General features: G+C 72.7%; 48 protein-coding genes. 30 read left to right on the top strand and 18 right to left on the bottom strand.

What is annotated here, in order from left to right:
* Nucleotides 1–256 precede the first annotated feature (256 nt).
* The 5 genes from IG05_RS0110735 to IG05_RS0110715 all read left to right on the top strand — a co-directional run bounded on the left by IG05_RS0110735 (nt 257) and on the right by IG05_RS0110715 (nt 4,999).
* Complete coding sequence (locus IG05_RS0110735) at nt 257–835, top strand: ATP-binding protein (RefSeq protein ID WP_030341414.1); 579 nt, start codon at nt 257–259, stop codon at nt 833–835.
* Nucleotides 836–1,039: 204 nt separating this feature from the next.
* Nucleotides 1,040–1,750, top strand: a complete 711-nt coding sequence (locus tag IG05_RS0110730) for an LPXTG cell wall anchor domain-containing protein (RefSeq protein ID WP_030341413.1) — start codon at nt 1,040–1,042, stop codon at nt 1,748–1,750.
* A gap of 77 nt (nt 1,751–1,827) precedes the next feature.
* The gene (locus tag IG05_RS0110725; RefSeq protein WP_078894039.1) at nt 1,828–2,652 is read left to right on the top strand and encodes a hypothetical protein; all 825 of its coding nucleotides are present in this window, start codon (nt 1,828–1,830) and stop codon (nt 2,650–2,652) included.
* Nucleotides 2,649–3,731 (top strand): hypothetical protein, encoded by a 1,083-nt coding sequence (locus IG05_RS0110720; protein ID WP_030341410.1) that lies wholly within the window; start codon nt 2,649–2,651, stop codon nt 3,729–3,731. Before IG05_RS0110725 ends, IG05_RS0110720 begins: the two co-directional genes overlap by 4 nt.
* 47 nt (nt 3,732–3,778) lie before the next feature.
* Nucleotides 3,779–4,999 (top strand): hypothetical protein, encoded by a 1,221-nt coding sequence (locus tag IG05_RS0110715; RefSeq protein ID WP_030341408.1) that lies wholly within the window; start codon nt 3,779–3,781, stop codon nt 4,997–4,999.
* Between the two features lie 148 nt (nt 5,000–5,147).
* Here IG05_RS0110715 and IG05_RS0110710 read toward each other — a convergent pair whose 3' ends face one another.
* The gene (locus IG05_RS0110710; protein WP_030341407.1) at nt 5,148–6,653 is read right to left on the bottom strand and encodes a peptide MFS transporter; all 1,506 of its coding nucleotides are present in this window, start codon (nt 6,651–6,653) and stop codon (nt 5,148–5,150) included.
* Between the two features lie 490 nt (nt 6,654–7,143).
* On the opposite strand from IG05_RS0110710, the gene IG05_RS0110705 reads away from it, so the two are divergent.
* Together IG05_RS0110705 and IG05_RS0110700 are read left to right on the top strand one after the other, a co-directional pair.
* A complete protein-coding gene (locus tag IG05_RS0110705; RefSeq protein ID WP_030341405.1) occupies nt 7,144–7,821 on the top strand; it encodes a response regulator transcription factor in 678 nt (225 codons plus the stop codon).
* 48 nt (nt 7,822–7,869) lie between these two features.
* The gene (locus tag IG05_RS0110700; protein WP_030341404.1) at nt 7,870–9,141 is read left to right on the top strand and encodes an ATP-binding protein; all 1,272 of its coding nucleotides are present in this window, start codon (nt 7,870–7,872) and stop codon (nt 9,139–9,141) included.
* Nucleotides 9,142–9,214: 73 nt separating this feature from the next.
* On the opposite strand, the gene IG05_RS0110695 is transcribed toward IG05_RS0110700, so the two are convergent.
* The gene (locus IG05_RS0110695; protein WP_030341402.1) at nt 9,215–9,718 is read right to left on the bottom strand and encodes a GtrA family protein; all 504 of its coding nucleotides are present in this window, start codon (nt 9,716–9,718) and stop codon (nt 9,215–9,217) included.
* 182 nt (nt 9,719–9,900) lie between these two features.
* Here IG05_RS0110695 and IG05_RS0110690 point away from each other — a divergent pair, with 182 nt between their 5' ends.
* From IG05_RS0110690 to IG05_RS0110675, 4 genes are all read left to right on the top strand, one after another.
* Nucleotides 9,901–11,040 (top strand): 5-(carboxyamino)imidazole ribonucleotide synthase, encoded by a 1,140-nt coding sequence (locus IG05_RS0110690; RefSeq protein ID WP_030341400.1) that lies wholly within the window; start codon nt 9,901–9,903, stop codon nt 11,038–11,040.
* A complete protein-coding gene (gene purE, locus IG05_RS0110685; RefSeq protein ID WP_078894037.1) occupies nt 11,037–11,561 on the top strand; it encodes a 5-(carboxyamino)imidazole ribonucleotide mutase in 525 nt (174 codons plus the stop codon). Before IG05_RS0110690 ends, purE begins: the two co-directional genes overlap by 4 nt.
* Before the next feature lie 5 nt (nt 11,562–11,566).
* The gene (locus IG05_RS0110680) at nt 11,567–12,763 is read left to right on the top strand and encodes a dipeptidase (RefSeq protein WP_030341396.1); all 1,197 of its coding nucleotides are present in this window, start codon (nt 11,567–11,569) and stop codon (nt 12,761–12,763) included.
* A gap of 127 nt (nt 12,764–12,890) precedes the next feature.
* Entirely contained in the window at nt 12,891–14,027 is a 1,137-nt protein-coding gene (locus tag IG05_RS0110675; protein ID WP_030341394.1) for a dipeptidase, read from the top strand.
* A 4-nt stretch (nt 14,028–14,031) separates the two neighbouring features.
* On the opposite strand, the gene IG05_RS0110670 is transcribed toward IG05_RS0110675, so the two are convergent.
* Nucleotides 14,032–14,424, bottom strand: a complete 393-nt coding sequence (locus tag IG05_RS0110670) for a VOC family protein (protein ID WP_030341393.1) — start codon at nt 14,422–14,424, stop codon at nt 14,032–14,034.
* Nucleotides 14,425–14,462: 38 nt separating this feature from the next.
* Nucleotides 14,463–14,831 (bottom strand): VOC family protein, encoded by a 369-nt coding sequence (locus tag IG05_RS0110665; protein WP_030341391.1) that lies wholly within the window; start codon nt 14,829–14,831, stop codon nt 14,463–14,465.
* A gap of 85 nt (nt 14,832–14,916) precedes the next feature.
* Here IG05_RS0110665 and IG05_RS0110660 point away from each other — a divergent pair, with 85 nt between their 5' ends.
* Nucleotides 14,917–15,423 carry a CGNR zinc finger domain-containing protein gene (locus tag IG05_RS0110660; RefSeq protein WP_030341389.1) on the top strand — a complete coding sequence of 169 codons (507 nt, stop codon included), beginning with the start codon at nt 14,917–14,919 and terminating at the stop codon, nt 15,421–15,423.
* A gap of 88 nt (nt 15,424–15,511) precedes the next feature.
* On the opposite strand, the gene IG05_RS0110655 is transcribed toward IG05_RS0110660, so the two are convergent.
* Entirely contained in the window at nt 15,512–16,855 is a 1,344-nt protein-coding gene (locus IG05_RS0110655; protein ID WP_030341388.1) for a UDP-glucose dehydrogenase family protein, read from the bottom strand.
* Nucleotides 16,856–17,045: 190 nt separating this feature from the next.
* On the opposite strand from IG05_RS0110655, the gene IG05_RS0110650 reads away from it, so the two are divergent.
* Both IG05_RS0110650 and IG05_RS0110645 read left to right on the top strand, forming a co-directional pair.
* Nucleotides 17,046–18,203, top strand: a complete 1,158-nt coding sequence (locus IG05_RS0110650; protein WP_030341386.1) for an acyl-CoA dehydrogenase family protein — start codon at nt 17,046–17,048, stop codon at nt 18,201–18,203.
* An 87-nt stretch (nt 18,204–18,290) separates the two neighbouring features.
* Nucleotides 18,291–18,665, top strand: coding sequence for a four-helix bundle copper-binding protein (locus IG05_RS0110645; RefSeq protein WP_030341383.1), 375 nt, complete (start codon nt 18,291–18,293; stop codon nt 18,663–18,665).
* A 59-nt stretch (nt 18,666–18,724) separates the two neighbouring features.
* On the opposite strand, the gene IG05_RS0110640 is transcribed toward IG05_RS0110645, so the two are convergent.
* Entirely contained in the window at nt 18,725–20,050 is a 1,326-nt protein-coding gene (locus IG05_RS0110640) for an LCP family protein (protein WP_030341382.1), read from the bottom strand.
* 92 nt (nt 20,051–20,142) lie between these two features.
* Between IG05_RS0110640 and IG05_RS0110635 the strand changes: the two genes are divergently transcribed.
* Complete coding sequence (locus IG05_RS0110635) at nt 20,143–20,730, top strand: acyl-CoA thioesterase (protein ID WP_078894035.1); 588 nt, start codon at nt 20,143–20,145, stop codon at nt 20,728–20,730.
* A 364-nt stretch (nt 20,731–21,094) separates the two neighbouring features.
* Here the strand turns inward: IG05_RS0110635 and IG05_RS0110630 are convergent, their stop codons facing one another.
* Nucleotides 21,095–22,471 carry an LCP family protein gene (locus IG05_RS0110630; RefSeq protein ID WP_030341377.1) on the bottom strand — a complete coding sequence of 459 codons (1,377 nt, stop codon included), beginning with the start codon at nt 22,469–22,471 and terminating at the stop codon, nt 21,095–21,097.
* A gap of 248 nt (nt 22,472–22,719) precedes the next feature.
* Between IG05_RS0110630 and IG05_RS0110625 the strand changes: the two genes are divergently transcribed.
* Entirely contained in the window at nt 22,720–23,748 is a 1,029-nt protein-coding gene (locus IG05_RS0110625; RefSeq protein ID WP_030341375.1) for a glycosyltransferase family 2 protein, read from the top strand.
* A 66-nt stretch (nt 23,749–23,814) separates the two neighbouring features.
* Here IG05_RS0110625 and IG05_RS0110620 read toward each other — a convergent pair whose 3' ends face one another.
* From IG05_RS0110620 to IG05_RS0110605, 4 genes are all read right to left on the bottom strand, one after another.
* Nucleotides 23,815–25,416: an LCP family protein gene (locus IG05_RS0110620; RefSeq protein WP_037813590.1), complete on the bottom strand. Its 1,602-nt coding sequence runs from the start codon at nt 25,414–25,416 to the stop codon at nt 23,815–23,817.
* A gap of 130 nt (nt 25,417–25,546) precedes the next feature.
* A complete protein-coding gene (locus tag IG05_RS0110615) occupies nt 25,547–27,307 on the bottom strand; it encodes an LCP family protein (RefSeq protein ID WP_030341371.1) in 1,761 nt (586 codons plus the stop codon).
* Between the two features lie 239 nt (nt 27,308–27,546).
* Nucleotides 27,547–28,734, bottom strand: a complete 1,188-nt coding sequence (locus IG05_RS0110610) for an LCP family protein (RefSeq protein WP_030341369.1) — start codon at nt 28,732–28,734, stop codon at nt 27,547–27,549.
* A gap of 155 nt (nt 28,735–28,889) precedes the next feature.
* Nucleotides 28,890–29,645 carry a TIGR03089 family protein gene (locus tag IG05_RS0110605; RefSeq protein WP_030341367.1) on the bottom strand — a complete coding sequence of 252 codons (756 nt, stop codon included), beginning with the start codon at nt 29,643–29,645 and terminating at the stop codon, nt 28,890–28,892.
* 129 nt (nt 29,646–29,774) lie between these two features.
* Here IG05_RS0110605 and IG05_RS0110600 point away from each other — a divergent pair, with 129 nt between their 5' ends.
* Both IG05_RS0110600 and IG05_RS0110595 read left to right on the top strand, forming a co-directional pair.
* On the top strand, nt 29,775–31,214 hold the full coding sequence (locus IG05_RS0110600) for a peptidoglycan recognition protein (RefSeq protein ID WP_234335825.1): 1,440 nt from the start codon (nt 29,775–29,777) through the stop codon (nt 31,212–31,214).
* A gap of 186 nt (nt 31,215–31,400) precedes the next feature.
* On the top strand, nt 31,401–32,483 hold the full coding sequence (locus IG05_RS0110595) for a nucleotidyltransferase family protein (RefSeq protein WP_030341363.1): 1,083 nt from the start codon (nt 31,401–31,403) through the stop codon (nt 32,481–32,483).
* Between the two features lie 509 nt (nt 32,484–32,992).
* Here IG05_RS0110595 and IG05_RS0110590 read toward each other — a convergent pair.
* From IG05_RS0110590 to IG05_RS0110575, 4 genes are all read right to left on the bottom strand, one after another.
* On the bottom strand, nt 32,993–34,045 hold the full coding sequence (locus IG05_RS0110590) for a DNA-3-methyladenine glycosylase family protein (protein ID WP_420707580.1): 1,053 nt from the start codon (nt 34,043–34,045) through the stop codon (nt 32,993–32,995).
* Nucleotides 34,046–34,109: 64 nt separating this feature from the next.
* Nucleotides 34,110–35,504, bottom strand: coding sequence for a coenzyme F420-0:L-glutamate ligase (locus IG05_RS0110585; RefSeq protein WP_030341360.1), 1,395 nt, complete (start codon nt 35,502–35,504; stop codon nt 34,110–34,112).
* Nucleotides 35,501–36,460: a 2-phospho-L-lactate transferase gene (cofD, locus tag IG05_RS0110580; RefSeq protein ID WP_030341358.1), complete on the bottom strand. Its 960-nt coding sequence runs from the start codon at nt 36,458–36,460 to the stop codon at nt 35,501–35,503. Before cofD ends, IG05_RS0110585 begins: the two co-directional genes overlap by 4 nt.
* 34 nt (nt 36,461–36,494) lie before the next feature.
* Nucleotides 36,495–37,001 carry a cysteine dioxygenase gene (locus IG05_RS0110575; protein ID WP_030341357.1) on the bottom strand — a complete coding sequence of 169 codons (507 nt, stop codon included), beginning with the start codon at nt 36,999–37,001 and terminating at the stop codon, nt 36,495–36,497.
* 687 nt (nt 37,002–37,688) lie between these two features.
* On the opposite strand from IG05_RS0110575, the gene IG05_RS0110570 reads away from it, so the two are divergent.
* From IG05_RS0110570 to IG05_RS0110560, 3 genes are all read left to right on the top strand, one after another.
* Nucleotides 37,689–37,952, top strand: a complete 264-nt coding sequence (locus tag IG05_RS0110570) for a WhiB family transcriptional regulator (protein WP_003975777.1) — start codon at nt 37,689–37,691, stop codon at nt 37,950–37,952.
* 180 nt (nt 37,953–38,132) lie between these two features.
* Nucleotides 38,133–41,900: a glycosyltransferase gene (locus tag IG05_RS0110565; protein WP_107051327.1), complete on the top strand. Its 3,768-nt coding sequence runs from the start codon at nt 38,133–38,135 to the stop codon at nt 41,898–41,900.
* Nucleotides 41,897–43,405, top strand: coding sequence for a DUF5719 family protein (locus tag IG05_RS0110560; protein WP_030341353.1), 1,509 nt, complete (start codon nt 41,897–41,899; stop codon nt 43,403–43,405). Before IG05_RS0110565 ends, IG05_RS0110560 begins: the two co-directional genes overlap by 4 nt.
* Before the next feature lie 52 nt (nt 43,406–43,457).
* Here the strand turns inward: IG05_RS0110560 and IG05_RS0110555 are convergent, their stop codons facing one another.
* On the bottom strand, nt 43,458–43,844 hold the full coding sequence (locus IG05_RS0110555; protein ID WP_030341351.1) for a metallopeptidase family protein: 387 nt from the start codon (nt 43,842–43,844) through the stop codon (nt 43,458–43,460).
* Between the two features lie 348 nt (nt 43,845–44,192).
* On the opposite strand from IG05_RS0110555, the gene IG05_RS0110550 reads away from it, so the two are divergent.
* From IG05_RS0110550 to IG05_RS0110525, 6 genes are all read left to right on the top strand, one after another.
* Nucleotides 44,193–44,618 (top strand): DUF3499 domain-containing protein, encoded by a 426-nt coding sequence (locus IG05_RS0110550; protein WP_030341349.1) that lies wholly within the window; start codon nt 44,193–44,195, stop codon nt 44,616–44,618.
* Between the two features lie 184 nt (nt 44,619–44,802).
* Nucleotides 44,803–46,167 (top strand): phosphomannomutase/phosphoglucomutase, encoded by a 1,365-nt coding sequence (locus IG05_RS0110545; protein WP_030341348.1) that lies wholly within the window; start codon nt 44,803–44,805, stop codon nt 46,165–46,167.
* A gap of 71 nt (nt 46,168–46,238) precedes the next feature.
* On the top strand, nt 46,239–46,409 hold the full coding sequence (locus tag IG05_RS44860) for a Trm112 family protein (protein ID WP_078894029.1): 171 nt from the start codon (nt 46,239–46,241) through the stop codon (nt 46,407–46,409).
* Nucleotides 46,410–46,465: 56 nt separating this feature from the next.
* Nucleotides 46,466–47,593, top strand: coding sequence for an SIS domain-containing protein (locus IG05_RS0110535; protein ID WP_030341346.1), 1,128 nt, complete (start codon nt 46,466–46,468; stop codon nt 47,591–47,593).
* Nucleotides 47,594–47,750: 157 nt separating this feature from the next.
* Nucleotides 47,751–48,902: a mannose-6-phosphate isomerase, class I gene (manA, locus tag IG05_RS0110530; protein ID WP_030341344.1), complete on the top strand. Its 1,152-nt coding sequence runs from the start codon at nt 47,751–47,753 to the stop codon at nt 48,900–48,902.
* A gap of 167 nt (nt 48,903–49,069) precedes the next feature.
* On the top strand, nt 49,070–50,050 hold the full coding sequence (locus IG05_RS0110525; RefSeq protein WP_030341342.1) for a cation diffusion facilitator family transporter: 981 nt from the start codon (nt 49,070–49,072) through the stop codon (nt 50,048–50,050).
* Between the two features lie 214 nt (nt 50,051–50,264).
* Here the strand turns inward: IG05_RS0110525 and IG05_RS0110520 are convergent, their stop codons facing one another.
* Nucleotides 50,265–52,352: a fructose-specific PTS transporter subunit EIIC gene (locus tag IG05_RS0110520; protein ID WP_030341341.1), complete on the bottom strand. Its 2,088-nt coding sequence runs from the start codon at nt 52,350–52,352 to the stop codon at nt 50,265–50,267.
* 480 nt (nt 52,353–52,832) lie between these two features.
* On the opposite strand from IG05_RS0110520, the gene ahcY reads away from it, so the two are divergent.
* The gene (gene ahcY / locus IG05_RS0110515; RefSeq protein WP_030341339.1) at nt 52,833–54,290 is read left to right on the top strand and encodes an adenosylhomocysteinase; all 1,458 of its coding nucleotides are present in this window, start codon (nt 52,833–52,835) and stop codon (nt 54,288–54,290) included.
* 188 nt (nt 54,291–54,478) lie between these two features.
* The gene (locus IG05_RS0110510) at nt 54,479–55,093 is read left to right on the top strand and encodes a hypothetical protein (protein ID WP_030341337.1); all 615 of its coding nucleotides are present in this window, start codon (nt 54,479–54,481) and stop codon (nt 55,091–55,093) included.
* Nucleotides 55,094–55,157: 64 nt separating this feature from the next.
* Here the strand turns inward: IG05_RS0110510 and IG05_RS0110505 are convergent, their stop codons facing one another.
* Nucleotides 55,158–56,195 (bottom strand): RDD family protein, encoded by a 1,038-nt coding sequence (locus tag IG05_RS0110505; RefSeq protein WP_030341336.1) that lies wholly within the window; start codon nt 56,193–56,195, stop codon nt 55,158–55,160.
* Between the two features lie 143 nt (nt 56,196–56,338).
* Between IG05_RS0110505 and IG05_RS0110500 the strand changes: the two genes are divergently transcribed.
* Entirely contained in the window at nt 56,339–57,346 is a 1,008-nt protein-coding gene (locus IG05_RS0110500; RefSeq protein WP_030341334.1) for a stage II sporulation protein M, read from the top strand.
* Nucleotides 57,347–57,671 lie beyond the last annotated feature (325 nt).

The following is a 57,671-nucleotide window of genomic DNA, read 5'->3' as shown; positions in this document are numbered from 1 at the left end:
GCCGCAGGCTCCTCCGGGGGCCGGCGAACGGCCTGACGGAACGCGCGTCCGACGCGCGGACGGGACGGGACCCCGCCCGGGCGGCGGAGGGACAGGACGACCCGCCGGCGTACGGGACGGGGGCGACCTGCGCACCACGCCGGACGGCGTACGGACCGGACGGCGCCGACGGCGCCGGCCGAAGGTCCGGCCGCCGGCCGGACTACTGACCGGACTATTGAATCTTGAACTGGTGAATCGGTGAGGTGAAGCGCTGATGAGCACCACCCGGCCTTACTCGCCGGGCGACCGCGGCCCGGAGCCCAGCGGCGCTTCCGGGGCGTCCGCAGCGGAGGCGCCGGCCACCGGTGCCGCCACGGGGGCAGCCGCGCCGTCCGTGTCGTCCGTGCCGCCCGGGGCGGCCGACGGCACGTCGCGGACCCAGGGGCGACGGGTCCGCAGACTCCGCCTGGAAGGCGAGAGCGGGGTGGTCCCGCTCGCCCGCGACTTCACCCGCCAGGCGCTGTACGCGTGGGGCTGGCTCCCGGCCGACTCGGCCGACCAGCGGGCCGCCGCCGAGGACGTGCTGCTCGTCGTCTCCGAACTGGTCACCAACGCCTGCCTGCATGCCGAGGGCCCCGACGAGCTGCGCCTGGCCTGCGACAACAAGGTGATCCGGCTGGAGGTCTCCGACCGGGGCGCCGGCCAGCCGGCTCCGCGCACCCCACACCGCGCCGGCCGCCCCGGCGGCCACGGCATGTTCATCGTGCAGCGGCTCTGCCTGGACTGGGGGGTGCTCCGCGCCCCCGGTACCCCGGGCAAGACGGTCTGGGCGGAACTCGGCGCCCCGGCCTGACCCCTCGTACGGCCACCCGGGCGCCGGTGTGCACCGGCACCGCCGGGTGGCCGCCGGGCCCCACGGGCTCCCCCGCGCCGTCTCCTCGCGCACGCCGGATCGCCACAACTCCGGCGTGTGACGCGTCTTCCAACCTCACGGCCCCCGGCGTACCTTGACGGCCGAATCTGATGTTCCGTCAGGAATGGATGGGGTGGGCCGACCGTGTCGTACCCGAAACGAACCGCCGCGCTCGCGTCCGCCGCGGCCCTGGCCGGCTCGGCGGTGCTGCTGGCCGCGCCGGCCGCCCATGCCGACGTCGTCGACGTCGACTACCGGTGCCAGACCCCGATCGGCGTCAAGAGCGCCGTCTCGCCCATCGACATCAAGGGCGTCAAGAGCGGCAGCGGCTACAAGATCACCATGTCCTGGCAGAAGGGCGTCTCCTCCAGCCCGGTCGAGCTGGGCAAGGGGGCGATGAGCCCGAGCGCCACGATCGCGCTGGGCGGCGCCGACAGCGGCACGCTCGCCGTCAGCGGACCGGCCAACGCCGCCGCGATCCCGGCGAACACGCCCATCAGGATCAGCGACCTGAGCGGCAGCTACACGCCGAAGAAGAGCGGCAAGGTGACCTTCACGCCGGGCACGCTCACCATCAAGGCGCTCGGTACGACGACGACCTGCACGCCGGCCAACAGCCCGAAACCGTCCCTGACCCTGGACGTGACGGCGGCCGGCGGCTCGTCCTCCTCGTCGGGCGGCGCCTCCTCGCCCTCGTCCTCCTCGTCGGGCGGTGCCTCCTCCGGCGCGCAGCTGCCGCAGACGGGCCCCGAGGACTCCGCGGTCGCCCTCGGCACCCTCGGCGGAACGGTTCTCCTCGCCGGCGCCGCGGGCGTCCTGTGGCTGACCCGGCGCGGCCAGGCCGCCCGCCGCTGACCGGGACCGGCCGGGCCGCAGCCCGCCGCCCGGCGCACGCCCGCCGAACCGTCCGGCCACCACCGCTGGAGCCGCCCATGCCGCCCGCGCCGCCCCCCGTGCGGATGCCGCTGCTCGTCACCCTGCTCCTGTCGCTCGCGCTGCCGACCGCCGCCCAGCCCGCCCACGCGCAGTCCGGCGGCTGGTCGCTCGCGCCCGCGGGCGGCGGACGCCCCGCGTTCTACGCCGAGGGCGCGCCCGGGGCGGTGCTCCAGGACACGGTGGCCGTGACCAACCGCGGCCGGACTCCGCTCACCGTCCGGCTGCGCGGCACGGGCGTGCCCACGGTCCTCGCCCGCGCCGCCCTCACCGTCCCGGCCCGGACCCGCGCCGAGGTGCCCTTCACGGTGACCGTGCCGCGCGCTGCCGCGCCCGGCGACCGCACCGGCGCGATCGTGGCGGGCGACGCGCACGGCCGTACCGCGGCCGTGCCGGTCCGGTTGCGGGTCGGCGGTCCGGCGCTGGCCGCCCTCACCGTCGAGCACCTGGCCGTCTACCCCGACCGGATCACGTACGAACTGGTCAACCGCGGTACGACCGTCCTCGTACCCACACTCGCGGTGCGCGCCGACGGACTCTTCGGCCCGGTCCTGGACCGCGCCCCGCGCCCCCTGCCGGTCCGGCTGCCGCCGGGCGCCCGGCGCACGCTCAGCGAGCCCTGGCCGGGCCGGCCGGCGCTGGACCGGGTCCGCGTACGGCTGACGGTGACGGCACCGGGCGGCGCACACGGCACCGCGAGCACCTCGGCGGCCTACGTCCCGTGGGGCGCGGTGGCCGGCACGGCGGGCGGGGTGGCGGTGGTCACGGCGGTGCTCCGGCGGAGACGCCGTGGTGCCGGCGAGCCATCGGGAGCGGTGTCGTGAGGCGGGGGGCGCCGGCGGTGCTCCTGGCGCTGCTGCTGGTCCTGGCCGGGCCGGTCGAGCGGGGGGCGGCGGCGGAGCGGCCGGCGGTGAAGCTGTCGGCGGTGCAGGCCGGCACCGGCGGGTCGGTCACCGTCAGCGGGACCGGCTGGCGGCCGCGCACGCTGCTGATGATGCTGGTGTGCGGGCGGGCCACCCCGGCCCGGGGGGTCGTCGGCGGCACCAACTCCTGCGCCAACGGTGACGGCCGGGCCGTGACCACCGGCGCCGACGGCACCTTCGGCCGGAGACTGCCGGTCGCCGAACCCCCCGTACCCTGCCCCTGCGTGGTGCACGTGGCCACCGTCACCGGTGCCGCGGCCGAGGCGGACGCCGTCCTCCAGGTCGCCGGACACCCCGTGGCCCCGCTGCCCGCCGAGCGCTCCGCCGGCCGGCTGGCGGTGCTCTCCGACACCCGGCTGACCGGCTCCAGCGGGCTGCTGACCTGGTTCGGGGCGCCGCCCGGCCGCACCCTCGTCCTCACCGTCGGCAACACCGGCACGAGCCCGATCGAGAACCCGGTGTTCCAGGTCGGCACCGCGCACGGCGTCTTCGCCCCGGAGTGGGACGAACGGCAGTGGCACGGCACCCTGGCACCCGGGAAGAAGGCGCGGATCGAGCTGCCGGTCGAACTGCCGGCGGGGGCGCACGGCGACTACACCGTGACGCTGCGGCACGGCGGCCGGGTGCTCGCCGAACAGCCGTGGGGCGTGGGCCGGCCCTGGGGCGTGACCCTGTTCTGGATCCTGCTCTGCCTGGTCGTGCCGGCCGCCCTGTTCCGCGCCGGCATGGCCGTGGTGGACCGGGTCCGCCCGCACCGCCCCGGCGCTACCTCCCGGGCGCCCCGGCCCGCCCCGCGCCCGCGCCTGCCGTTCCCGCGCTCCCGCACCGCCGGGTCCCCGGCCGCCCGGGCCGCCCCCGCTCCGGCCCTGCCGTGGTTCACCCCGGACTCCGCTCCGGGCGGCCCGGCCGGCCGGTCCTGCGCACCGCACGACGACAGCCCGACGAGTCCTACGACTCCCACCACGAAGGGACCCACGTGAGCATGCGAAGGAGAGGCACAGCGGCCGGGAGCACGGGCGCCCTGCTGATGCTCTGTGCGGCGGGCGTCCTGCTGGGCCCGATGGTGGCGCCCGCGCAGGCGGCCGAGGTGGCGTACGCCACCCACTGCGTGCCGCCCGCGGGGATCGACCCCGTCGACGGCACCACGAAGGTCGAGATCACCGCGCCGGCCACGGCCAAGGCCGGGGACACGGTGGAGATCGGGTGGAAGTTCGTCCAGGCCGCGTCCAGGAACCCGGACATCATCGACCTGCCCGCGAACTCGGTCCAGCCGTCCGGCGTCCTGAAGGCGTCCGGTGCGCAGACCGCCGACATCGCCATGCAGGGCCCGCGGCAGAACCCCGCCATCCCCAAGGGCCAGAACATGGTGCTGTCCGACATGAAGGGCAGCCTGAAGCTGACGGCGGCCGGCGAGGTGACCCTGACGCCGGACGCGTACACCGTCAACGCGATGTCGACGGACACCAGGTGCACGCCCAAGGAGACCGTGCAGAAGGCGGCGACGATCCAGGTGACGGCGGGCGGCGGCACGGCGACCGCCACCGCGCACCCGACGAGGACGGCGCCGCCCACCCGCTCGGCCACGCCCACGGCGACCGGCGGCACCGGGCAGACCGGCTTCCCCGGCACGGAGGTGCGGGTCCCGTACGCCTGCAAGACCCCGATCGGCGACAAGAGCGCCACCTCACCGGTGCAGATCGACGCGAGGAAGGACGGCGGGAGCTACGCCCTCACCGTGCGGTTCAAGAAGTCGGTGATGGACAGTCCCGTCGACATCCCGAAGGACTCCGTGAAGCCGTCCATGGAGGTGGTGCTGGGCGGCGCCGACAAGGGCACGGTGCACGTGGAGGGTCCGACGAACGCGAGCCCCGTCAAGTCCGGCGCCCCGATCGAGATCCCCGACCTCACCGGCACCTACAAGCCCGGTGCCAGCGGCACCTCGACGCTGTCGCCGGGCGTCCTCACGGTCAAGGCGCTCGGTACGACCACGACCTGCACCCCGACGAGGACGGCGGTCTCCCTCACCCTGGACACCACCGGGCAGCCCGGCGGCGCCGCCGGCGGGACCACGGCGTCGGGCGGCTCCTCCGGTACCGCCACGACCGGCGGTGACAGCGGCTCCGGCGGCCTGGCCGAGACGGGCGCGAGCGACCACGGCACCCTGAAGGCCCTGGCCCTGATCTCGGGAACGGCGATCCTGCTGGGCGGCGCGCTCTTCACGGTGCTTCCCGGACGAAGGGCGCGATAGCCGGCCCGGGGGCGCGGGGAACGGCACGACGAGCCGCCCCCGGCCGCCGTCGCACCGTGACCGCGACGGCGTCCAGCGCCCCCGCACACACCAAGAGGGCCGCCGCACCCACCTGGGTGCGGCGGCCCTCCCGGCCAGGTCCCACGGACTAGTGGACGTTGCCCATCAGCTTCTTCACCTTGCCGCGGTACATCCACACCGCGACACCGGCGACCACGGCGAGGACCGCCTCCAGGGCGACGAAGCCCATCTTGTCGAGGTTGACGCCGCCGACGGCCGGGTTGGACAGCAGGGCGGTGACCGAGTCGCCCGCGGTGACCGCGAGGAACCAGACGCCCATCATCTGCGAGGCGTACTTCTTCGGCGCCATCTTGGTCGTCACGGACAGACCCACCGGGGACAGCGTCAGCTCACCGATGGTCTGCACGAAGTAGATCGCGACCAGCCACATCGCCGCGGCCTTGTGACCGCCCTCCGCGATGGACAGCGGGGCGAGGAAGACGAAGAAGGACGCACCCACCAGCACCAGGCCGGAGGAGAACTTCACGATGGTGCTCGGCTCCTTGCCGCGGCGGTTCAGCCACAGCCACAGCCAGGCGAAGACCGGCGCCAGCGCCATGATCATGACCGGGTTGACCGACTGGTACCAGGAGACCGGGAACTCCCAGCCGAGGATGGTGTTGTCGGCCCGCTTCTCGGCGAACAGCGACAGCGTCGAGCCACCCTGGTCGTAGATCATCCAGAACACGGCGGCGGCCACGAAGAACCAGATGTACGCCGACACCTTCGACCGCTCGGCGGAGTCGAGGTCCTTGTCCCGCAGGATGCGGGTGATGACCACGATCGGCACGATCAGACCGATGAGGGTGAGCGGGATCAGCGCCCAGTTCAGCGTGAAGTGGCCGGTGCCGCCGACGACGCCGTAGAAGACCACGGCGACGGCCAGCCAGATCAGTCCCTTGCGCAGCGTGGCCGCCTTCTCGGCGGGCGTCAGCGGGGTCGGGACCTCGCTGCTCTTCGGGTTCAGGTGGCGGCCGCCCAGCAGGTACTGGACCAGTCCCAGCGCCATGCCGAGCGCGGCCAGCGCGAAGCCCAGGTGCCAGTTGACGTTCTCACCGACGGTGCCGATGACCAGCGGCGCGACGAAGGCACCGAGGTTGATGCCGATGTAGAAGAGCGTGAAGCCACCGTCCCGGCGCGGGTCCTCCGGGCCGTTGTAGAGGTGGCCGACCATCGTGGAGATGTTGGCCTTCAGCAGACCCGAACCGATGGCGACGAGAACCAGGCCGACGTAGAAGCTCGCGGCGGCGGGCAGCGCCAGGCACAGGTGGCCCAGCATGATGATCATGCCCGAGACGGCGACCGTCTTGCGGGGGCCGAGCACACGGTCGGCGAACCAGCCGCCGGGCAGGGCGAGCAGGTAGACGAGCGACAGGTACACCGCGTAGATCGCGCTGGCCGTGCCCGCGCTCAGGTGCAGGCCACCCGGGGCCACCAGGTACAGCGGGAGCAGGGCCCTCATGCCGTAGTAGGAGAAGCGCTCCCACATCTCGGTCATGAAGAGAGTGGCCAGTCCGCGGGGGTGGCCGAAGAAGGTCTTCTCGGAACCGGGGGTGCCCGGGCGGACCGAGTCCTTCGTCAGGCTGGACGCCATGGTCGTTCCTTGCTGGTCGGGACGCGGCTGCTGGAGCGTTGCGCGCCCGGTGGGGGTGTGGCCGGCACCGGCGGGTCGGTCGTCCACCCCCACGCCCAGGGGGAGCCCGCTCCGGATCACGGAGCGGCGGACGGCGACCACCGGGATCCACGCCCCGCGACGCTTCCAAGCGTCCGGAGCCCGGCCAGAGGTCATTCCTTTCAAGGCTGATCTTGATCAGCCCGTACACAAAAGAGACCTTCAGCGTGTGCCCGCCAAAGGTCCCCGGTGTACTACAGGCGTTCAGATCACCATACGGCAGGACAGTGCCGGATATGGAAGGACTTGAGACGCGGATCACAGGTGTCGCGGGAACCGCGCGGGGGAATTCGAAGGTCTCTCCCAGGATCGCATCCCCAGGTCAATGGTTCGTACCAGCGGGGTCGCAAGGTAAGAAGCCCGGGAAGCGATCACACCCCGGCAGCGCGCCCGGGCGGTCTACCATCACCTCATGACCCGTGTACTGCTCGCCGAGGACGACGCGTCCATCTCGGAGCCGCTGGCCCGCGCCCTGCGCCGGGAAGGTTACGAGGTCGAGGTGCGCGAGGACGGACCCGCCGCGCTCGACGCCGGAATGCAGGGCGGCGTCGACCTGGTCGTGCTGGACCTGGGCCTGCCCGGTATGGACGGCCTGGAGGTCGCCCGCCGGCTGCGCGCCGACGGCCACGCCGTGCCGATCCTCATCCTGACCGCGCGGGCCGACGAGGTGGACACCGTCGTCGGCCTGGACGCGGGCGCCGACGACTACGTCACCAAGCCCTTCCGGCTCGCCGAACTGCTCGCCCGGGTGCGGGCCCTGCTGCGGCGCGGCGCCGCCGAGCCGCAGCAGCCGCCGGCCACGCACGGGGTGCGGATCGACGTCGAGTCGCACCGGGCGTGGATGGGCGACGAGGAGCTCCAGCTCACGGCCAAGGAGTTCGACCTGCTGCGGGTGCTGGTGCGGGACGCCGGCCGGGTGGTGACCCGGGACCAGCTGATGCGCGAGGTCTGGGACACCACGTGGTGGTCGTCGACCAAGACCCTCGACATGCACATCTCCTGGCTGCGCAAGAAGCTCGGGGACGACGCGGCGAACCCGCGGTACATCGCCACGGTGCGCGGAGTCGGCTTCCGGTTCGAGAAGAGCTGAGCCCGGGCCCCGGCGATCAGCCCCAGCGATCACCTTAGGTAACGGACCATGCGCCGACGTCTCATCCAGTCCACCCTCGCCGTCGTCCTCGTGGTGATCGCGGTCTTCGGTGTCTCCCTCGTGATCGTCGAGACGCGGACGATCGGAAACAGCGCCCAGGAGCGGGTCGAGTCGGAGGCGGTGCGGCTGGCCAGCATCGTGGACAGCCGGATCCTCGCCGCGGAACACGTCAACGCGGAGGTCCTGCGCAACCCGGTCAGCAAGGACCAGTACGCGGTCATCCGCCTGCCCGGCAAGCCGCCCATAGAGATCGGCGACAAGCCCGAGGGCGACACCATCAGCTACACCCAGCACGGCGAGGAGGGCGAGACGGTCACCGTGCAGGAGCCCCGCTCCGCGGTGACCCGCGAGGTCGGCCGGACCCTGCTGATCATCGGACTGGTCGCGCTGCTCGCCGTGGTGGCGGCCGTGCTCCTCGCCGTACGGCAGGCCAACCGGCTCGCCTCCCCGCTGACCGACCTCGCCGAGACCGCCGAACGCCTCGGCTCCGGCGACCCGCGCCCGCGCCACAAGCGCTACGGCGTCCCCGAGCTGGACCGGGTCGCCGATGTGCTGGACGCCTCCGCCGAGCGGATCGGGCGCATGCTGACCGCCGAGCGGCGCCTCGCGGCGGACGCCTCCCACCAACTGCGCACGCCGCTGACCGCGCTGTCCATGCGGCTGGAGGAGATCACCCTCACCGACGACCCGGACACCGTGAAGGAGGAGGCGACGATCGCGCTGACGCAGGTCGAGCGGCTGACGGACGTCGTCCAGCGGCTGCTGACGAACTCCCGCGACCCGCGCACCGGCTCCGCCGTCACCTTCGACCTGGACGAGGTCATCCAGCAGCAGCTCGCCGAGTGGCGGCCCGCCTACCGCAGCTCCGGCCGGGCCATCGTCAGCTCCGGCAAGCGGCACCTGCAGGCGGTGGGCACCCCGGGCGCGGTCGCCCAGGTGCTGGCCGCGCTGATCGAGAACTCGCTCATGCACGGGGGCGGCACCGTCGCCCTGCGCACCCGGGTCACCGGCAACCAGGCCGTGATCGAGGTCACCGACGAGGGGCCGGGCGTGCCGGCGGACCTCGGCGCGCGCATCTTCGAGCGCACCATCAGCGGCCGGAACTCCACCGGGATCGGCCTGGCCGTCGCGCGGGACCTCGCGGAGGCCGACGGCGGCCGGCTGGAACTGCTCCAGGCGCAGCCCCCGGTGTTCGGCCTGTTCCTGTCGCGCACACCGCCCGCGCGCAAGCCGGACCAGGAACGGCCCATGGTCCGCTGACCGGCCCGGAGCGGCCGCGCGGGCCTGTGCGGGACGGACGGGACGTGCTCGGGACTACGGGACGTGCTCGGGACTACGGGACGCGCTGGCGCGGCGGCTGCTTCTTCGACTCCTGCTTGAGGATCGATTCCGCGCTCGCCACGGTCTCCCGGGCCGGCAGGGCCCGGAACACCCAGCTGCGGTACGACCAGAACCGGAACAGGGTCGCGACGCCGATGCCGACGAACTTGAAGACGTTGCTCTGCAGCGGGCTGTCCCAGCCGAAGGTGTAGGTCGCCAGGTAGAGCACGCCGTTCTCGATCACCAGGCCGACCGCGCTGAACAGCAGGAACAGCGTGAGTTCCTTGGTGCGCCCGCTCTTTTCGCGGTCCCGGTACGTCCAGTAGCGGAAGCCGACGTAGTTGAAGACGATGGCCACGACGGTCGCGATGATGCTGGCGCGCACCACCGGCAGGTCCGAGACGTGCCGGACCAGGTTGAACACGCCGAGATTGACGAGCACGCCGGCACCGCCGACGGCCCCGAACTTGACGACCTCGCGTACGAGCCGTTGCAGCCCCGAGGAACGAGGTTCCATGGCTGTGCAGCTCCCGTCCGTAGGTTTCGTCGACCCCGCCATGCTAGCCGGGCGGGCCCGCCGGTGCCTGGGCACCGGGCCACTGCCCGGAAACAGGTCGGAAAGAACAGGGGAAGCCCTCGGTAAGAGTCCGTGTGGGGGACGGGAACCGGCCTGCCCGGTGTGGCCGATACCCTAGGGGTGTGACGTTCCCGGTAGTCGGCATGGTCGGCGGGGGGCAGCTCGCGCGTATGACGCACGAAGCGGGCATCCCGTTGGGCATCAGGTTCAAGCTTCTCAGTGACACTCCGCAGGATTCCGCCGCGCAGGTCGTGAGCGATGTCGTCATCGGCGACTACCGCGACCTGGAGACGCTGCGCGCCTTCGCGCGCGGCTGCGACGTGATCACCTTCGACCACGAGCACGTGCCCACCGAGCACCTGCGGGCCCTGGAGGCGGACGGCATCCCCGTGCGCCCCGGCCCGGAGGCGCTGGTGCACGCCCAGGACAAGGGCGTGATGCGGGCCAGGCTCGACGCGATCGGCATCCCGTGCCCCCGGCACCGGATCGTCAGCGACCCGGAGGACGTGGTCCGGTTCGCCGCCGAGGGCGACGGCTTCCCCGTCGTCCTCAAGACGGTCCGCGGCGGCTACGACGGCAAGGGCGTGTGGGTCGTGGACTCCGCCGAGGAGGCGGCCGAGCCGTTCCGCGCCGGCGTCCCCGTGCTCGCCGAGGAGAAGGTCGACTACGTCCGCGAGCTGGCCGCCAACGTCGTCCGCTCCCCGCACGGCCAGGCCGTCGCCTACCCGGTGGTGGAGTCGCAGCAGGTCGCCGGGGTCTGTGACACGGTCATAGCCCCCGCGCCGGACCTGGCGGAGGACCTGGCGCTGCGGGCCGAGGAGATGGCGCTGACCATCGCCAAGGAGCTGGGTGTCGTCGGCCACCTCGCCGTCGAGCTGTTCCAGACCCGCGACGGCCGCATCCTCGTCAACGAGCTGGCGATGCGCCCGCACAACTCCGGCCACTGGACCATGGACGGCGCGATCACCTCGCAGTTCGCCAACCACGTCCGCGCGGTGCTGGACCTGCCGCTGGGCGACCCGCGCCCGCGCGCCCCGTGGACCGTGATGGTCAACGTCCTGGGCGGCGACTTCCCGGACATGTACTCCGCGTACTTGCACTGCATGGCCCGCGACCCCAAGCTCAAGATCCACATGTATGGCAAGGACGTGAAGCCCGGCCGCAAGGTCGGACACGTCAACACCTACGGCGACGACCTGGACGAGGTGCTGGAGCGCGCCCGTCACGCAGCCGGCTACCTGAGAGGCACCATCACCGAATGAGCCCCGTTGTTGGCATCGTCATGGGGTCGGACTCCGACTGGCCCGTCATGGAAGCCGCCGCCAAGGCCCTGGACGAGTTCGAGATCGCCTACGAGGTCGACGTCGTCTCCGCGCACCGCATGCCCCGCGAGATGATCACGTACGGCGAGCAGGCCGCCGACCGCGGACTGAAGGTGATCATCGCCGGTGCGGGCGGTGCCGCCCACCTGCCCGGCATGCTGGCCTCCGTGACCCCGCTGCCGGTCATCGGTGTGCCCGTGCCGCTGAAGTACCTGGACGGCATGGACTCGCTGCTCTCCATCGTGCAGATGCCCGCCGGGGTCCCGGTCGCCACGGTCTCCGTCGCCGGTGCCCGCAACGCCGGTCTCCTCGCCGCCCGGATGCTCGCCGCGCACGACGAGGACCTGCTGCACAAGATGCGTGACTTCCAGCAGGACCTGCGCGACCAGGCCACCGAGAAGGGCAAGCGGCTGCGCGCCAAGGTCGAGGGCGCGGGCAGCGGCTTCGGCTTCGGGAAGTGACCGCCGTGGCGGCCGCCCTGGAGGAGGCCCGCGCCCTGCTGCGCGAGTTCCCCGTGGCCGACGGGCACAACGACCTCCCGTGGGCGCTGCGCAAGCAGGCCGGCTACGACCTGGACGCGCTGGACATCGCCGGCGACCGGCACGAGCAGCTGCACACCGACCTGCCGCGGCTGCGCGCGGGCGGCGTCGGCGCCCAGTACTGGTCGGTCTTCGTACCCTGCGAGGAGCCGGACCCGGTCGCGGCGACGCTTGAGCAGATCGACTGCGTCCGGCGGCTGCTGGACCGCTACCCGGCGGACCTGGCGCCCGCGCTGACCGCCGCCGACATGGACGCGGCCCGCCGGGACGGCCGTATCGCCTCGCTCATGGGCGCCGAGGGCGGCCACTCCATCGCCAACTCGATGGGCACCCTGCGCGGCCTGTACGCGCTCGGCGTGCGCTACCTGACGCTCACCCACAACAGCAACGTGGACTGGGCGGACTCCGCGACCGACGCACCCGGCGTGGGCGGCCTGTCCGCCTTCGGCCGCGAGGTCGTCCGCGAGATGAACCGCCTCGGCATGCTCGTCGACCTCTCCCACGTGGCGGCGACGACCATGCGGGACGCGCTGGACGCCGCCGACGCGCCGGTGATCTTCTCCCACTCCTCCGCCCGGGCCGTGTGCGACCACCCGCGCAACGTCCCCGACGACGTCCTGGAGCGCCTGCCCGCCAACGGCGGCATGGCCATGGTGACGTTCGTGCCCAAGTTCGTGCTCCAGGCCGCCGTCGACTGGACGGCCGCCGCCGACGAGAACATGCGCGCCCACGGCGTGCACCACCTGGACACCAGCCCCGAGGCGATGAAGATCCACCGCGCCTTCGAGGAGCGTCACCCGCGCCCGGTGGCCACGGTGTCCACGGTCGCGGACCACCTGGACCACATGCGCGAGGTCGCCGGCATCGACCACCTGGGCATCGGCGGGGACTACGACGGCACCGCGTTCACCCCGGACGGCCTGAACGACGTCTCCGGTTACCCCAACCTGCTCGCGGAACTGCTGGAGCGCGGCTGGTCCACGGCCGACCTGGCCAAGCTGACCTGGCAGAACGCGGTGCGCGTCCTGGGCGCCGCCGAGGACGTGGCCCGGGACCTGCGGGCCACCCGCGCGCCGTCCCTGGCCACCATCGAGGCGCTCGACGGCACGCACGGCGGGAGCTGACCGGGGTACCCCCGAACGCCCCACTCACCAGGAAGGTTCCCTCCGCTCCGTGCGACCGTGTCGGTACGCCAGCCACAGCACGCCGTAGCTCACGACCGACGTAGCCGACGAACGTACGGAGCCCGCCATGGCCGACCTCCAGGACGACATCCCCGCCACCGCTGAGGTCGGCGAGGACGACTGCCTGCCGGACGACCCTCGTCCGGCCCCGGCCCCGCTCGACGGGTCGTACCGCCGTGCCGCGCAGCCGGCCGGCGAGCTGCTGGAGCGGGCGCACGCCCTGCTGGCCGACCATCCGGTCGCCGACGGCTACAGCGGTCTGCCCTGGGCCCTGCGCCATCTGCCGTGGTACGACCTGGAGCTGGGCGAGGCCGCCATCGACACGGACGTGCCCCGGCTGCGCGAGGGGCACGTCGCCGCGCTGTTCTGGTCGCTGCACCTGCCCGAGGGGCCGGACGACGAACGCGCCGTGACGGCCACCCTGGAGCAGCTCGACCTGGTCCGCACGGTCGTCGAGGCCCACCCGGAGGGCCTGCGCCTGGTGCGCACCGCCGGGCAGGTCATCGACGCCCGCAACCGCGGCCGGGTCGCCGTGGTGCTGGGTCCCGCGCCCGGCGCCGCGCTGGGCGACTCGCTGGCCCTCCTGCGCATCCTGCACACCCTCGGGCTGCGCGTGCTCAGCGTCGCCGACACCGCCTGGGCGGGCCCCTCGGGGCTGACCCGGTTCGGGGAGGAGGTCGTCCGCGAGATGAACCGTCTCGGGGTGCTCGCCGACGTCTCCGGAGCCGCCCCGGACACCGTGGAGCGGACCATCGCCCTGTCCAAGACCCCGGTGCTGTGCAGCCGCTCGGCGGCCCGGGCCCTGCGCCCGCACCCGGCCAATCTGCCCGACGAACTCCTCACCGCCCTGGGCCGGGCGAAGGGCCTGTGCATGGTGCCGCTGACCGCCGAGCAGACCGGCCCGACCGTCCCCGACGTCGCCGACCACCTCGACCACGTCCGGGACGTGGCCGGCCCCGACTGCGTCGGCCTGTCCGGCACCTACGACTCCGGGGCCGTCCACCCCCGGGACCTCGCCGACGCCTCCCGCTACCCCCACCTGGTCGCCGAGCTGCTCCGCCGCGGCTGGTCCGAGACCGAGCTGGCCCTGCTGACCTGGGGCAACGTGCAGCGGGTGCTGCGCAGCGCGGACTTCGCCGCCCGGGCCGCGCAGCAGCGCCGGGAGGCGTCCACCGCGAGGATCACCGAACTGGACGCCTCCTAGGACGTCACTCGCCCTCGATCCGGCACAGGCAGAACGGGTGCCCGGCCGGGTCGGCGTACACCTGGAAGTCCTTCTTCTCGCGGTCCTCCAGGTCCAGCGGGCGGGCGCCCAGCTCCAGCACCCGCTCGTGCGCCGCGTCCAGTTCCGCCCAGGTCGCACCCGCGTCGAAGTCCAGGTGGAGCTGCTGGCCGTTGCGGTCCGCGCGCGGCCACTCCGGCGGGGTGTACCCCTCGGCCCGCTGGAAGGCGAGCCGGGGACCGCCCGGGAGCTGGAGCACCACCCAGTCGTCGTCCTCCGCCCGCGGGGTGCCGCCGCCCACCGCCGCGTAGAAGGCGGCCAGCGCGTGCGGGTCGGGGCAGTCGAGCACGACGTTACGGAAACGGGCCACGGACGCCATGGTGTCTTCTCCTTCGCAACGGTCGGGTGCGCCCCGGTTCAGCAGGCGCACAGGCAGAACGGGTGCCCGGCAGGGTCGGCGTAGACACGGAAGGTCCGCTCGCGGTCGTCCGCGTCCAGCGGCTCGGCGCCCAGCTCCAGCACCCCCTTCTCGGCTGCGTCCAGGTCCTCGACGGCGAGGTCCAGGTGGAACTGCTGGGAGTGCTCCGGCGCGGGCCACCGCGGCGGCACGAAGCCGGGCGCCCGCTGGAAGGCCAGGGCCGGCCCGCCCGGCACCTTCAGGTCCACCCACGTGCCGTCCTCGGGGTTCTCCTCGACCGTGCCGCCCAGCACGCCGGCGTAGAAGCCGGCCAGCGCGCGCGGGTCGGGACAGTCCAGGACCACGACGTCGAGCTTGGCGAGCGCCATGACTACCTCCTCCATGGTTACCTGCAAAACCGGGTAACCGGTAACGGTTACTGCATGCTCCCGCATCGGGGGTAACGTCGCAAGCATGAGCGAGAGATCGGCCGCGCCCGGCGGCCTGGCCCTGATCGAGTCCCTGGTGAACACGCTGGACATCGAGACGGGCGCCGACTCGCTGGACACGCCGGAGGGCCGGGGGCGCCTCGGGATCACCGTGACCGGGCTGACCGACGCGCGGGAACTGCGCGAGTCGCTGCGGGCCGCGCTGCTGGCCCACGCCGGCCACCCGCCGCACCGCGCGGTGACCCCGCTGGGCACCCTGCTGGCGCGGGCCCCGCTGCACGTCGCCGTCGACGAGCGGGACGGCTCGGCCCGGCTCGCCCCCGCCGAGCAGGGCCCGCTGCTCTCCCGGGTCGCCGCCGCCGTCGCCGAGGCACTGGTCGCCGGCACCTGGACCCGGCTCAAGGCGTGCGAGGCCGGCACCTGCCACTGGGCGTACTACGACCGCAGCCCCGCCGGCCGCGGCCGCTGGTGTTCCATGCAGGTGTGCGGGGCCCGCGCGAAGATGCGCCGGTACCGGGCGAAGGGTGCGTGAGCCACAGCGGCGTGGTGCAGAATGCGGACAGACGCCGGTTCGGCCGACTGAGCCTCGGCCGAACCGGCGTCACCCGGTACCGCTGCGTCTAGGCGGTGGGGCGGCCCATCGCCCGGTAGGTCCAGCCCGCCCGCCGCCACTGCTCAGGGTCCAGGGTGTTGCGTCCGTCGAGGATCACCCGGGCCGTCGCCACCTCGCCGAGCGCCGCCGGGTCCAGCTCGCGGAACTCGCTCCACTCGGTCAGGTGCAGCACGACGTCGGCGCCCCGGACGGCCGCCCGCGCCGAGTCGGCGTACCCCAGGGTCGGGAAGACCTTGCGGGCGTTGTCCATGCCCTTCGGGTCGTACACGGTCACCTGGCCGCCCTGCAGGTGGATCTGGCCGGCCACGTTCAGCGCGGGCGAGTCGCGGACGTCGTCCGAGTCCGGCTTGAAGGTGGCGCCGAGCACCGCGACCCGCTTGCCGAGGAAGGAGCCGCCGCCCAGCGCCTCCCGGGTCATCTCCACCATCTGCCCGCGCCGGCGCATGTTGATGGAGTCGATCTCCCGCAGGAAGGTCAGCGCCTGGTCGGCGCCCAGCTCGCCCGCCCGGGCCATGAACGCGCGGATGTCCTTGGGCAGGCAGCCGCCGCCGAAGCCGATCCCGGCGCGCAGGAACTTCCGCCCGATCCGGTCGTCGTGCCCGATGGCCTCCGCCAGCTCCGCCACGTCGCCGCCGGCCGCCTCGCACACCTCGGCCATCGCGTTGATGAAGGAGATCTTGGTCGCGAGGAAGGAGTTCGCGGCCGTCTTCACCAGCTCGGCGGTGGGGAAGTCGGTGACCACGAACGGCGTGCCCTCGCCGACCGGGCCGGCGTACACCTCGCGCAGCAGCTTCTCGGCCCGCTCGCTGCGCACCCCGACGACGATCCGGTCCGGGTGCAGGGTGTCCTGGACGGCGAAGCCCTCGCGCAGGAACTCCGGGTTCCACGCCAGCTCGGCGTCCGCGCCGGCCGGGGCGTGCTCGGCCAGGTAGGCGGCCAGCCGGTCGGCCGAGCCCACCGGCACGGTCGACTTGCCGACCACCAGGGCCGGGCCGCGCAGATGCGGGGCGAGGGAGGCGATCGCGGAATCGACGTAACTCATGTCACAGGCGTACTCGCCGTGCTTCTGCGGGGTGTTCACGCACACGAAGTGCACCTCGCCGAAGGCGCCGGCCTCGGCCCAGTCCGTGGTGAACCGCAGCCGGCCGGTGGATCCCTCGATCCCGGCCACGTGCCGGCGCAGCAGCTCGTCGAGCCCCGGCTCGTACATCGGGGTCTCGCCGCGCTCCAGCAGGGCGATCTTCTCCGGTACGACGTCCAGGCCCAGCACCTCGAAGCCCAGCTCGGCCATGGCCGCGGCGTGTGTGGCGCCGAGGTAGCCGGTGCCGATCACGGTGATCTTCAGGCTCATGGGTGTGCTCCAGCTCCGGTCCGTCGTTCCTGCTCGGTCATGCGGTGCCTGAGCATAGTCGGGCCGTTCAGCGGGCAATTTTCCCGCTGTCACCAAGCTCACGTAGGCGTGTTCACACAGGCGATCTAAAATTCAGTTACTTAACGGTAATTAGCGTCAGTATCACAGCGTCTTTGGAGCGTGAGACACCGTGGCCGGATCGGCTGACTTCGACCTGTACCGCCCGTCCGAGGAGCACGACATGCTCCGGGACGCCGTCCGCTCGCTGGTCGAGGCGAAGATCGCGCCGTACGCCGCGGCGGTGGACGAGGAGGCCCGCTTCCCGCAGGAGGCCCTCGACGCCCTCGTCGCCAATGACCTGCACGCCGTGCACGTCCCCGAGGAGTACGGCGGCGCCGGCGCCGACGCCCTCGCCACGGTCATCGTGATCGAGGAGGTCGCCCGTGCCTGCGTCTCCTCCTCGCTCATCCCGGCCGTGAACAAGCTCGGCTCCCTGCCGGTGATCCTCTCCGGCTCCGAGGAACTGAAGAAGAAGTACCTGGGCCCGCTCGCCAAGGGCGACGCGATGTTCTCGTACTGCCTGTCCGAGCCGGAGGCGGGCTCGGACGCGGCCGGCATGAAGACCAAGGCCGTCCGCGACGGCGACCACTGGATCCTCAACGGCGTCAAGCGCTGGATCACCAACGCGGGCGTCTCCGAGTACTACACGGTGATGGCGGTCACGGACCCCGCCAAGCGCTCCAAGGGCATCTCGGCCTTCGTGGTCGAGAAGTCGGACGAGGGCGTTTCCTTCGGCGCCCCGGAGAAGAAGCTCGGCATCAAGGGCTCCCCGACCCGCGAGGTCTACTTCGACAACGTCCGCATCCCCGCCGACCGCATGATCGGCGAGGAGGGCACGGGCTTCCTGACGGCCATGAAGACCCTGGACCACACCCGCATCACCATCGCCGCCCAGGCCCTCGGCTGCGCCCAGGGCGCCCTCGACTACGCCAAGGGCTACGTCCAGGAGCGCAAGCAGTTCGGCAAGGCGATCGCCGACTTCCAGGGCATCCAGTTCATGCTCGCCGACATGTCCATGAAGATCTCGGCGGCCCGCGCCCTCACCTACCAGGCCGCCGCCGCCTCCGAGCGCGGCGACGCCGATCTCACCTATCTGGGTGCCGCCGCCAAGTGCTTCGCCTCGGACGTCGCCATGGAGGTCACCACCGACGCCGTCCAGCTCCTCGGCGGCTACGGCTACACCCGCGACTACCCGGTGGAACGCATGATGCGCGACGCCAAGATCACCCAGATCTACGAGGGCACCAACCAGGTCCAGCGCATCGTCATGGCCCGCAACCTGCCGTGACCCGACATGCGGGACGCCGCTCCCCGGCGTAGGACGGAAGCACATGGGGCCCGCCCCGGGCCTCATCCCGCCGTCCCAGGAGGAGCCATGACCCAGTCCCAGTCGCGGTCCGGAACGATGCCCGCCCTCACGCAGCAGATGCAGGACTGCATCGAGGCCTGCATGAACTGCCACAACATGTGCGAGGAGACCATGAGCTCCTGCATGCAGATGGGCGGCCAGGCGCAGATGCAGGTCATGCGGGCGCTCATGGACTGCTCCGAGGCGACCCGCATGTGCGCCGACATGATGATGCGGCGCTCGCCCATGGCCGGCGAGATGTGCATGCTCTGCGCGAAGGTCTGCGACATGTGCGCCGAGGCGTGTATGTCCATGCCGGACGACCAGCAGATGATGCGCTGCGCCGAGGCGTGTCGCCGCTGCGCGGAGACCTGCCGGGCGATGGCGGGCGCCAGCATGTGAGCCCACGCGCGGCGGCCGGGGGCACCCCGCGGGGTCCCCCCGGCCGCCGCGCGCCGGCGTCAGTTGCCGGAGACGGTGACCTTCTCGTCGTTGTTCAGCTGGTCCACCAGCGTCTTCACCTTCGCCTTGTCCCAGACGAGGTTGCCGCCGGCGGAGCCGGAGATCGGCATGTTCATCGAGGTGCCGTCACCGCCGCTGACGCCCTTCATCGCCCAGAACATCGAGGCCAGGTCCCACAGGCCCATGTCCTTGTCGACGATCAGGGAGTCCAGGCCCGCGCCCATGGTCGGGTAGAACTTGAACGGGTTCAGCATCGTCGACGGGGTGGCCACCTGGTGGGCCAGCGCGGCCAGGAACTTCTGCTGGTTCTTGGTGCGCTGCAGGTCGGAGGCGGCGAACGCGTGCCGGGTCCGGACGAACGCGAGCGCCTGCTGGCCGTTCAGGGTCTGCTTGCCGGCCTGGAAGTCGGCGCCCGACCACTTGTCCTTGAAGCCCTTGTCGATGTCGATCTCGACCCCGCCCACCGCGTCCACGATGTTCGCGAAGCCCTGGAAGCCGATCTCCACGTAGTGGTCGATGTGCAGACCGGTGTTCGCCTCGACCGTGCGGACCAGCAGCGTCGGCCCGTCCTCGGCGTAGGTGGCGTTCAGCTTGGCGTGCCGCCCCTGCGCCGGGTAGACCTTCCCGGACGTCGACCCTCTGTACGACGGGACCACCACGTCCGAGTCGCGCGGCAGCGAGATCAGGGTGTCGCCGTTGTCGCCGACGTGCAGGATCATCATCGAGTCGGTGCGCTTGCCCTCGGCACCGCCGGTGTGCAGCTTCTTCTCGTCCGCCTTGGACATGCCCTCACGGCTGTCCGAGCCGACGATCAGGTAGTTCGTGCCCGCGCCCGACTCCGGCCGGTCGATGACCTTGGACAGGTCCACCTCGCGGCGCAGCTTGGAGTCGGCCCAGAAGTAGGTGGCCACCGACGTGACGACCAGCACGGTCGCCAGAGTGATCGCCGTCCACTTGATCCGGCGCCGCCAGTTCGGCGCGGGGCGCGGGGCGCGGGTGGACGCCCCTTCCGGGCCGCCCGGGCCCCGGCCGCCGGGGCCGCCGTAGACCTGGCCCGTGTTGTAGCCGCTGTCGTAGTCGCCGTAGCCGGCGCCTTCCTCGTGTCCGCGGCCGTCGACGTACGACGGCTGCTGCGGCACACCGGCCCCGTACGGCGGCGCCGCCGGGCCGGGGTCGCCGTACGCCGAGCGCGGTCCGGGCGGTACCGCCGGGCCGCGCTGCACCTGACGCATCACGCGGGCCCCCTCCGGCTGTGCGCCGGCACTGCCGCGTCCGTAGCGCGGGCCGCGGTTGTCGTCGGACCATCCCTCGGGCCAGTCATTCATGGGCCCCAGTGTGCAGGGCGCGGATATGTGCTCGACAAGAGATGTCGGGAAATCAGGGCCCCGCTGTTGCGAACCCGACACAAAGTCCGCGAATGAGCCGTCGGCATAGGGTGGAGGGCATGACAGACCAGGCCACGGACACGGATCCGGACACGCAGCCGGACATCCCGGGCAAGCCCACGTCCGCCTCGCGCACCACCCTCAGCCACATCATGACCCACAACGACACCAACCTGCTGGGGACGGTGCACGGCGGGGTGATCATGAAACTGGTCGACGACGCGGCGGGCGCGGTGGCCGGCCGGCACTCCGGCGGTCCCGCCGTCACCGCGTCCATGGACGAGATGGTGTTCCTCGAACCGGTCCGCGTCGGTGACCTGGTCCACGTCAAGGCGCAGGTGAACTGGACCGGCCGGACCTCGATGGAGATCGGCGTGCGGGTGCTCGCCGAGCGCTGGAACGAGTCGGACCCGGCCACCCAGGTCGGCTCGGCGTACCTGGTCTTCGCGGCCGTCGACGCCGACGGCAGGCCGCGCCGGGTGCCGCCGGTGATACCGGAGACCGACCGGGACCGCCGCCGCTACCAGGAGGCCCAGATCCGCCGCACCCACCGCCTGGCCCGCCGCCGGGCGATCCGCGAGCTGCGGGAGAAGAGGGCGGCGGAGGGCTTCGAGGACTAGCCGGATAGCTCCGGGGACCGGCCGGAACGCTCCGGGGACCGGCCGGAAAGCTCCGACCGGCCGGAAAGCTCCGGGGACCGGCGGGATAGCTCCGGGGGACTAGCTGGAGCGCGCCGGGGACCGGCCGGAGTGCTCCGGGGACCGGCTGGAGTGCTTCGGGGGCCGGCGGGATAGTTCCGGGGACCGGCTGGAGTGCTTCGGGGACCGGCGGGATAGCTCCGGGGACTAGCCGGAACGCTCCGGGGGCCGGCGGGATAGCTCCGGGGACTAGCCGGAACGCTCCGGGGACCGGCCGGAACGCTTCGGGGACGGCCGGAGGGCCGCGCGGGCCGGGCGGTGTGCCGCGGCGCTCCCGGCGGAGCGCTCAGCACACCACCTCGTTGCCCCGGACCACGTTCTGCTCCGGCTGTGCCGGGTCCTCGAAGCGCACCCTGCGCACCTTGCGCACGTCGGCGAGGTCCGCGCCGGCCGTCACCTTCAGCAGCGGCCCCTGCCCCGGCACCGCGCGCAGCTCGCTGCCCGGCAGGGCCACGGCCAGGGAACGGGCGGAGCGGTCCCAGCGGGGGTCGTAGGAGATCACCGTGCGGGCCACGTGGGCGGGCGCGGTCACCGGCAGGCGGGTGGTGGCGAAGCCGGTCGCCGCGAGTGCCGCGTCGACCCGCTTGCCCAGCCCGACCGTGCCGCTGCCGTTCGCCACCTGCACCCGGATGGAGTCCGGGGCCACCTCAACCGGCAGCGGGGTGTGCGCCGGGTCGCGGTGCGGACGGTCCCCGGCGAGCGGCTTGTCGTCGCGCAGCGCCCGGAACAGCTCGTCGGACTTCGCCGGGTCCCACTTCAACGTCGAGCCGATGCCCTTGACCTGGAAGTCCATCTGCCCGATGGGGACGGTGGTGAACTCGGACGAGGAGGGGGAGAACTCCCGCATCGCGCGGCCGAGGTCGAGCAGCTCGTCGGTGCCGAAGCCCTCGTCGGCGCGGACCGAGCCGAGCACCGCCCGGGTCACGTCCCGGAACCGCATCGGGTTCAGCAGCACCCCGGAGGAGGTCGTCTTCTCCAGCAGCGCGGCCAGGAACCGCTGCTGCCGCTTCATCCGGCCCAGGTCGCTGACACCGTCGATGTGCCGGGCACGCACGTACTGCAGCGCCTGCCCGCCCAGCAGGGTGTGGGTGCCGGGCCCGAGGTCGAGCCCGGTGTACGAGTCCTTCAGCGGTGTCGGCGTGCACACCTTGACCCCGCCGAGCACGTCGACGGTCTTCATGAAGCTGGTGAAGTCGACCTCCAGATAGTGGTCGATCTTCACGTGGGTCATGTTCTCGACCGTGCGGATGGTCAGCTGGGGGCCGCCCTCGGCGTAGGCCGCGTTCAGCTTGACCGGGTGCGGGCCGTGCCGCTGCCCCGAGTTCAGGTCGAGGTGCGCGGGCATCTCGGCGTAGGAGTCGCGCGGCAGGCTCACCACGGTGGCCCGATCCCGGTCCTCCGAGATGTGCACGATCATCATCGTGTCGGTGCAGTGGCAGGGCTGCCCGCCCAGCCGGTAGGCGCGCCGGTCCTGCTCGCTGATCTTGTCGCGGCCGTCGGTGCCGACCAGCAGCAGGTTCATGCCGTGGCCGGCCCGGGGCCGGTTCTTCATGTCCTTGAAGGCGTCGATCCGGGCGATCCCCGCGTCCAGACTGGCGACCACCGCGTGCCCGATCCCGGCGGAGGCGAGCACCACGACCGACAGGGTGGTGACCGCCCGCATGGCCCAGCGGGGCCGCCTCGGCGGCCGGACGGACCGTACCAGCCGTTCCGGCGGTCGCGGTACACGGCGGGGCGGCTGGCGGCGTTGCGGAGGCGCGGGGGACCGAGGCGGGCTGGACAAGGAGGACACCTCCGGACGAGGCCGTACGTGGGATCCGTGAGCACAGTAGGCCGATACGATCTCCAGCCCGCGTCGCAGCCCCGGCGGCGCGCATCCGTGTCCCCCGTTCGCGGTAACGTGAGGCCCCTATGAACGCCAAGCCCGACGTGCGGCTCCCCGCCGTGTCAGTGATCATGCCCGTCCTCAACGAGGAGCGGCATCTGCGCGGGGCCGTCCAAGCGATCCTCGCGCAGGAGTACGCCGGCGAGATGGAGGTCGTGATCGCCCTCGGTCCGTCCACGGACCGCACGGACGAGATCGCCGCCGAGCTGGTCGCCGAAGACCCGCGCGTGCACACCGTCCCGAACCCGACCGGCCGCACGCCCGCGGCGCTGAACGCGGCGATCAAGGCCTCCCGGCATCCGATCGTGGTCCGTGTCGACGGCCACGGCATGCTCTCGCCGGACTACATCGCGACCGCGGTCCGCCTCCTTCAGGAGACCGGCGCGCAGAACGTCGGCGGCATCATGCACGCCGAGGGCGAGAACGACTGGGAGCACGCGGTGGCCGCCGCGATGACATCGAGGATCGGCGTCGGCAACGCGGCCTTCCACACCGGCGGCCAGGCCGGCCCCGCCGAGACGGTCTACCTCGGGGTGTTCCGCCGCGAGGCGCTGGAGCAGCAGGGCGGCTACAACGAGGAGTTCATCCGCGCCCAGGACTGGGAGCTGAACTTCCGCATCCGCGAGGCGGGCGGGCTCATCTGGTTCTCGCCCGAGCTGAGGGTGTCGTACCGGCCGCGGCCGTCGGTGCGCGCGCTGGCCAAGCAGTACAAGGACTACGGCCGCTGGCGGCACGTCGTCGCCCGCTACCACTCCGGTTCCATCAACCTGCGCTACCTCGCCCCGCCGGTGGCGGTGTGCGCGATAGCGGCGGGCCTGGTCGCCGGCGCCGCGCTGACCCCGTGGGCCTTCGTGATCCCCGGCGGCTACCTCGCCGCGATCGTCGCGGGCTCCCTCCCGGCCGGCAAGGGGCTGCCCCCGAAGGCCCGGCTGCAGATCCCGGTGGCCCTCGCCACCATGCACATGTCCTGGGGCTGGGGCTTCCTGACCAGCCCGAAGTCCCTGGCGAGGAAGGTCGTCGCCTCCCGGCGGCCCGCGGTCCTGGACACCGTCTGACAGACCCGCGAAGGGCCCCTCCCGCTGGTGGAGGGGCCCTTTCCGCGGTTCCGGCCGGTCAGTTGGTCACTGCCACTGGTAGGGCTTGTACACGTCCATGCACGTCGGCTTGTCCGACGCGTTCGCGGAGTCGGTGCCCTCGGGCAGGTCGCCGGCCTTCGGGACGGACTCCTTGGGGTAGGCAGTCCCGGTGCGCCAGTCCGCGCCGACGACGACCGTGACCCCCGACACGTCGGTGGACTTCTGCACCTGGCTCATCGGGATGCCCAGCGCCTTGGCCACCGCCTGGGCGTCACCCTCCAGGTCCGCGCTCGGATACCGTACGACCGTCCTGTCCTCGGACAGGCTCCCCGAGGTGTCGGCCTGCGCCCGGGTGTAGCCCTTCTGCACGAGCACCTGCCCGATCGCCGACGCCCGCTGCGGGACCGCGGCCTCGGCGGAGGTCCGGGTGGCGTTCTGCACCAGCACGCCGAGCCGGGCCGCGTCGAGCGAGGGGGTCTTGGCCGGCTTGTCCTTGCCCCCGCCCTTCTTGCCGTCGGACTTCCCGCCGTTCTTGTCGAACGGCACGTCGTCCTGGAGCATCTGCCACACCTTGTCGGCCTTGGCCTTGTCCGGCACGACGTGGTTGTCCGGGTCGTTCGGGTCCGGGAGGTTGGGCATCGTCACACTGGTGATGCGGTCGGTCGGCACCGACTTCATCTCCATGCCGAGGTCGTACAGCTTCTTGACCGTGCCGATCTCCTCGGAGACCTTCAGGGACTTGGTGGCCGCATCGGCCAGGTCCATCAGCCGGCCGGTGTCGGTGAACACGTTCTGCTGCTTCAGCGTACGGATCATCGAGTTCAGGTACATGTGCTGGGCGCGGGCCCGCATCAGGTCGCTGCCCCAGGCGTGCCGGGTGCGCAGCCACTGCAGGGCCTGCTCGCCCTTCACCTTGTGCGTTCCCTTGGTGAGCTTCAGCCCGGAGCCGCCGCGCTGGCTCGGGGTCGAGTGGTCCCAGACGTTCTGGTTCACACAGACCTCGACACCGCCGATGGCGTCCGCCATCCGCACCACGCCCGCGAAGTCGATCGTCATCCAGTGGTCGATGTAGACCCCGGTCAGCTCCTCCCAGGTGAGCAGCGTGCAGCCGGCTCCGCCCCGGGCCAGGGTGACGTTGATGATGTCGTTGGTCTTCGGGTAGTCCTTGCCGTCCGGGTCCTTGCAGTCGGGGATGTCCACCCGGGTGTCACGCGGGATGCTCACCATGGCGGCGCTCTTGCGGTCCGCCGAGAGGTGGATGAGCATCTGCACGTCCGCCAGCGGCGGGTCGCCGGCCTTGTCGCGGCTGCCGCCGAGCTTCACGTTCTCCTTGGAGTTCCGGCTGTCGGAGCCGATCAGGAGGATGTTCAGCGGGGTCTGGCCCGCCGCGTTCGGGGCGGTCCGGTGCGCCTTGGAGTCGTCACCGCCCGCGCGGGCGCCCTTCTGGATGTTGCCGTTGAGATGCTGGTAGTACAGATATCCGGCGCCGGCCGTGCCCAGTATCACCACCGCCAGCACGGTCGCCGACCAGCGCAGCGCGCGCCGTCTGCGGCGCCGCTTGTCGGTCTGCGGACCGCCGACCCGTCGCCGGCCGCCGTGCCGGCCGGAGCGCCCCGGGGCGTCCGTGGTCCTCGACGCGAGCGACATCGTGTCCTCGACCGCCGGAGCATCCCCGCGCACCTCGCTCTGCGCCAATCTCCCTGCCCTCCCCACCCTTGCGCCAAGCAACGGGCCCGTCCCGCGTCCGGTTAGACGCACGACGGGCCCCTAGGGTTACCTAGCCGGCGCACTTCACCTTGTCTGCCGTGGACTTGTCGACGTCCGGCGCCTTCGTCGGCGGCGTGAGGGACACTCCCGCCCCCTTGAAGTCCTTGCCCAGGGTCAGCGTCATCGCCGGCAGCCCCTGGGAGTTGGTCACGCTCTTGCCCGGTTTCATGGCGGCCCCGGACAGGCCCATGATCGCGGCCAGCCGGCGCGCCTGGGCCGCCTGGTCGGGCGCGTACTCCAGCGTGGTCCGGCTCAGCGGGGCGGGCGAGTTGCCGGAGTTCTCCGACTTGGTCACGCCCTCGTCGTTCTGCAGCCAGTTGAGCACCGCCTGGGCGCTGCCGGGCGCGGCCCCGCCGTTGAGGATGCGCACCCGCACGTCGGAGGCGGGCGCCTTGCTGCCCTTGAGCCGGGCGGCCTGGGCGTTCTTCGCCGCCTTCTGCTTCTTCTTCACGTCGGTGAAGGAGACGTCGTTGCGGATCGCCTCGAAGACCGACGGGGCCTTCGACTCGTTGAGGACGACCGTGGAATGGACCTTCTCCGCCGGGTTGTCCACGACCGGCACCGTGGTGAAGGTCAGGTTCTTCGGGTTGAGCTTGCCCAGCTCCAGGCCCAGGTCCTTCAGCTTGGTGATGCTGTCCAGCTTGTCGTCGACGGTCAGCGCCTTGGTGCCCGCCTCCGCCAGCTTCACCATCTTCGTCGGGCTGCTGAGCGTGGAGTTGCCCTTCAGCTTGCGCATCAGCGCGCCGAGGAACTGCTGCTGGAGCCCGATCCGGCTCAGGTCGCCGCCGAAGCCGACGGAGTGCCGCGTGCGCACGAACGCCAGCGCCTGCTCGCCGGAGATGTTGTGCGTGCCCTTGGACAGCTTCAGATGCGAGTCCGGGTCGTCGATGTCCTTGGCCAGGCAGACCTCGACACCGTCGACCGCCTCGGTCAGCGTCTTGACCGCGTTGAAGTCGGCGACCATGAAGTCGTCCGGCTTGATTCCGGTCAGTTCCGTCACCGTGCGCATGGTGCAGCTGGGCGTACGGTCGTCCTGTCCGAGGCTCTTGTTGAAGCGGACGCCCTGTGAGCCGGGGATGACCTTCTGGCTGCCGTCCGCCTGCTGGGTGGGGCAGTCCGGGACGTCGACGATCAGGTCGCGCGGAATGCTGAGCGCGGTCGCGTTCGACCGGTCCTTGGAGAGGTGCAGCAGGATCGTGGTGTCGGCGTGGCCGACGCTGCCCGAGTCGCCGTAGCCCTCGTTGCCCTTGCCGGTGCGCTTGTCGGTGCCGATCAGCAGGATGTTGATCGCCTCGTCCTTGCTGAAGCCGCCGGTGCCGGCGCCGTCGTCGGACACGGAGGTGATGTTGTCGTTCAGGTGCTTGATGTAGAGGTAGCCGGCGGCCGTCACGGCGACCAGCACGAAGGCCATGGACCCGCCGGTCCACAGCAGCACCTTCTTCGCCTTCGACTTCTTCTTCACCGGCCGCCGGGCGGCGCGCCGCCCCTGCGGTGCCTCCGGTTCGGCGTTGCGGCGCCGGGCCGAGCGCGGTGCCGGCACCTCGGCGCCGCGCGCCCGGGGCGACTGCCGGCTCTGCCCGGTCTCCGGCTGCCGCTCACGGCCGCCCGCCGCACCGCTGCCGTCCCGGGAGGACGGTCTGCGCGGTCCGGGAACCGGCGGCTGCGCTGCGGAAGGGCTCAGTCGCAGTTCGTATTCGCCGGTGTTCGGATTGAGCACCCACTGGTCTGCGGGGTCGATGTTGTCCGCCCGCCCACGGCCTTGCGCGTCCACGGTTGTCCGAATCCTCCGTCGGGGCCACGCGGCGCCTTCCCCCTCCAAGGCGCTCGGGTCTCGGTGAATCGGTGCACGGCCCCGACAAAGCCCGTCGGACCTCGCGGCCAGGTGCACCGGACCGCTCACACTATCCGCCCAGTTCAGCGTCGAGCGACGCCGGTGACAAATTCCACCTGCTACAACAGGGCAATCCCCCTCATTTTCCGAAGGGAAGGTCGCCGTTCTTTCCCTGCGTCTTACTCACAGGTCTGTTCGGCGGCGGTGTTCCCGCGGAAAGTCGGTGCGGGCGAGGGGCCGTTCGGGCCGCCCGATCCTGTGTCCCGCCCGGGAACATCCCGTGAATTCCCCTGGGTGACCACCACCGGCTGGTCGGCCCGCAGCCGCGCGAACAGCTTCTCGGCCTCCGGCTCCACGAGTTGATCACGGTTGGCGTCGTAGACGTACGACTCCCTCGGCACCGTCAGGAACTGCACGTGTTCCGCAGGGAGGTCACGCAGCCCGCGCACCAACTGGTAGAGGCCGCGCAGGCTGGCCAGATCGGGGTCGGTGGTGAGCGAGGAGGTCGCCGCGTCCAGCACCGGGTACAGCTTCACGGGATTCAGCAGCACGTCGTTGCTCTGCACCTTGTTGACGAGCGCGCCGAGGAACCGCTGCTGGCGTTCCATCCGTTCGGTGTCGCTGCCGTCGCCGAGCGACTTGCGGGCCCGGACGAACCCGAGCGCCTGCTCCCCGTCGAGCGTGACCTTCCCCGCGGGCAGCCTCAGCCGCGCCGCCTTGTCGTCGACGGGTTCCTTCAGGCACACCTCCACCCCGTCGACGGCGTCCACCATCTCCTTGAACCCGCTGAAGTCGACGACCATGTGGTGGTCGACGCGGATGCCGGTCAGCTTCTCGACGGTCCGGATCGTGCACGCCGAACCGCCCACCTGGTAGGCGTGGTTGAGCATCGCGAACACGGGGTCGCTGCGCGTGCCGTCCTCCTGCCGGCAGCCCGGGATGTCCACCATCAGGTCCCGGGGCAGCGAGACGGCGGTGGCGCTGCGCCGGTCGGCGGCCAGGTGGAGCAGGATCGTGGTGTCCGACCGCTCGCTGCCGAGGTCCCTGCCGTACTTGCCGTTGCCGTCCCCGGCCCGGGTGTCGGACCCGATCAGCAGGATGTTCTGTGCGTCCCGCACCAGTGCGGTGGGCCGCTCCCGTTCGTACCGGGCGAGTTCGGCGGCGGCGGCGTCGTCGGCGGTGATGTTGGCGCTCAGCTTGGCGTAGACGCCCCAGCCGGCCCCGGAGGCCGCCGCGACCAGGACGGCGGCGCCCAGCGCGGAACCCTGCGCCCAGCGCCGGCGCCGCCGTCGTATCAGCCCGTCCCCGGTCGCCGAGGCTCCCGATCCGGGACCGGGACCGAGGGGCTCGCCTGCGGTGTCGGTCACGATGGGGCCATCCCCTCACGGCGTACGAGCGTCGCGTCCTGTTCCTTACGACGATGCCGGGGGAGGGGGCCGGAAGCGCCCTGTACTACTCCGTTCGGGGGAACGGCGAGACCTCGGGGCGCGGGACCGTGCGGCTGGGCCGCGCCCCCTGTGCCTCACCGCCGTACTGCCGTCACCCGCTCGCTCTCGACCCGCTTGGCCAGGGCGTCCTCGTCCAGCCGCTCCGCGTTCCGGCACAGCACCACGGACCCCCCGGTGGCCAGCGGCGAGAACAGCCCCGCGCTCAGCCCCTCCCAGGTGTCGTACGGCAGCCCGGACAGCAGCCTCGAACCAGGACCCGTCAGCCCGAGCGCCCCCGCCTCCGAAGCGGCCCGCTCGACGACCTCCGCCCCGCTGAACTCCCGCCCCGCGACGATGAGCGCCGGTTCCTCGGGGTCCACCGGCGCGAACGGGGCGAACCGGTCGCCCTGGCCCGGCACTTCCACGGCGTAGTCGAGGAACCCGGCCGGAGGCTGCGGGAACCGCCCGCCCAGCGGCCGCAGCGCCAGCGCCACCCGCTCACCGGTGCAGGCGAGCGCCGCGTCGAGCGAGTCCGGCCCGCTCACCACCACGTCGGCCGCCGCCGGGTCCCCGCCGACGTCCACGATCGCGCCCACCGAGGAACAGGCCAGCAGCCACACCGCCGTCTGCCAGTGCGCGGGCAGCAGCAGCGCGACCCGGTCACCGGGCCCGGCGGACAGGTCGCCCTGGAGGAGATTGGCGGTCTTGGCCACCCAATTGGCGAAGGTGGCCACGGACAGTTCGACGCGTTCGCCCGTGGCGTCGTCGTAGAAGGTCACCAGCGGGCGGCCGGGGTCCGCGGCGAGCGCGGAAGTCAGCAGGTCGGCAGGGGTGCGATCGGTGGCGTTCACCCGGCACAGGGTACGCGCGGGCGGGCGGGGGCGCCGGGCGGTGGGGCCACCGGTTCGGCGGAACGTTGTCCGACACTCCGTCAGTCAACTGATGGACATATTTGTCGGACTATGTCAAAGATCATGCACATGCGTGGATTCCTCCCTTCCTGTCCTGGCGTCTCCCCGCTCACCGCCCGCTCGATCGGCGTCACCTTCGCGGCCGTCGTGGCCCTCACCCCGGCGCTGCCCGCGTCCGCCGCGCCGGCACCGGCCGGGGCCGCCGTGCCCGGCAGCACCCGGTCGCTGCCGCTCGTCCCCCTCGCCCGGGAGCGCGTCCTCGGCGGCGCCCCCGGACTGGGGCTGCACCGCACCGGCCTCGCACGGTTCGCGCTGGTCGGCGTCGTCTGGGACGACCCGGGCAGTGAACTGCACGGCCGGGTGCGGGTGCGTACCCGGTCCGCCGCGACGGGCCGGTGGTCCGGCTGGCAGGACGTCGAGACGCACACCGCCGGCCATGGCGCCGATCCCGGTACGGCGGAGGGCTCCGCGCGGCGGCTGCGCGGGGCGACCGCACCGCTGTGGGTGGGGGAGTCGGACGGCGTGGACGTGCGGGTGCGGGCGGAGGGGCCGCAGGGCGCGGCAGGCAGCCGGGCGGGAGGCCCGCCGCGGTCACCGCTGCCGTCGGGGCTGCGGCTGGAGCTGGTCGACCCCGGGAACGACGGAGGGGACGGGACGAACACGGGGGACGGGGACGCCGGCGCGGGGGAGGCGGGGGTCACCGAGGCGTCGGACGCCGCGGAGGCCGACGACCCGCCCGGTACCGCCCTGGACACGGAGGCCGCGATCGCCGCGTCCGGCGCCAACGCCGACATCACCGACTTCGGCGCCACCGCGATCCCGGAACTGGACCGGGAGGCCACCGAGCGGGAACTGGCCCGCCTCCAGGGCACCTCGCTCGACGATCCCGCACGGGCGAAGCCGTACATCGGACCGCGCCCCCGGATCGTCACGCGCCGGGGCTGGGGAGCGGACGAGTCACTGCGCGAGCACGGGTTCGTCTACACGGCCAAGGTCAAGGCGGCCTTCGTCCACCACACGGCCTCGGGCAACGCGTACACCTGCGCACAGGCCCCGTCCGTCATCCGCAGCATCTACCGGTACCACGTCAAGAGCATGGGCTGGCGGGACATCGGCTACAACTTCCTCGTCGACAAGTGCGGAACGATCTACGAGGGCCGGGCCGGGGGCGTGGCCAAGGCGGTGCTCGGCGCACACACCCTCGGTTTCAACACCAACAGCACGGGCATCGCCGTGATCGGCACGTACGGGTCGGTCAAGCCGTCGGGCAGCGCCGTGACGGCCGTCGCCCGGCTCACCGCGTGGAAGCTGGGGCTCTATGGGGCCAATCCCCTAGGAAAGACATATCTCACGTCGGGCGGTGGCAATCTGTACCCCAAGGGGAAGAACGTACGACTGAACGTGATCTCCGGCCACCGCGACGGGTTCGCCACCGAGTGCCCCGGCAAGCTGCTCTACGCCCGGCTCGGCACGGCCCGCTCCAGCGCGGCGGCGTACCAGGGACGCTGAGGCCGGGACCCGCGTTCACCGCCGTCGGGGCGACGGGCGCGGGGACGGGTGGGGGAAACCGCACGCCGATTCACGGGACACCGCGCGGCCATCGGAGGCGTCGTCGCACGGTCTGCATACACTGACCGGCCGAAACGAGTGTTGACGAGTAGTTCGGCCGGTCCCGGCAGGAAGCAGAGACGACAGGTGACAGAAGCGATCCTCCTGGTCGGCGGCAAAGGCACCCGGCTGCGACCGCTCACGGTGCACACGCCCAAGCCGATGGTCCCGGCCGCCGGAGTGCCGTTCCTCACCCACCAGCTGGCGCGGGCGCGGGCGGCGGGCGTCGAGCACATCGTCCTCGCGACCAGCTATCTGGCCGAGGTCTTCGAGCCGTACTTCGGCGACGGCTCCGCGCTGGGCCTGCACATCGAGTACGTGACGGAGGAGGAGCCGCTCGGCACGGGCGGGGCCATCCGCAACGTCGCCGCCCGCCTGCACTCCGGGCCCGACGACCCGGTGCTGATCTTCAACGGCGACATCCTGACGGGCCTGGACATCAGGGCCCTGGTGGACACCCACGAGTCGACGGGCGCCGATGTCTCGCTCCACCTGACGAAGGTGACGGACCCGCGCGCGTACGGCCTCGTGCCCACGGACGAGACGGGGCGCGTCCTGGCCTTCCTGGAGAAGCCGCAGACGCCGGAGGAGATCGTCACCGACCAGATCAACGCGGGGGCGTACGTCTTCCGCCGCTCGCTGATCGACACGATCCCGGCCGGGCGGCCGGTGTCGGTGGAGCGGGAGACCTTCCCCGGGCTGCTGGCCGCCGGCGCGCATCTGCAGGGCATGGTCGACTCCACGTACTGGCTGGACCTCGGCACCCCGGCCGCGTTCGTCCGCGGCTCGGCCGACCTGGTCCTCGGCCGCGCGCCGTCCCCGGCCGTGCCCGGCCGCTGCGGCGACCGTCTCGTGCTGCCCACGGCCACGGTGGCGCCCAACGCCAAGCTGACCGGCGGCACGGTGGTGGGCGAGGGCGCGTTCGTGGCGGAGGACGCGCGGATCTTCGGCTCCACCATTCTTCCGGGCGCCGTCATCGAGCCCGGTGCCGTCATCACCGACTCCCTCATCGGCACCCGGGCCCGCGTCGGCGAACGCTCCGTCCTCACCGGCACGGTCATCGGCGACGGCGCGGTCATCGGCGCCGACAACGAGCTCCGCGAGGGGGTCCGGGTGTGGTGCGACGCCCGCATCCCCTCCGGCGCCGTCCGCTTCTCGTCGGACCAGTAACCCCAGCCTCGGACCGCCGCTCCCGGGAGAGCGCCCCACCGCCGAGCCGCCACAGCCCCGGGCAGCCGTGCTGCGTGGCTGGGGCGGTGTCCGCCTTGGTGGCGGCCGTCGTGTCGCCGTAGCTGCGGGCAGTCGTGCTGCTGGGGCGGCACGGGTGGGCGCAGCGGCACCCTGGCAGCGCCGGTGAGCGAAGCGATTCCCGGCGGGCCTGGGCTTGGCAGTGCCGGTGAGCGAAGCGATTCCGGGCCGGCCTGGGCTTGGCAGTGCCGGTGAGCGAAGCGATTCCCGGCGGGCCTGGGCTTGGCAGTGCCGGTGAGCGAAGCGATTCCCGGCGGGCCTGGGCTTGGCAGTGCCGGTGAGCGAAACGATTCCCGGCCGGCCTGAGCCTGGCAGCGCCGGTGAGCGAAACGATTCCCGGCCGGCCTGAGCCTGGCAGCGCCGGTGAGCGTTCCGCCCCCGGCCGGGCCCGGCAGCGCCGGTGGGGAAGCCGGTCCCGACCCGAGGACGCGTCAGAGCAAGCCGATGTCGACGCGGCGCATCTTCGGGGCGCGGCGTGCCGGTACCGCCCCGCTCAGCAGGATCAGCCGAGCCGCCCGGTGCCGCTGCCCGGCATACGGCTCCAGCAGCCGCAGCATCTCCGCGTCGTCCGCGTCCCGGTCCCCCGCCAGCGCCCACCCCACGATGCCCGGCAGATGCAGATCCCCGACGGTCACCTCATCCGCCGCCCCATGACTGCGCTGCACCACCTCCGCCGACGTCCACGGCCCCACCCCCGGCACGACCTCCAGCCGCGCCCGGGCCTCGTCCGCCGGCATCCCCACCGCCTGCTCAAGCCGCGCAGCGACCCGCACGGCCCGCAGGATCGTGGACGCCCGCTTGTCGTCCACACCGGCCCGATGCCACTCCCAGGACGGGATCAGCGCCCATGTACGCGGCGCCGGCATCACCCACATCGGCCGCTCGCTCACCCCCGCGGGCCCCGGCGCCGGCTCCCCGAACCCCCGTACGAGCCGCCGCCACGCCCGGTACGCCTCGTCGGTGGTGACCTTCTGCTCCAGCACGGACGGAATCAACGACTCCAACACCAGCCCCGTCCGGGTCAGCCGCAGCCCCGGCCGCCGGTGCCGCGCCAGCGCCACCACCCGGTGCCGCGGCACGAACGCGCCGGGATCGTCGGCGGCACCGAGCAGCTCCGGCAACCGCTCCAGCAGCCACTCGGCCCCCGGCCCCCACGCCTCACCGCACACCTCACCGCCGTACGCCCGCACCCGCAGCGTGCCCGGCCCGGCGGGCGTACGGCAGGCCCGCCACACGGAGCCGTCCGCCGTGGCCCGGAACGTCGGGTCGGCGGGCCCGCGCCGCAGCGGCCCGAGGATCAGCCCGAGGTCCAGCGGCCCGTCCGGCACCCATCGCCGAACCCGCGCGGGGACCGCCGCCTGCCGCGGTATCCCGGCAGCGGCCGCCGCGGGTACGGCGACCTGCCCGCGCACGGGCACGGGGGCACTTCCCACGCCTTTCGGGCCGTGGGGGAGTGCCGGCCGCTGGGGGAATCGTCCTGCCACGAGTGAGTCCTAGGGTGCCGGTGGGCTTCCGGAGGTGCCGGTGCCGTCCTACGAGACTAGGCGCTCAGCGCACCGTCACGAACGCCCCCGCGTCCCGCTCCGGCCGCGGTCCCGGCTCCTCCGCCGGACGGCCGACCGCCACCGCGCCCATCGGATCCCAGTCCGCAGGCAGCCCCAGGACGTCACGGACCACGTCCCGGCAGAACATCGTGGACGACACCCAGGCCGAACCCAGCTGCTCCCCGGCCAGCGCGACCAGCAGGTTCTGCACGCCCGCGCCCATGGCGACGACGAACATCTCCCGCTCGGCACCGTCCCGCCGGGCGTCCCCGTAGGTGTGCGAGCCGTCCATGACGAGGCACGGCACGATCAGGTACGGCGCGTTGCGCAGCACGTCACCGCGCCGGATCCGCTTGGCGACGGACTCCTCGCTCCTGCCGTCCCGGCGCAGGTCGGCGATCCAGGCGTCCCGCATCGCGTCCAGCAGCCGTACCCGCGACTCCTCCGACTCCAGCAGCACGAACCGCCAGGGCGTGGTGTGGTGCGGAGCGGGCGCGGTGACCGCGGCGGCCACCGCGCGGCGGACCGCACCGGGGTCCACGGGCTCGTCGGTGAACGTCCGCACCGTACGGCGCTGGGTGACGGCCTCCCGCACCGCCTCGGAGGTGCCGAGCCGGAACATGTCGTCCCGCGCGGCGCGCACCAGCGCCCGCGCGCCCTGGTCGGCACCGCCGTCCCCGGAAGCGCCGGCGGAGTCGAATACGTCGGAAGCGTCGGGGGAGCCGGCGGCGGCGGCGGTGGCGAGCACGTGGGGCAGTCCGCGCACCACGGCCACCGGCCGCCCCGCCGCCTTGCCCTTGACCAGGTCACCGGCGGCGGCCAGCTCGTCCGCCGTGGCGACGACGGTCGCGCTCAGCGGGTTGCCGTACGCGTCCGTGCCGCCGCGCAGATCGTCCAGCACGCGTACCCCGGCCGCGCCGATCGCCACGTCCGTGAGCCCAGCCCGCCAGGGCCGCCCGAAGGTGTCGGTGACGACGACGCCGACGTCGACGCCGAGGGAGTCGCGCAGCCCCGCCCGGATCGCGCGCGCGGACGCGTCCGGGTCCTCGGGCAGCAACAGCACCGTCCCGGCCGGAGTGTTGGAGGCGTCGACGCCCGCCGCGGCCATGACCAGTCCCTGCCGGTTCTCCACGATGCGCAGCGCGCCGCGCCGGGCCACGACCCGGACCGTCTCGGCATCGATCGCGGCCTCCCGGTCGGCCGCCTGCACGATCCGCCCCTCGGCCTTGGAGACGATCTTGGAGGTGACGATCAGCACATCGCCGTCGGCCAGGCCCGGCTCGGCCGCGGCGATCAGCTTGGCGACGTCGTCGCCCGGCCGCACCTCGGGGATGCCGGACAAGGCCCAGACCCGGTACCCGGGCTGCTCGGCCGGCCCGGCGGACGCCGTCGCGCTCACGCCCCCCGCACCTCCTCGGCCAGCGCCAGCGCCTCCCGCACCATCTGCGCGGTCGCGTCCACGTCGGTCATCATCAGCGGCACCGCCCGGCAGCGGATGCCGTCCGCCTCGATCCGCTCGACCGCGCCCGCGTCGACCGTGTCGACCAGCCAGCCGTCCAGCAGCCCCGAGCCGTAGTGCTCGGCGACCGCGGCGGCCGTGGACTCCACGCCGACCGCGGCGAGCACCTTGTCGGCCATGCCGCGCACCGGCGCGTCGCCGACGATCGGGGAGAGGCCGACCACCGGCACGCCCGCCTCGGCGATGGCCTCGCGGATACCGGGCACGGCGAGGATGGTGCCGATGGACACGACCGGGTTGGACGGCGGGAAGAGGATGACGTCCGCCTCCGCGATGGCCTCCAGCACGCCCGGGGCCGGCTTGGCCTGCTCGGCGCCGACCGGGACGACCGCCTCGGCCGGGACCGAGGCGCGCAGCTTCACCCAGTACTCCTGGAAGTGGACCGCCTTGCGCTCACCCTCCAGCACGACGGCCACATGGGTCTCGACGCGGTCGTCGGTCATCGGGATGAGCCGCACGCCCGGCTTCCAGCGGTCGCACAGCGCCTCGGTGACCGCGCTCAGCGGATAGCCGGCGCCCAGCATCTGCGTCCGCACGATGTGCGTGGCGAAGTCGCGGTCGCCCAGCCCGAACCACTCCGGGCCGACGCCGTACGCCGCCAGTTCCTCCTTGAGGTGGAAGGTCTCGTCGGACCGCCCCCAGCCCTGCTCCTCGTTGATGCCGCCGCCGAGCGTGTACATCACCGTGTCCAGGTCCGGGCAGACCTTCAGCCCGAAGAGGTGGATGTCGTCGCCGGTGTTGCCGATGACGGTGATGTCCGCGTCCGGCGCGGCCTGCTTCAGACCGCGCAGGAAACGGGCACCGCCGATGCCGCCTGCCAGAACCACAATGCGCATGGGAGCAAGTCTTGCAGGCGGGTCCGACAATGCGTCAGGCAGTCACCGCACCCGGCCCGGTGCGCGCCTCGCAGTGCGGGGAGGTGTGCATCGGCATCCGGGTCAGGCCGGGGTGGTACACGTGCAGGCTGACCGCCGGCTCCAGCGCGTCGTTGACGACCTCGTGGACGTATCCCGGCGCGAACACCCGCTGGGAACCCGCCGCCAGCGCGCGCGTGCCGCGCTCGGTGCGTTCGGTGAGGGTGCCCTCCAGGACGGTGAGCACGCCGGACGAGGGTCCGTGGTCGTGCAGCCCGCTGCCCTGCCCGGGCACCCAGGACAGCAGCCACACCTCGTAGCCGGGGCCGGTGCGCAGCCGGTGGTACCAGCGGGTGGTGGCGTCGTACCGGACGAGGGGGGCCCACTGGGCGCGGTCGGCGGCGATCGACCGGGCGAGCCCCACGAACTCGGCGACGGTCGCCGGGTGCTCGCGCGGCGGCTGGAGCAGGTGCGGTACCTCGAGGATGTCGCCGGCGATCTGGAGGTCGTTGTCGCTGTTCATCTGGGTGCGCTGGTCCTCGGCGGAAGAGTGGGGGCTGGTGCTGGGGTGACGCGTACGGTCCGCCCGGGTCACGGGCGTGCGGGGTGTCCCCGGATTCCCCGGATGAGGGATCACTGAGGGGGAGACGCGACCGAGCCGGTATGGACTCGGGAACAGCCGGAGCGGGCTCGGCTCAACAGCTGGGACAGCAACAACAGCTACAGCGCGCGCGGGCGGCACCGAGGGACCCGGCGGTGCGGGTCAAGGTGAGCGCCAAGTTCGCGAGCATGCCCACTAGGACACCGGTTCACACCCGCACTGTCAACTCAGGGCCCGGTATGTGGGACATGTTTCACCTCATCCGGTCCATCTGTGCGGTGAAAGGTTTGCTCACCGGGAGGTCGGGACACATGGGGCACATCCGAGCGCTCCAGCCTCGCGGAACGCGATCGAACACGGAGACGTCCTTCTCCGTACAGAGATCTGTACGGGGGTTCGATCGCCCCCGCGGGCCCAGCTGCGTGTCAAGGTATATGGCGATTTGAACACTTTCCGCACGGCCTTGGTTCCGCAGAGTGAATAACGGGCCCAATAGCAGATCTCGGCTTGACTCGCCCGGAGCAGCACACTTGTAATTTCACTCGTGTCGTTCAGCCGAAATCGGTAACGGCTACGCACGGGGACGCGAAAGACAGACGAGGGGCGCACATGACCGAGCTGGTGCAGCAACTGCTGGTCGACGACGCGGACGAGGAACTCGGCTGGCAGGAGCGCGCGCTGTGCGCCCAGACCGACCCCGAGTCCTTCTTCCCCGAGAAGGGCGGCTCCACCAGAGAGGCCAAGAAGGTCTGCCTCGCCTGCGAGGTCCGCTCCGAGTGCCTTGAGTACGCCCTCGCCAACGACGAGCGCTTCGGCATCTGGGGCGGGCTGTCCGAGCGGGAACGCCGCCGCCTGAAGAAGGCCGCCGTGTGACCGCACGTACGGCCGCAGACGTCACGAACGGCCCGCCGCCCATGGGTTGTCCACAGGCAGCGGGCCGTCGTCATGCCCAGCCGATAGTGTGGGCGCTCGTCCGAGACGCCCCGCTGTCCCCTCGCCCCCGAGAAGACACAGGCGTCCACCGCAGTCCATCGAACCGGGGCCCGTACCTCGATGTCCGTGCACAGCCATGCGGCCGCCCGAACCGGCGCCGCCACCGCCGGGTTTGACCCGACCCGCCCGCCCGAGTTCCCGCGTCATGTGGTGACCGCGGTCCTCGTCTCCCACGACGGCGCCCGCTGGCTGCCCGACGCGCTCGCCGGGCTGCTCGGCCAGGAGCGCCCCGTCCAGTACGCGGTGGCCGCCGACACCGGCAGCGCGGACGACTCCGCCCAGCTGCTCACCGACGCCCTCGGCGACGCCCGGGTGCTGCACCTCGCCCGCCGCACCGGCTTCGGCCAGGCCGTGGAGGAGGCGACCCGCACCGCACCCGTCCTCACCCCCGAGGACCTGCCGTACCTCAAGCGCCCCAGCGGCTGGGACCCCGTCACGCGCTCGTGGCGCGACGACGCCTACGACCTCCCCGAGCTGCCGCACGGCGAGCCCGTCCACTGGCTGTGGCTGCTGCACGACGACTGCGCCCCCGAACCCGACGCCCTCGCCCAGCTGCTGCGGGTCGTCGACAACGAACTCGAACTCGGCCGCGACGACGTCGCGGTCGTCGGCCCCAAACTGCGCGGCTGGTACGACCGCCGCCAGCTGCTGGAGGTCGGCGTCTCCATCGCCAACTCCGGCCGCCGCTGGACCGGGCTGGACCGCCGCGAGCAGGACCAGGGCCAGCACGACCACGTCCGCACCGTGCTGTCCGTGTCCACTGCCGGCATGCTCATCCGCCGCGACGTCTTCGAACAGCTCGGCGGCTTCGACCGCCGGCTGCCCCTCATGCGCGACGACGTCGACCTGTGCTGGCGCGCCCACAGCGCCGGCCACCGCGTTCTGATCGCCCCCGACGCGGTCGTCCGGCACGCCGAGGCAGCCTCCCGCGAGCGCCGCACGGTGGACTGCGCCGGCCGCACCGCCGCCTCCCCGCACAAGGTCGACAAGGCCGGCGCCGTCTACACCCTGCTCGTCAACACCCGCACGCCCGCGCTGCCCTGGGTGCTGCTGCGGCTCGTCCTCGGCACCGTCCTGCGCACCCTCGCCTACCTCGTCGGCAAGGTCCCCGGTCAGGCCGTCGACGAGATCCGCGGCCTGCTGAGCACCCTGCTGCGGCCCGAGCGGATCCTCGCCGCCCGGCGCCGCCGCGGCCCCGCCCGGATCGACAAGGGCGAACTGCGCCAGCTCCTCCCGCCGCCCGGCGCCACCGTCCGGGCCACCGTGGAACAGATCGCGGGCAGCTTCACCAGCGGCACCGACACCGACACCTCCTCGGCCGGCCGGCACGGCGGCGCCGTGGAGTCCGGGCCCGGCGGCGACGACGCCGAGTTCCTCGAAGTCGAGCAGTTCGCCCGGCTCAAGCGCATCGCCCGCAGGCCCGGCCCGGTGCTCTTCCTCGCGCTGCTGCTCATCTCCGTCGTCGCCTGCCGCGCCCTGCTCGGCGGCGGCGCCCTCGCCGGCGGCGCCCTGCTGCCCGCCCCGGCCGGAGCCGGCGACCTGTGGTCCCGCTACCTGGACGCCTGGCACCCGGTGGGCGCCGGCGGCACCCCGTCCGCGCCGCCCTACCTGGCGATCGTCGCGACCCTCGGCTCGCTCCTGTTCGGCTCCACCGGACTCGCCGTCACCGTCCTGCTGGTCTGCTCGGTCCCGCTCGCCGGATGCACCGCCTACTTCGCCTCCCGGCCCCTGGTCACCTCCCGGCTGCTGCGCGCGTGGGCGGCCGTCGCCTACGCCTTCCTGCCCGCCACCACCGGCGCCCTGGCCGGCGGCCGCATCGGCACCGCCGTCCTCGCCGTGCTGCTGCCGCTCATCGCGCGCGCGGGCATCGCCGCGAGCGGCCTGGCCCACCGCGGCGGCGCGCGCGGCAGCTGGCGCGCCACCTGGGCGTACGCGCTGCTGCTGACCGTCACCACCGCCTTCACCCCGATCGTCTGGCCCATCGCACTGCTCCTCGGTCTCGGCGTGCTGGTGCTGCGCCGCGGCGACCTCATCGCCCACGGCCTGCGTTTCCTCGTCCAGCTCGGCACTCCGCTGCTCGTCCTGGCCCCCTGGTCGCTGACGCTGCTGCCGACCGGCTTCTTCCAGGAGGCAGGCCTGGAGTACGGGCCCTCGGCCGCCTCCGCGCTCGACCTGCTCGGCGCCGCCCCCGGCGGCCCCGGCACCGTGGACGGCCTGATGCTCATCGGCATCGTGTTCGCCGCGCTCGCCGCCCTGCTGCGCTCCGAGCGGCAGCTCGGCATCCGCACCGCGTGGGCCGTCGCCCTGGTCGGCCTCGTCTTCGCGGTCCTGTCCAACAAGTCCGCCTGGGCCGGACCGGCCACCCTCGTCTACGGCCTCGCCCTGCTGGCCGCCGCTGCCCTCGGTGCCGACGGCGCACGCGCGCGCGTGGCCGAGCAGAGCTTCGGCTGGCGCCAGCCCGTCGCCGCCCTGATCGCCTTCGCCTCCGCCGCCGGCCCCCTGCTGGTCGCCGCCGGCTGGATGATCGGCGGGGCCGACGGCCCCCTGGAGCGCCGTGACCCCGCCCAGGTGCCCGCGTTCGTCGCCGAGGACTCCTCCGGCGGCGACCAGGCCCGCACCCTGGTGCTGGACAGCGACTCCGCCGCACGCGTGCGCTACACCCTGGTCCGCGGCTCCGGCGCCCGCATGGGCGACGCCGAGATCGCCGCCGCCGACGGGGAGAACGCCCGCCTGGACAAGGTCGTCGCCAACCTCGTCGCCGGCTCGGGCGCCGACCAGGCCGACGAACTCGGCGGCTTCGCCGTGCGCTACGTCCTCGTCCACAAGGGCGCCCCCCGCGACATCACCCGGATCCTCGACGCCACCCCCGGCCTGTCCCGGCTCAGCCAGCAGAACGGCAACGCCCTGTGGCGCGTCGACCAGGACGTCGCCCGCGCGGCCATCGTGCCCGCCTCCGGCCAGGGCCGGCCCCAGCCCGTCACGGCGGGGCCGGTCGAGATCCACACCACGATCCCCGCCGGCTCCGGCAGCCGCGTCCTGCGCCTCGCCGACAGCGCCGCCGACGGCTGGACGGCCACCCTCGACGGCAAACCGCTCACCCGCACCACCGTCGACGGCTGGGCCCAGGGCTTCCCACTCCCTTCCGCCGGGGGCAGGCTGGACATCACCTACGATGCCCCGATCGCCCACGGCGCCTGGCTCTGGGCGCAGGGCGCGCTCGCCGTCGTCCTCGTCGTCCTCGCCCTGCCCGGCCGGCGCCGCGACGTCGACGACGACCTGCCCGAGGAGCAGCCCCTGCCCGCCCAGGCCACCGCCGGCGAGGGCCGCCGCGCCCGCCGCCTGCGCGCCCAGGCCGAGGAGGCTGCCGGGGAGTCCCCCGCCGCGCCCCCGCAGCCCGAGCAGCCCCCGGCCTCCGTACCGCGGCAGCAGTCGTACGACACGGAGGTCCCCCCGGACGAGCGAAGCCGGGACTGGGGGAGGGACCAGGCCGCCTACGAGGGCGCCGGGGACTCCGGGCACGCCGGTTACGGCACGGACCCGTACCAGCCCACGGCGGGTTACGACCAGCAGGCGTACCAGCAGCACGACCCCTACCAGACGGCCCCCTACGACCCGTACGCCTACAACGGCACGGCCGACCAGATGCCGTACGACCCGGCGGCCTACCAGCAGCAGGGCTACGACCCGGCGTACGACCCGGCCCAGCAGGGCTACGACCCCGCCCAGCAGGCCTACGACCCGTCGTACGACCCCGCCCAGCAGGGCTACGACCCGGACCAGCACCCCCACGGCACCGGTAGCCAGCGCCCCGACGGGAGCCAGCAGTGAACCGCACCACCCTGTCCCTGCTCGCCGGTACGGCCGCGCTGGCCGCCGTCACCGCGTTCGCCGCGTTCGACGCGCCGTCCGCGTCCGGCACCGCCGCCCCCGGGACGGCCGCCCAACTCCCCGTGGAGCGCACCGGTCTGCTGTGCCCGGCGCCGAGCATGTCGGACATCGCCGACACGGCGTACACCTCGTTCACGCCCGTCACCAAGGGCGCCGCCCGCAGCGGCGAGGCACGGATGCGGCCGGCCACCGGGCAGTCGGCGGACGGCACGGAAGGCGGCAAGGGCGGCAAGGGCGCCGGGAAGAAGACCGACGAGCCGCTGCTCGCCCCGAAGGCGCCGGGCACGCCGTCCACCGGCGAGACCTCCGGCGCCGAGACACCCGCGCTGATCGGCACGGCGGACGGCGGGTTCGCGCCCGGCTGGACCGTCCAGGAGACCACCGAGGTCGCCGCCGGCACCGGCCGGGGCCTGCTGGGCGTCAACTGCACCGGAGCCGACACCGAGTTCTGGTTCCCCGGCGCCAGCACGGCCACCGGCCGCACGGACTACGTCCATCTGACCAACCCCGACGACTCCGCGGCCGTGGTCGACATCGAGCTGTACGGCAAGGACGGCGCGATCAAGTCCCCGCTGGGCGAGAACCTCACGGTCAAGCCGCACGCGAGCGAGCCGATCCTGCTCTCCACGCTCACCGACGAGCGGCAGGACGACGTGACCGTGCACGTCGGCGTGCGCAGCGGCCGGGTCGCTGCGGCCGTGCAGGCCCTGGACGACAAGTCGGGCGGCGACTGGCTGGCCGCCGCCGCGGACCCCGCCGGCAGCCTGGTCCTGCCCGGCATCCCGAAGGACGCCACCGACGTCCGCCTGATCGCCTTCGCGCCCGGCGACGACGACGCCGACCTGAAGATCCGCCTGGCCTCGCCCGACGGCCTGATCACCCCGGCCGGGAACGAGACCGCGCACGTCAAGTCCGGCATGACGACGACGGTCGACCTCGGCGACGTCACGCGCGGCGAGGCCGGTTCCCTGGTCCTCACCCCCACCGACCAGGCGGTTCCGGTCGTGGCGGCCCTCCGGGTCGTCCGGGGCAAGGGCGACAAGCAGGAAACGGCGTTCATCCCGGCCGCCGCCGCCGTCGGCGCGCGCGCGACCTCCGCCGACAACAGCGCCAAGGGCACCACCCTCGCCCTGACCGCCCCCGGCGGCACGGCCACGGTCAAGGTCACCGCCTCCGCCGGCAGCGAGGGCGGCACCCCGGCGGCCAAGACGTTCACGATCAAATCCGGTACGACCCAGGACGTCGACGCCCCGGTGCCGGCCGGCCTGAAGGGCACGTACGCCCTCACGGTCGAACCCGTCTCCGGCGGCCCCGTCTACGCCTCCCGTACCCTCGCCGCCACCGAGGGGGGCGTCCCCGCCTTCACCATCCAGACCCTGCCGAACGACCACGGCACGGTCGCGGTACCCCGGACGGAGCAGGACCTGTCGGTCCTGCAGAGGTAGGAGCGCGGGCGGGCGCGGGCGGTCGTGCCGCCGGCGCCCGGAAGAGGCGCGCCTAGTCCTCCCCGTACCGGGGATCCACGGTCTCCGGCGTCAGCCCGAGCAGCTCCGCGACCTGCTCCACGACCACCTCGTGCACCAACGCGGCCCGCTCGTCGCGGCCCTTGGTCCGGATCTCCACGGGCCGCCGGTACACGACCACCCGCGCCCGCCGCCCGTCCTGCGCGGGGACGATCCCGCCGAGCGGCACGCCGTCGTCCGGCCACGCCACCTGATCCGCCCGCCCCTCCAGCCGGGGCACCTCCAGCACCAGGAAGTCGATGTCGGCCAGCTGCGGCCAGCGCCGTTCGAGACGCTCCACGGAGTCCTGCACCAGGTCCGCGAACACCTCGGCACGGCTCGCGGCCAGCGGCACCTGCGGCGGGGCGATCGGCCCCCGCATGCCCCGCCCGTGGCGGTCACGGCGACGGGGCCCGGGGCCGGCGGCACGGGGCGGTACACGGTTGTCCATCACCGATGAAGCGTAGTCCCCGCATCCTGGGCACGTCCGGCTCCACGCGGCAACCGGCCCACACCCCCATGTCGCAGGATGACCATTCCGGCCAAGGTCTGGCGCGTTTCCGTAGCTCTCCAAGACCGCCGACTCAAGCCAATTGACGGTGTTTGTACCGACTCATGACCGGACGCTGTCCCGCCCGGCGCCCGCCGCGAACCCGTCCGTGCAGGTCAACAGCCCCTGTCCGCAGGGGTATGTGGGGCGTCTCACAGCACGACACGGTGGAGTGACCTGGTGGAGAGTCGTCGCGGCCCGCTCAAGAGTGCGGTACCGTCCAACGTCGTGAGCCCTGTACGTCGCTGTTCGCGCACCGCTTGCGGCCGACCCGCCGTCGCGACGCTGACGTACGTCTACGCCGACTCGACCGCGGTCCTCGGCCCGCTCGCCACCTACGCCGAACCCCACTGCTACGACCTGTGCGCCGAGCACTCCGAGCGCCTCACCGCCCCGCGCGGCTGGGAGGTCGTACGCCTCCTGGACGCCTCCGCGCCCGCGCGGCCCAGCGGAGACGACCTGGAAGCGCTGGCCAACGCCGTGCGCGAGGCGGCCCGCCCGCAGGAGCGCGCGGCCGAGGCGGGCGGCGGCGGCCCCCGCGGCGCCGACCCCATGGAGGTCGCCCGCCGCGGCCACCTCAGGGTGCTGCGCTCCCCGGACAACTGAGCGTCCCGCTCCCCGGACAACTGAGCGCGCACACCGCCTCACACCACCCCCGTCGGTGTGACGGTCCGGCCCGTCCGGGCGCCACGGGCGGGGTTCACCGGGGGCCCACCCGGTGTCCGCGCACCGCTCCCTTACCCCCGGCGGGTAGTTTGTGGGCACCCATAGGACTTCAGGAGGGTTGGCCGTGACTGCTGATCTGTCACAGATCGTGAAGGCGTACGACGTGCGCGGAGTGGTCCCGGACCAGTGGGACGAGGCACTGGCGGGGCTCTTCGGCGCCGCCTTCGCGGAGGTGACCGGAGCGGCGGCCATCGTCGTCGGCCACGACATGCGGCCCTCGTCCCCCGGTCTCTCCCGCGCCTTCGCCCGCGGCGCGGCGGACCGCGGGGTGGACGTCACCGAGATCGGCCTGTGCTCCACGGACCAGCTGTACTACGCCTCCGGCGCGCTGGACCTGCCGGGCGCGATGTTCACGGCCTCCCACAACCCGGCCCAGTACAACGGCATCAAGCTGTGCCGCGCGGGCGCCGCGCCCGTCGGCCAGGACACGGGCCTCGCGCAGATCCGCGAGCTGGCCGAACGCTGGCTCGACGCGGGCGCCCCGGCACCCGTGGACCGGCCGGGAACCCTCTCCTCGCGCGAGACGTTGGAGGATTACGCAGCGTACCTCCGCTCCCTCGTCGACCTGACCTCCATCCGCCCCCTGAAGGTCGTCGTCGACGCCGGCAACGGCATGGGCGGCCACACGGTCCCCTCGGTCTTCGCCGGCCTGCCCCTGACCCTCGTCCCGATGTACTTCGAACTGGACGGCACCTTCCCCAACCACGAGGCCAACCCGCTCGACCCGGCCAACCTCGTGGACCTGCAGAAGCGGGTCCCGGCGGAGGGCGCCGACCTCGGCATCGCCTTCGACGGCGACGCCGACCGCTGCTTCGTCGTGGACGAGAACGGCGACCCGGTCTCCCCGTCCGCGATCACCGCCCTGGTCGCCGCCCGCGAACTCGCCCGCAACTGCGGCACGGGCACGGTCATCCACAACCTGATCACCTCCCGCACGGTCCCGGAGGTCGTCCGGGAGAACGGCGGCACCCCGGCCCGCACCCGGGTCGGCCACTCCTTCATCAAGGCCGAGATGGCCCGCACCGGCGCCATCTTCGGCGGCGAGCACTCGGCCCACTACTACTTCAAGGACTTCTGGAACGCCGACACGGGCATGCTGGCCGCCCTGCACGTCCTGGCCGCCCTCGGCGGCCAGGAGGCCCCGCTGTCCGCCCTGGTCGCCGAGTACGACCGCTACACCGGCTCCGGCGAGATCAACTCCACCGTCGCCGACCAGGCCGCCCGCCTCGCCGCGATCCGCACCGCGTACGAGGGCCGCGCCGACGTCACCCTGGACGACCTCGACGGCCTCACGGTCGCCGGGGCCGACTGGTGGTTCAACGTCCGCCCGTCGAACACGGAGCCGCTCCTCCGCCTGAACGCCGAGGCCAGGGACGAGGCCACGATGGTGAAGATCCGCGACGAGGCACTGGCGATCATCAGGGGCTGAGCCGCCGGCCCATCAGCGGTACGCTGACCAGCCACAGACATCACCGACACCCGCCCCCGAAGGGACACCCCATGGCGCTCGAAGCCGGCCTCCTGGAGATCCTCGCCTGCCCGGCCTGCCACGCCCCCCTGAAGGAGCAGGACACCGAGCTGATCTGCACGGGACAGGACTGCGGCCTCGCCTACCCGGTCCGCGACGGCATCCCCGTCCTGCTGGTCGACGAGGCCCGCCGCCCCGGGTGACCAGGCCCCGCAGCTCGTAGGACCCCAGGATCCCCGGCGACCGGAGGCTGCCGCCCATGCTGGACGAATCGCTGCTCGACACCCCGGAAGGCCTCGCCCAGGCCGACCACCGCGGACTGCTGCGCGGCGCGGCGGAGGCGGGCGCCCGCGTCCGCACCGCCGCCCGGCACGCCGCGGAGGCGGGCATGGGCGAGCTCAAGCCGGACGGCCGCCCCCGCGCGGTCCTCATCGCGGGCCCCGGCGCCGCCGCCACCCACACCGCCGACCTCCTCGGCACGCTGGCCGGCGTGGGCAGCCCCGTCGTGCGGCTGGCCCCCGCCGGCGTCGCCCCGGCCGCGGGCGCCCTGCGCTGGGAACTCCCGGGCTGGGCCGGCTCCGTGGACCTGCTGCTGATCGCCACCCCGGACGGCACCGAACCGAGCCTCTCCCTGCTCGCCGACCAGGCATACCGCCGCGGCTGCTCGGTCGTCGCCGTGGCCCCGCCGCACACCCCGCTCGCCGAGGCGGTCGCCGGCGCGCACGGCCTGTTCGTACCCATGGCGACGGCACCGTACGACCACGAGGAACCGCTCGCCGCGTCCTCACCGGGCGTCTTCTGGGCGCTGCTGACCCCCCTGCTGGCGCTGCTGGACCGGATCGGCCTGATCGCCGCCCCACAGGACGCCCTGGAGAAGGTCGCCGACCGTCTGGACCACATCGCCGAGCGCTGCGGCCCCGCCATCGCGACCTACAGCAACCCCGCCAAGACCCTCGCCGCCGAACTGGCCGACGCCCTGCCCATGGTGTGGACGGAGGGCGTCTCGGCCGGTCCGGCGGGCCGCCGGTTCGCCGCCGCCCTCGCCGAACTCGCCGGCCGCCCCGCCCTGGTCGCGGAACTGCCCGAGGCGCTCGCCGCGCACAACGCCCTGCTGGCCGGCCCGCTCGCCGCGAACGCCGACCCGGACGACTTCTTCCGCGACCGGGTGGAGGAGCCGCCCGCGCTGCACGCGCGCGTGGTGCTGCTCCGCGACCGCCCGATCGGTGGCCTCACCGCCGCCCCCGCCGCCCGTGACGTGGCCCTCAGCCACGACACGCCGATCAGCGAACTCGAACCGGAGGAGGGCGGCGAACTGGAGACCCTCGCGGAACTGATCGCCGTCACGGATTTCGCCGCCGTTTACCTGGCGCTCGCTTCGAGGGCCTGATCTGACTCCTGGCCGACCGCCCGCGCCCGCCGACGGCACGACACGCCCCGCCGGCGGCGCGGGAAGCTCCGCCGGTGGTCCGACACGTTCCGCCGGCGGCGCGGGAAGAAGCGACAGCGCCGGCCGAGCAGCGCACGTACGGAGACAGAGAAGACACATGGACCGCCTCGACAACACCGTCCGCCCCTACGCCTGGGGTTCCCCCACCGCCATCCCGCACCTCCTCGGCGTCGAGCCGACCGGCGAACCCCAGGCGGAGATGTGGATGGGCGCACACCCCGGCGCCCCCTCGCGTACCGCGCGCGGGACCCTCGTCGAGGTCATCGAGACCGACCCGGAGCGGGAACTCGGCGCCCGCACGGTCGCCAGATTCGGCCCGCGCCTGCCGTTCCTGCTCAAGATCCTCGCTGCCGGCGCGCCCCTGTCCCTCCAGGTGCACCCCGACCTGAAGCAGGCCGAGGAGGGGTACGCCGACGAGGAGCGCCGCGGCATCCCGGTCGACGCCCCGCACCGCAACTACAAGGACGCCAACCACAAGCCCGAACTGATCTGCGCGCTCACCGAGTTCGACGGTCTGTGTGGCTTCCGCGACCCGCTCCGGGCCGCCGATCTGCTCGACGGGCTCGGCGTCGACTCCCTCAAGCCGTACGTCGACCTGCTGCACGCCCACCCCGCGGAAGCGGCCCTGCGCGAGGTGCTCACCGCGATCCTCAGCGCCGACCCGGCGGAGATGGCGCACACGGTCGCCGAGGCCACCGTCGCCTGCACCCGCCTCGGCGGCGCCTACGCCCCCTACGCCGACATCGCCCACCACTACCCGGGCGACCCCGGCGTCATCGCGGCCATGCTGCTCAACCACGTCCGCCTCCAGCCCGGCGAGGCCCTGTTCCTCGGCGCCGGCATCCCGCACGCCTACCTGAACGGCCTCGGCGTCGAGATCATGGCCAACTCCGACAACGTCCTGCGCTGCGGCCTGACCCCGAAGCACGTCGACGTCCCCGAACTCCTGCGGATCGTCAGCTTCGAGCCGGCCGACCCGGGTGTGCTGCGCCCCGAGGCCTCCCCGGAGGGCGAGGAGGTCTACGAGACGCCGATCGACGAGTTCCGGCTCTCCCGGTACGTCCTCCCCGAGGGCGGCAGCACCCACGACCTCACCCGGGACACCCCGCAGATCCTGCTCTGCACGGCCGGCACCGTCCGCGCGGGCGACCTCGAACTCCGCCCCGGCCGGTCGGTGTTCGTCCCGGCCGGCGAGCGGGCGGAGATCTCGGGCGCGGGCACCGTCTTCCGCGCCACTGTGATCGTATGACCAGGGCTGTGGACGGGCCGCGGATCATATGACCGGGGTTGTGGACACCTGACGCGGAGCTGCCCGGCCGGGCTGCAAGAATGGCCCACCGGCAAAGGCCGGGCAAAACCGGGCACCCGCCTGGACGGAGCTACGAGGCGACAGAGGCGAAGGGACAACGCGGACACATGAGCGCGTCAGGCGGTACCAGGGCGATCGTGGCGGCACTCGGCGCCAACCTCGCGATCGCGGCATCGAAGTTCGTGGCGTTCGCGTTCAGCGGGTCCTCCTCGATGCTCGCCGAGGGCGTCCACTCGCTCGCCGACTCCGGCAACCAGTTCCTGCTGCTCGTCGGCGGCAAGAAGGCACAGCGCGAGGCCACCCCGCAGCACCCCTTCGGCTACGGCCGCGAGCGGTTCATCTACGCCTTCCTCGTCTCGATCGTGCTCTTCTCCGTCGGCGGCATGTTCGCGATCTACGAGGGCTACGAGAAGATCCGCCACCCGCACGAACTGGAGCACTGGTACTGGCCGGTCGGCGTCCTCATCTTCGCGATCATCGCCGAGGGCTTCTCCTTCCGGACGGCCATAAAGGAATCCAACGAACTGCGCGGCAGGCTCTCCTGGGCCCAGTTCATCCGCCGCGCCAAGGCGCCCGAGCTGCCCGTCGTCCTGCTTGAGGACTTCGGTGCGCTCATCGGTCTGGCCCTCGCCCTCGGCGGCGTCGGCCTGGCCCTGCTCACCGGCGACGGCATCTGGGACGGCATCGGCACGGTCTGCATCGGTGTCCTGCTCGTCCTGATCGCCCTGGTCCTGGCCGCCGAGACCAAGTCGCTGCTGCTCGGCGAGGCCGCCGGCCTCGAAGACGTCAAGAAGATCGAGGCCGCGATCGTCGACGGCCGCACGGTCACCGGCATCATCCACATGCGCACGCTGCACCTCGGCCCCGAGGAGCTGCTGATCGCCGCCAAGATCGCCGTGCAGCACGACGACACGGCCGCCGAGGTCGCGAGCGCCATCAACGCCGCCGAGGCCCGCATCCGCGCCGCCGTCCCCATCGCCCGCGTCATCTACCTGGAGCCGGACATCTACAGCGAGGCCGAGGCCGCCAAGGGCCCGGACCCGGAGGCGACCCCGGGCGGCCCGACCCCGCACCCCGCCGGGCACTGACCGGTCACCGCTCACGCGGAACGAGCCGTCGGCAGGGGCCGGGCCGGCCACACCGGCCCGGGCACCGACCCCGGCCTGACGGCGGCCTGACCGCGGTCTGACGGCGGTGAGGACCGGCGGCACCCCGCCCGCGAACCTCCGCGGTTCCAGCAGAGCCGGGCCCGGCCGACGCCCGTCCGTGGGCGGAACCGGCCGCCCCGTCAGCCGCGTCGGCTCACCCGACCTCGGCCAGTACGTCCAGCACCGCCCGCTCGTCCGGCGCCGCGAGCAGCCGCTCCCGGAACCCGGTGTCCGTCAGCTTGCGGGACAACAGCGCCAGGATCCGCAGGTGCTCGTCGCCCGCGGCGGCCTCCGGTACGGCGATCATGAAGATCAGTCGGGCCTTCGTACCGTCCAGCGAGCCCCACTCGACGCCCTCCGCCGACCGCGCGAAGCCGACCACCGGCGCCGTCACCGCGTCCGTCTTGGCGTGCGGTATCGCGATCTCCTCGCCGAGCCCGGTGGTGCCCTGCTCTTCGCGCCGCAGCGCGGTCGCCACCAGCTCCGCCACATCGGCAACCCGGCCGCTGCCCGCCAGCAGCTCCGCCATCTCCCGGATCGCGGCCTCCTTGTCCGCCGCCCCGAGCGCCACCCGCACGGTCCGCTCGGTCAGGTGCCCGGACAGCACCTCGGGCACGTCCTCCCCGGCGGTCCGCGTCCCGGCCCCGGCCGCCGCCCTCCGGACGTCCGGACCCTGCACCGTCGGCGCCCCGACCGTGGCGGCCCCGACCGGCGACAGCTCCCGCCCCGCCTGCCCCGGTACGGGTGCCCCGGCACCAGGGGCACCCGTACCCGCGTCCTCCGTACGCCCCCGGCGCCCGTTCACGTCGACCAGGGCCACCGTCGTCAGCGCCGTCACCACCGTGCCGATCGCCACGGCCACGAAGAACACCGGCACCCCGCTCACCGCGCCCAGCACCGCCACGACCGGCCCGCCGTGCGGCACCGCGTCCTTCACCCCGGCCAGTCCCGCGACCGCGCCGGCCACCGCGCCGCCGAGCATGTTCGCCGGGATGACCTGCGCCGGCCGCGCCGCGGCGAACGGGATGGCGCCCTCCGAGATACCGAAGCAGCCCATGAACAGGGCCGCCAGACCCGTCTCCCGCTCCTGCTGCGTGTACAGCCGACGGCGGATCAGCGTGGCCAGGCCCTGGCCGAGCGGCATCACCGGGATCGCCGCCGCGCACATCCCCATCACCGTCTGGTTCCCGCTCGCGATGAGCCCCGCGCCGAACAGGAACGCCGTCTTGTTGACCGGCCCGCCCATGTCGAACGCGATCATCAGGCCCAGGATCGCGCCGAGCAGCACCGCACTGGTCCCGGTCATCCCGCCGAGCCAGCTCGTCAGATGCTCGAACACCCAGGAGATCGGCTTGCCGATGACGTAGATGAAGAACAGCGCGAGCGCCGTCGTCGCCACGATCGGGATCACGATGATCGGCATGATCGGCTGCACGAACCTCGGCACCCGGACCTTCTTGATCCACAGCACCAGGTACCCGGCGAGGAACCCGGTCACGATCGCCCCGATGAAACCCGCGCCGGCCTTGGAGTCGTACAGCGTCCCCGTGTTGGCGATCCAGCCGCCGATCATGCCCGGCACCAACGCGGGCCGGTCGGCGACGGCGTAGGCGATGTAACCGGACAGGATCGGGATCATCAGCTGGAAGCCGATCCCGCCGACCGCGTTGACGTGTGCCCAGAAGGTGCCCTCCGGGATCACATAGCCCTTGGCCGTGGCATGGCCACCGAGCGCCAGCGAGACCGCGATCAGCAATCCGCCGACCACCACGAACGGGATCATGTACGACACCCCGTTCATCAGCGCCTTGTACACCGCTCCTCGCTCTCCGCCGCCCGGCGCGGAAGCCGCCGGACCGTCGCCGGCCCCGTCCGCACGGTGCACGGGCGCCGAGCGCACCCGTTCGATCAGCTGCTCGGGATGGCGGATGCCCTCGGCGACCCCGACCGTGAGCACCCGCTTCCCCACGAAACGGCTGAGGTCGACGTCCTTGTCGGCGGCGACGATCACACCGTCCGCATGTCTGACATCGTTGTCATCGAGGACGTTCTCGGCTCCGATGGATCCCTGTGTCTCCACCTTCAGCTCGATACCGAGACCGGCGGCGGCCTGCGCCAGCTTCTCCGCCGCCATGTACGTGTGCGCGATGCCGGTCGGGCAGGCGGTCACCGCCAGCAGCCGCAGCGGCTGCCGCCCGTCATCGCGGCCACCCGTGGCGGGCGGCCCGGCCGGACTGGTCACGTCGAACTCCTCACGTCGAACTCCTCACGTCGATCTCCTCGCGCCGTCTCGCACGGGGTGTCGTCCCGGACACCCCGCGAGCGCAACCGGAACTCCCGGCCCCCGCATCCTGCACCACCCCGCCCCCGGCACATAGACGTAAAAGTCCTGTTCACCCCGGTCTGACGGCCCCGATTCCACGGTTTCCGCACAACCACCCGCACCCGCTCCCGCCTCGCGGCCCGCCCGGAATACGACCCCGCGGATACCCGGGCGGGCTGGGGCCGACCGGGTCGTCCGGTGTAGCTTGGGACGGAGCCAGACGTCGCTGCTGATGGCGGTCGGGCGGTCCCAGCGGACCGACCGAGGGAGAGAGGGCCTCCGACGGACTGCGCTGCGCGTACGCGGGCATGCCTGTGTCCTCTTCTCGGGCACCCCTGTGTCCGCCGCCGCGCAGACCAGCCGTACCCACCTCGCCCCAACCCCGAGGAGCAGCTCGCAATGACGACTGTCGAGAACCGACAGGACTTCAAGGTCGCCGACCTCTCGCTGGCCGAGTTCGGCCGCAAGGAGATCACCCTCGCCGAGCACGAGATGCCCGGCCTCATGGCGCTCCGCAAGGAGTACGCCGAGGCCCAGCCCCTCGCCGGCGCCCGCGTCACCGGCTCGCTGCACATGACCGTGCAGACCGCCGTGCTCATCGAGACCCTGGTCGCCCTCGGCGCGCAGGTCCGCTGGGCCTCCTGCAACATCTTCTCCACCCAGGACCACGCGGCCGCCGCCATCGCCGTCGGCCCGAACGGCACGCCCGACAACCCGCAGGGCGTCCCGGTCTTCGCCTGGAAGGGCGAGACCCTGGAGGAGTACTGGTGGTGCACCGAGCAGGCGCTGACCTGGCCGGACGCCCCCACCGGCGGCCCGAACATGATCCTGGACGACGGCGGCGACGCCACCCTCCTCGTCCACAAGGGCGTCGAGTACGAGAAGGCCGGTGAGGTCCCCGCCCTGGAGACCGCCGAGTCCGACGAGCACCGCGTCATCCTCCAGCTGCTGCACCGCACCCTGGGTGAGAACCCCCAGAAGTGGACCCAGCTGGCCTCGGAGATCCGCGGTGTCACCGAGGAGACCACCACCGGTGTCCACCGCCTGTACGAGATGCAGCGCGACGGCTCCCTCCTCTTCCCGGCGATCAACGTCAACGACGCCGTCACCAAGTCGAAGTTCGACAACAAGTACGGCTGCCGCCACTCCCTGGTCGACGGCATCAACCGCGCCACCGACGTCCTGATCGGCGGCAAGACCGCCGTCGTCTGTGGCTACGGCGACGTGGGCAAGGGCTGCGCCGAGTCCCTGCGCGGCCAGGGCGCCCGGGTGATCATCACCGAGATCGACCCGATCTGCGCCCTGCAGGCCGCGATGGACGGCTACCAGGTCACGACCCTCGACGAGGTCATCGACAAGGCCGACATCTTCGTCACCACGACCGGCAACAAGGACATCATCATGGCCTCGGACATGGCCAAGATGAAGCACCAGGCCATCGTCGGCAACATCGGCCACTTCGACAACGAGATCGACATGGCCGGCCTCGCCAAGATCCCCGGCATCGTCAAGGACGAGGTCAAGCCGCAGGTCCACACCTGGAAGTTCCCCGACGGCAAGGTCATCATCGTGCTGTCCGAGGGCCGCCTGCTGAACCTGGGCAACGCCACCGGCCACCCGTCGTTCGTGATGTCCAACTCCTTCGCGGACCAGACCCTGGCCCAGATCGAGCTGTTCACCAAGCCCGACGAGTACCCGATCGGCGTCTACGTGCTGCCCAAGCACCTCGACGAGAAGGTCGCCCGCCTCCACCTGGACGCGCTCGGCGTCAAGCTCACCAAGCTGCGCCCGGAGCAGGCCGCGTACATCGGCGTGGAGGTCGACGGCCCGTTCAAGCCGGACCACTACCGCTACTGAGCCGGCGATCCCACAGTCCGGCCCGCCGGGGATGCGCCGGTGCACCGACGCATCCCCGGCAGCAGGTCCTCCGAGGCAGGCCCCCGCACCCCCGTGCCGGGGGCCTGCCCCTTTGGCCCCCCACCCATGGCTTGGCCCACCGACCTATGGGCTCCGGCCGGACCAGCCCGTCAAGACCCAGGACCCCCATGCCCCGCGGCCGTTATTCGCTCCACGATCCGCACGATCACACCCCCCTCGGGGAAGAACACTTCCAGTGCGCCCCCGGCCCGTCCGGCTGGCGCTACGTCTCGCGACTGACCGGCCCCGCCGGTGACCACCGCGGCTCGGTCGACCTCGCCCTGGACGACCTCGGCCGTCCCATCCGCCTCGAACTCCACGCGGGCGGCTGGCAGGTGCGCGGCGCCGCCCTCGACGGTGTCACCTGGGTCCGCACCGACCCCACCGGCACCCATGCCACCGAAGGCAATGTGCGCGCCCACGCCTTCACCGGCACGTCCCCCGCGTTCCTCGTCGCCACTGCCCGGCTCCTGCGCCTCACCCCCTCGTCCGCCGCGACCCGGGTACGCCTCGTGGCCCTCACCGACCCGGTCCTCGCCCCCCGCACCGTGGACCAGTCCTGGGCTCTGGTGAACAGCGAAGCACACGCCACTGACAACGGCCCCCTGACCGTGGACGAATACCAGGTCACAGCCCTGGACACCGGCGAACAGCACACCGTCCACATCGCCGGCGACGTGGTCCTCTCCGCACCCGGGATCGAGCTGGAGGACCTGGAGTCACCACCGTCGAGATTCGCCTGACCCAGCCTGACGCGCATGAACCGCCTGGCTCCGGACGGCACCGCGCCGGCGGACCCCGCCCGCGCTACGCCGGCGGCGCGAACCCGGTGGCCGGCCGGTCGAGCCGCGACTCGTCGCCCCGCGGGGCAGGCGAGGGAGCGAGCGGTGCCGGCGGCTGCGACGGCTGGTGGGCGGCGGACCGGTACGAAGCCGGAGCTTGCGGAGAGGGCCCGGACCGGTACGGAGATCGGTCAGGCGGCGGGGAAGAGGGCTCGTAGGACGACGAGGGACCCGGATAGGCGGCTTGCGCCGGATACGAGGCAGGCGCACTCGGCTGTGCCACCGGCGGCGGGAAGCCGGCCGACCCCGCACCACCGTGGCCGAACGCCTGCCGGGCCTCACGGGACTGCCGCTCGTGGACCACGGCCGCCAGGAAGGCGGCCGGAGGCAGATCCTGCGGCACCGGCGTCCCCGTACGGCCGGCGAGATCGGCCGCCAGCCGCTGTGCCATCTCCGCCGACACCCGCGGATCGAGCTGGTGCATCCGGGTCAGGTACTGCCGGACGGCGAGCCACAGCCCGTCCGGAACGGCCGACAGGTCCAGCCCCGCGAACCGCCCCGCGAGCCACGGCGGGGGAGGCGGAACGAACCCGGTCCGCCCGGCCGGTATCCGCTCGCGCACGACCAGCGTCCCGGCGAACACGTCACCGAGCCGCCGCCCCCGCGCCGATACCAGCGAGGCGATACAGGCCACCACGCCGAACGTCATCACGATCTCGACCACTCCGATCGCGCCCCGCACCAGCGCGTGCCGGAACCGGATCGGCCCCCCGTCGTCCCGCACCACCCGCAGCCCGAACGCCAGCTTCCCCAGCGAACGCCCGTGACTGAGCGTCTCGACGGCTATGGGGCCGCCGACCAGCACCAGCAGGAACGCCGTGATCGACAGCGCCACCTGTGCGGCCTCGTCCAGCGAAGCCGTCGACGCCACCAGCACGATGATCACGACCAGATACACCACCATCGCCACCACCAGGTCGAGCAATACGGCGAGCGCCCTGCTCGGCAGCTTCGCGGGCCGCAGTTCGAGCGCCACCGCCTCGCCCGTCACCAGCTCACTCACGCCCGCCGCCCTTTCCTGGTCCGCCCCCTGAACCGCCAGTCTGCCAAGCTGTGGGCGCATCGCGCCCCAGTACTACAAGCTGACAGCAACGACGAGCGTCCACGTCGCGCCGTGGACGACCAGCCGAGGAGCAGGCAGACCCGATGGACCTGGACGTCTTCGTCTCCGTACACCGAGCGGAATGGGACCGGCTCGATGCACTGCTCCGCCGCCGGCGCCGGCTCACCGGCACCGAAGCGGACGAACTCGTCGCCCTCTACCAGCGCACCGCCACCCATCTCTCCCTCATCCAGTCCAGCGCACCGGACCCGCAACTGACGGGACGGCTCAGCCAACTCGTGGCACGCGCGCGCAGCGCCGTCGCCGGCACCCGCCGCGCCTCCTGGCGTGACGTGACGCGCTTCCTGACCCAGGGCTTCCCGGCCGCGGTCTACCGCGCCCGCCACTGGTGGGTGCCCACGGCGCTCGTCTCCACCGCGGTCGCCGTCCTCCTGGGCTGGTGGATCGGCACCCACCCCGAGGTGCAGTCGTCCATCGCGGCGCCCAGCCAGCTGCGCGAGCTGACCCGCCCGGGCGGCGAGTACGAGACCTACTACTCCAGCCACCCCGCGGCCGCCTTCGCCGCCCAGGTGTGGACGAACAACGCCCAGGCGGCGGCGCTGTGCCTGGTCCTGGGCGTCTTCCTCGGCCTGCCCGTCCTCTGGATCCTGTTCCAGAACATGCTCAACCTCGGCGTCGGCTTCGGCCTCATGTCCTCGGCCGGCCGCCTCGACACCTTCCTCGGCCTGGTCCTCCCGCACGGCCTGCTCGAACTGACCGCGGTCTTCGTCGCCGCCGGTACGGGCCTGCGCCTCGGCTGGACCCTCATCGACCCCGGCCCACGCACCCGGCGCGCGGCCCTCGCCGAGGAGGGACGAGCAGCCGTCGGCATGGCCATCGGTCTCGCCCTGGTCCTGTTCGTCTCCGGCGCCATCGAAGGCTTCGTCACCCCCTCCGGCCTGCCCACCTGGGCCCGCATCGGCATCGGGATCGCGGCCGAGCTGGCCTTCCTGGCGTACGTCTACGTCCTGGGCGGTCGCGCGGCCCGCGCAGGCGAGACCGGTGACCTCGAAGCGGCGGACCGCAGCGCCTCCGTGCCCACGGCTGCCTGAGTTCGCCGGATGTGCACTCGGCCCCCGTGACCTGTTAGTCTCCTGTTCGCCCCGCGAGAGCCGTTGACACGGAGGGAGTGGGGAGGTAGATTCAAACAGTTGCCTGGAACTGGACAGGTCCAGCGGGCAGCCGATACAATCTACATCGCTTCTTCAGAAGTCGTGAACGACATTCCGAGAAGCCCTCCGATTACTCAGAAATGAGCGGCCGGTCAGACCGGCTGAAAACTTCTGATAAAGTCGGAACCGCCGGAAAGGGAAACGCGAGAGCGGGAACCTGGAAAGCACCGAGGAAATCGGATCGAGAAAAGATCTGATAGAGTCG

This window comes from Streptomyces sp. NRRL S-1022 (assembly GCF_000720135.1).
GTDB lineage: Bacteria > Actinomycetota > Actinomycetes > Streptomycetales > Streptomycetaceae > Streptomyces.
This window is presented reverse-complemented; position numbering and strand designations above follow the sequence as displayed.

Bases quoted from the DNA above. Each gene is read 5' to 3' on its own strand.
- IG05_RS0110660 (WP_030341389.1), top strand. From the start codon at position 14,917: ATGAGCGAGAGATCGGCCGCGCCCGGCGGCCTGGCCCTGATCGAGTCC.
- IG05_RS0110510 (WP_030341337.1), top strand. From the start codon at position 54,479: ATGCCCCGCGGCCGTTATTCGCTCCACGATCCGCACGATCACACCCCC.
- IG05_RS0110630 (WP_030341377.1), bottom strand. From the start codon at position 22,471: ATGCGGGCGGTCACCACCCTGTCGGTCGTGGTGCTCGCCTCCGCCGGG.
- IG05_RS0110620 (WP_037813590.1), bottom strand. From the start codon at position 25,416: ATGTCGCTCGCGTCGAGGACCACGGACGCCCCGGGGCGCTCCGGCCGG.
- IG05_RS0110600 (WP_234335825.1), top strand. From the start codon at position 29,775: ATGCGTGGATTCCTCCCTTCCTGTCCTGGCGTCTCCCCGCTCACCGCC.
- IG05_RS0110640 (WP_030341382.1), bottom strand. From the start codon at position 20,050: ATGAATGACTGGCCCGAGGGATGGTCCGACGACAACCGCGGCCCGCGC.
- IG05_RS0110655 (WP_030341388.1), bottom strand. From the start codon at position 16,855: ATGAGCCTGAAGATCACCGTGATCGGCACCGGCTACCTCGGCGCCACA.
- IG05_RS0110675 (WP_030341394.1), top strand. From the start codon at position 12,891: ATGGCCGACCTCCAGGACGACATCCCCGCCACCGCTGAGGTCGGCGAG.
- IG05_RS0110635 (WP_078894035.1), top strand. From the start codon at position 20,143: ATGAGCCGTCGGCATAGGGTGGAGGGCATGACAGACCAGGCCACGGAC.
- manA (WP_030341344.1), top strand. From the start codon at position 47,751: ATGGACCGCCTCGACAACACCGTCCGCCCCTACGCCTGGGGTTCCCCC.
- IG05_RS0110700 (WP_030341404.1), top strand. From the start codon at position 7,870: ATGCGCCGACGTCTCATCCAGTCCACCCTCGCCGTCGTCCTCGTGGTG.
- ahcY (WP_030341339.1), top strand. From the start codon at position 52,833: ATGACGACTGTCGAGAACCGACAGGACTTCAAGGTCGCCGACCTCTCG.
- IG05_RS0110555 (WP_030341351.1), bottom strand. From the start codon at position 43,844: ATGCGGGGGCCGATCGCCCCGCCGCAGGTGCCGCTGGCCGCGAGCCGT.
- IG05_RS44860 (WP_078894029.1), top strand. From the start codon at position 46,239: ATGGCGCTCGAAGCCGGCCTCCTGGAGATCCTCGCCTGCCCGGCCTGC.
- IG05_RS0110500 (WP_030341334.1), top strand. From the start codon at position 56,339: ATGGACCTGGACGTCTTCGTCTCCGTACACCGAGCGGAATGGGACCGG.
- purE (WP_078894037.1), top strand. From the start codon at position 11,037: ATGAGCCCCGTTGTTGGCATCGTCATGGGGTCGGACTCCGACTGGCCC.
- IG05_RS0110735 (WP_030341414.1), top strand. From the start codon at position 257: ATGAGCACCACCCGGCCTTACTCGCCGGGCGACCGCGGCCCGGAGCCC.
- IG05_RS0110695 (WP_030341402.1), bottom strand. From the start codon at position 9,718: ATGGAACCTCGTTCCTCGGGGCTGCAACGGCTCGTACGCGAGGTCGTC.
- IG05_RS0110670 (WP_030341393.1), bottom strand. From the start codon at position 14,424: ATGGCGTCCGTGGCCCGTTTCCGTAACGTCGTGCTCGACTGCCCCGAC.
- cofD (WP_030341358.1), bottom strand. From the start codon at position 36,460: ATGCGCATTGTGGTTCTGGCAGGCGGCATCGGCGGTGCCCGTTTCCTG.
- IG05_RS0110710 (WP_030341407.1), bottom strand. From the start codon at position 6,653: ATGGCGTCCAGCCTGACGAAGGACTCGGTCCGCCCGGGCACCCCCGGT.
- IG05_RS0110535 (WP_030341346.1), top strand. From the start codon at position 46,466: ATGCTGGACGAATCGCTGCTCGACACCCCGGAAGGCCTCGCCCAGGCC.
- IG05_RS0110705 (WP_030341405.1), top strand. From the start codon at position 7,144: ATGACCCGTGTACTGCTCGCCGAGGACGACGCGTCCATCTCGGAGCCG.
- IG05_RS0110645 (WP_030341383.1), top strand. From the start codon at position 18,291: ATGACCCAGTCCCAGTCGCGGTCCGGAACGATGCCCGCCCTCACGCAG.
- IG05_RS0110725 (WP_078894039.1), top strand. From the start codon at position 1,828: ATGCCGCCCGCGCCGCCCCCCGTGCGGATGCCGCTGCTCGTCACCCTG.
- IG05_RS0110665 (WP_030341391.1), bottom strand. From the start codon at position 14,831: ATGGCGCTCGCCAAGCTCGACGTCGTGGTCCTGGACTGTCCCGACCCG.
- IG05_RS0110525 (WP_030341342.1), top strand. From the start codon at position 49,070: ATGAGCGCGTCAGGCGGTACCAGGGCGATCGTGGCGGCACTCGGCGCC.
- IG05_RS0110625 (WP_030341375.1), top strand. From the start codon at position 22,720: ATGAACGCCAAGCCCGACGTGCGGCTCCCCGCCGTGTCAGTGATCATG.
- IG05_RS0110570 (WP_003975777.1), top strand. From the start codon at position 37,689: ATGACCGAGCTGGTGCAGCAACTGCTGGTCGACGACGCGGACGAGGAA.
- IG05_RS0110565 (WP_107051327.1), top strand. From the start codon at position 38,133: ATGTCCGTGCACAGCCATGCGGCCGCCCGAACCGGCGCCGCCACCGCC.
- IG05_RS0110575 (WP_030341357.1), bottom strand. From the start codon at position 37,001: ATGAACAGCGACAACGACCTCCAGATCGCCGGCGACATCCTCGAGGTA.
- IG05_RS0110715 (WP_030341408.1), top strand. From the start codon at position 3,779: ATGCTCTGTGCGGCGGGCGTCCTGCTGGGCCCGATGGTGGCGCCCGCG.